The following is a 57,671-nucleotide window of genomic DNA, read 5'->3' as shown; positions in this document are numbered from 1 at the left end:
GAGAACTTCTTCTTCGGATATGGTCAGACCAACGGACCATCCCGTATCCTTGCTGGTAGCGTAGCCGATATAACGACGTTCCCCATTGTCGTTCATTAGCTGTACGCCGTTTTCACCGGCAAGCATTTTCTTGCCGATTTCACCTATGTCCCCCGTACTGTCGAGGATGTTCTCCTTCAGCACCTTCTCTTGATCGGGATGGTATAGAATTTCTCCGCTCTTGGACAGCAGCATCGAATAGCCCGTGCTACCAAGGGAATAGCTCTCCATGATGGCCGGAATATCTTTGAACGCAATATCCGCTGCGGCGAAGCCGATCATGTTGTTGTTGTTGTTGTAGTCGTCTTTAATGGGATAAAAGATACCCATAAGTACATCGCCTGCTGCAATATCAATGTACGGATCGGAGAAATACAGCCCGTCTGCGGCCGAAACCGGCTTGTAGTATGGACGCGACTGGATATCAAAGTCCGGTGCAGACACGACACCATCATTTTGAATCCAAAAGCCTTTTCCATCCAGACCCGCCACCCAGGCATCGGCAAACGAAGGCTCTGCTTTAACGATAGCGGCCAGTGTCGCCTGTGTTTCCGCAGCGTAGGTTGAACTTGCCGCATCCGCAGCAGATGCTGTTGTTTCTATATATTGCTTAAATAACGTGTTGGTGGACATTTGCTTGACCAGCGCACCTTTTTCCTTGAATAGTGCATCAAATTCACTAACAATGGCTTGTGTCTTGGTCTGGAGCATGGATTCCTGCTGTTTCACCAGAATGTTTCGTGTGCTTGCAAACATAAATGTTCCCAGCACAGCAAAGACAACTACGATAATGACCAGCAGCACAATGGACAACGTATTTGCCATACTGGATGTCCGTGCTCCCGCTTTCCCCCACTTGTTCAACATGTTCGACATATTCCATCTCCCCAGATGAGTAATAAAAAGCTCAAAACGCCTAAGTTATATGTCGGCATATTCTATAGTTTTATGTAGATTTCTGTCGAATAATCCTGAAAGCAACAGGAAGGAAAGGGACTAGAAGATGAGGAAAATGAAAGGAAGGGTTGAAAAGAGATTAGGAATGAAAAACGGAGTTCAGTAGTGGTTCATCCAGGTAATGTTGTTTATAATGGAATGAATTGGAACTATAGGGGTGTAAAAAGGGGGATTATCTGTGAGTGAAGTATGGCACGCTTCGATACAAGGGGCTCCATGGAATGCCGAAAAGATGCACGAGGCGGTGCATCTGTTGCGCCGCAGAGCAACGGTTCATTTTCGCGTCGGCGCGGATACATACGAGGACCTTGCCGAGTTAGATGCCAAAGTGTTCTTTGCCCGCCCGGATCTAATTCTACACATATCGCATGTGGACCCTAAAGGGGGATATTCATCAGGATTTTTGGGGCGACTTGCCCAATTGAAGCATGTGTCTGCCTTGCAGCTTGATCTTTCGCAGGTACAGGATTTGACGATTCTGGGTGCGATGGAGCAACTGCGGTTTCTAAGATTGAATTCACCTGCAAAGGCAACCCGGCTTAATTTTATTGAACACTACAGCCAATTAAACTTTCTTGAACTGCGTGGCAAATTCAACGCATTGACTTCCATTGCAGCATGCCTCCAATTGCATACGCTCATTCTGAACTGCACGGTCGAAAGTCTAGATGTGCTGGCAGAACTGCCCATGCTTCAATATCTGTCCCTAGATCAGGGTGAGTTAAAAGGGGAATTGAATGCTTTGACAGAGTCAACCATCTCGATGTTGAAGCTAAGCTCTGTTCGCAAGCTGACAAGTATTCAGGGACTCGAACAGATGCGCGGGTTGGAGTATCTGCATCTGTCCTTGCCCAAGCTGGAGCAGTTATGCGACTTTTCCCAGATGACCTGCCTCAGACAGCTCGAACTGGACTATATGAAATCGTTGCGGGATATCGAACATCTATGGACAGCCAGCGTTTTGGAGTCTATTGAACTAAAAGAGATGAATACGGCGCTCAAGGCGGATTCTTTTGCTGGACTGACCGGGCTGGAGCACTTGCGCCAAATCGATTTTCGTTTTATTGATGTGAACAAAGGACGGATTGCAGCTATGCGTGATCACCTGGCCAAGGCAGGAAAGTCGAATTTGTTATATGAAAATATTCCTGAGCATGAACGCATGAATTCCATAGGTATCGCGCACTTGTCGCATGTATTAATGTAGATGGTCTTCAGTCCAGCGTATGTATACATAGCGACCCGCACTGAAGGAACCGGTTGTGCGGGCAGATGTCATCGCTATCTAAGTGTTCATATCCGTTAATGCGGGTATGTTGATCTCTTTCACACAGGCAGCTTTGGACAAGCTGATAAGACATCGAACGATGGCGACCATGTCCTGTAGGGGAATACGGGTCCCGTCATACTCGGCGAGTGCACGTTCCATTCCGTCTTCATACGGGATTTCTGCCGCCAGTTCTCCCGGGTTGATACATGTCACCGCGATGCGGTCCTCTCTCGTATGCTCTCTTAAAGCTTCTGTAATACCCCGTATGGCAAATTTGGAGGCGACAAATGAAACCTGGCTGCTGCCTGCATTGCTCAAGCCGGCTGTTGAACCGATCAGGATGATCTTGCCTGCTTCAGACTGGCGGAGCTGAGGCAGTAAAGCTTGTATACATACAATCGTTGAAGTCACATTCACATGGATCAGCTGACTGATATCCGCAGGTTCATCCCGATCAAACGTATAGTGCGCTTCAAATCCTTCCTTTTCCCAGATCCCCACGTTATAAATAAGTACATCTAACGTCTCGCCTCGAAGCTGGCTGGCAATATGCTCGGCGGCTTGAAGCTCGGAAAGATCGGCCTGAATCCATATTCGCTGGACGCCATCCTCCGTGGTCAGACTTTCCGGCTTGCTACGGGAGACCACCCAGACTTTATCACCAGACTGTGGTACACCTCGGACGAAGGCATCGCCCAATCCTTTGCTTGCACCGAAAACAATTATATTTTTCAAATAAAACCCTCCTTATCGATTAGAATGTAAATTTACATCAATCTATATCTTACTATAGAGGTGATATATGGAACATGAAGTTTGAATGAGGTATGCTTCATCCTTCTCAAAGAAAAGCCACCCCTGTCCCGCAAGAACGGGAGAGAGATGGTTGGAGGGAGCGTGATCATATTAATGGTAAAGTTTCAACTCGGCAATGGACCACCACCACTCGGGAGTGTCCGCGGTCAAAACCAGTTTAATGTATCGCGCCGTTTGTTTGGAGAACGTATGTGAGATGGCTGGCTCTGTTCCCAGGCCTTCCGTAACCCCATTCCAATGCTCGCCATCATCAGAAATGAAGAGCTGGAAACTGCGGGCATAATCGTTACTGCTGCTGCCCGAGTCCATGGTCAGGCGGCTGAAGCTCTGCTCGCTTCCCAGATCAATCTGGACCCATTGATTGGCAAGTTGACCAGATGAAGAGGTCCAGCGTGAATTCAGATCGTCGTCCAGCATCGCCGCAACATCTTCAGCGGTGGAGGCAGTCGCTGCCCATGATGTCCGATCCAGTTCAGCAGGTAACAGATGATCCTGTTCCCCGGATATCCAAGGTGTCTGATCAGCAGTATAGACCTCTAATTCAGCCACGGACCACCAATGAGAAGCAGTACCCGTCTGTACGACCTTAATATAACGTGCTTCATGTGATGCAAAGGGGATAGAAAGCAGCGGATATGATCCTTCACCCGAAGCCAGGGCTTCCCCCCATTGCTCTCCATCCAGGGAAGTAAATACTTCATAACCGCGAGCAAAGTCTTCCCGGCTGTGCGCGCTGTCCAGCACAATCCGATTTACTGGCTGCGAGGCCCCCAGATCAAGCTGAATCCATTCGCCGCCGGTTTGAGTCTGACCGGAGGTCCAGCGTGTTTGGTCCGATCCGTCGAGTATAGCCGCTGCATCGTCTCCGGAGGAAGCGGTCACGGACCAGCCGTCTGGCAGCAATCGCTTTTGTTTGCCTGTTCCATTATGATGAACAAACAACTCGGAGATTGACCACCATTGATCGGAATCCCCGGTCTGTACCATCTTCACATAACGTGCCTGCTGTTCAGGGAAGGTGATGGACATGCGTCCAGGCGTGCCTTCGCCGCCTGCAATGGACGTGCCCCAGTGTTCGCCGTCATCAGAGACATAAATCCGATACTGTCTCGGATAATCTTCTTTCGCATGGCCCGGGTCCAATTCTATGGCATCGAAAGAACTCTTTTGGCCTAGGTCAATGGTAATCCATTGTCCTTTGATTTGTTTTCTCCCATTGGTCCATAGGGTATCTGAACTTCCGTCCAGCATATTGGCTGTCACATCGGCTCCTTGAGTAGAGGAGGCGGTTACGGTCCATGAAGAGCGATCTGGAAGCGGTACGGGCTGTGGGAGCTCCGGTGTTGCTTCAAGTTTGCCAAATCGGGCCAGTTTGAGTTCAGAGATCGACCACCAGCTGTCTGCAGAGGAAGTCAATACAATCTTGACATAACGGGCGGTTTGCATGCCCAATTCCACGGACAGACTTGGAGATGTTCCGGCCCTCTCTGCGATAGGCTGGCCCCAGTTCTCGTTATCTTTGGATACGTAGATTTCGTACCCGTGAGCATAATCACCGCCGTTGTTGCCGGAGTTCATGAATACCGTATCCATAGACTGTTCGCTTCCCAGATCGATATGCAGCCAATCGCCGGGATTCTGAAGCTGCCCGGATGACCAGCGTGTAGTCAGATCACCGTCGACCATGCGCTCTACCGGCTCCGAACTGGAGGATGCCGTAATGGTCCATTGGCTCCGATCGAGATAGACCACACCCTGAGAGGCATCCGGCTGTTTAACAACGGAATGTTCCAGCGGGTTAACTTTTACTTGCGCTTTGGCATAAACGGTAGCCGAACCCAAAGCGCCATTGGCATTGTAGAAATGCACTGTTTTGACAGTGTTGGACGGATTCCAGATTTGCGCTGTATAGACGCCGTCTTTTTCATACACGGTTGCTGCCGGATCATCTGCCCAAATTGCCATCGTGCGTGTTCCCGTAGAAACCATGCTGTGCATGAACCAGTACGCGTTAAAGACTTCATTTTGCTGCATATCGCTCGTATTCCATTTGGCTAGAGCACCTTGCGGGTCTCCAATGGACTGGAACGGCCAGATAATATGCTGCCATGTGCGTTCCTGCTGACCACCCAGATCCTTGATGAGACCATTGTAGAGAGCCTTAGTATTCTGCGGATCACGTCCATAATAGGTCATCCATTCCGCTGGCGGCAGCCAGTGAATACCGTAAATGTGCTCGGCTTCATTCGAGAAGTACGTTCCATACAGGTAGGCGCTGCCGTACACATGACCTACCGTAGCGTGCTGGTAATCCTCCAGCCAGTTATCCCCGTCATAGTTAAACCAGTATTGCTCGGCAGCCTTCTCTTCGGTCACGAAGCCCCAGATCCCGGTGTCGCGATAGGCTTTGTTGCCTGTCACCTCACCCCACATATATTGGCCGACCCAACTAAAGAGGGCTTCACCTGCGGCCTCCTGGTTATTCCCGCTGCGATTATCGGCGTAACCACCTGCCCAGGAGTGACCTGCGTACGCATCAAAATTGCGAAGCCTTGGAAACTGATCATCTGTCCGTGAAGGGTTGGCGTAGTCCCGAATCAGGAGCTCAACCATGTCGCCGTAATCTTGCAAGAATGTCTGGTCATATGTGGCCAGTACAGCCGATGCAAAAACGTAATAGCCGTAGGTGAAATGATGATCTGTCAAACCGGTATTCACACCAAATCCACTACCATAAGGGAAAATGGTTCCCCATTCATCCGAATAATAAAAATAATACGAGTGCAAAGGTTCATCCGGCGAATAGGTATACCAATCTGTCAAAATGGTTCGAAGCAGGGACAGATAGTGGTCTCGTCGTTCCGTATCTCCGATCTGGTCGCTGATGAGTACACCCAGCGCAAGCGGATGAAGCTTCTTCCCTTGCCAGTAAGGATCCTCGCTCATCAGATTGCCTGCCGTATCCGCGTCAAGCTGATCCAGATAGCTGATTAATTGTGCACGCGAGTAGGTTGGATCATCCGGCTCCACAAATTGCGGGATAATGCCATAGAATCGATCCTGTGTCGTAAACGTATTGCCTTCACTTACTTTCATCATGCCGCGAATGGAAGGGTAAGCAAGCTCCGTTACGGGAGTAGTCGCCAGTTTCCATTGGTGCGGGAACAAGGCCATCAGTGTCTCGGAGGAAAAGCCTGCCCGCTTCGTCCGGGTTACCGAGTTGAAGGTAGTCGTTACCAGTGAAGTGCTCTCGTTATAATCGTAGTCCACCTTTGTATCGGTTACAAAGGCGTAGGCATGCTGGTAATAATAAGACAGTTCTGCCGCGGACGGCAGGGTAGCCAGTGACAGATAGTTTTCACTCTGGCCCAGCTTGATCTTGAGCGTATTGCCAAGTTTCATAAATACGGTTCCTTCAGGTGCAAAGATCCCGTAGTTTCTAGTAAAGGTCTGAGGCGTGGGCGCTCTGTCCTGATTGGTTACTTCAACACCGATATGATCGGTCGTCAGCGATTCTCCATCCTTCAGAACAATTTCACGGTTCTGATCATCGAAGAGACGTGTGATGTTGGGTGAACGAACAATAATGGTATCCGGGTTATCGAAGGTGTTGTACAGGAAAGGGGAACCCTTCACAAACGTGGTGTTCATTTTGGCCGTGTCATCATCACTAATGAGGATCGTTGCGGAATAATCCCCATATCCCGCCACCTTGGTATTGACCTCCGCCGGATTCATATTGCTGGTGGTCATGATCAGATCCGGTTCCCCGTCGGCGTCCATAGAACCGCCATCAGCCGAAACGTAACCGGCTCCGGGATTCAGAAGCTGAAGTCCTTGTTTGGTATATCTGCTTTTGAGCGGGAGTGTGACCAGACTGTTGCCATCCCCCAGATCGGATACAAGAATTGATTGCCACCAGTCATTGGAAGGGAGGGGCGCCGTAATATCAGCCGTACGATTTTTCGGATTTTTCGGCTGCAGCATCGTGATGTCATTTACAGCGTAACTGCCGGAACCCATCTGTACGGATGACGGTTCAGGGATATTCGGAATGGTATGCACAGGTTTGGCATCGCCTTCGATATACTCGTAGACATCAAATGCGTACAGGGAGTATCCGTTGGTTGTTCCCCTGCCAAGTCCGGCCAATTTCACATACCGTGCTTCGGCGTATATCGGAATTTCATCCCGTCCACCGTTGCTGTGCAGTTCCCGGTACAATGTAGTCCATTGCTGTGCATCATTGGATACTTGAATATCGTATGCACGTCCGAAAGCGTTTTCCCATTGTAGGGATACGTGCCCGATTTTCCGACTTAATCCAAGGTCTACAACAATCCATTCCTGATCCTTGTAGATGGAAGACCAGCGTGTATCCGGATTGCCATCCGTCACATTCCGGGCTTCGTAATTCTTTTTTTCCATTTTGGCTTTATCCTCGGCTGAACGGCTGGGCTCATCAATTTCTTCCGAAGACGCTGTAACCGGTTGTCCAAGCGCAAGGTTCTTTGCTACTGGTTTGGGAGGTGGATTTGCTCCGCCCGTTCCGTATACATTGAATTCGTATACAGAGACGCCATAGGCTGACTGTGCTCTTTGATGACTGAACAAGCGCACATATCGTGCCTCCGCTGTGACCTCAATCTCGTTCAGTCCGCCTTGCCCCTTTGTTGTGGAGTAAACAGACTGCCAATGGACCTCGTCGTTGGATACTTCCAGATCAAAGCTGGAAGCATACGCATTTTCCCACTGGATGGAGATGCCCGAGATGGAGGCCACCGCGCCTAAATCAACATAGATCCACTGCGGATCTTGCTGCCATATGCTTTCCCAGCGGGTGTTTTTGTTGCCGTCAACCACATGCTCTGCCGTATTGCCGCCCAGCGATGAGGAACTGTACACAGGCCGGTTCAGGGATAACAGATGATGTTCCTCATCTGCGGCGTGCACTTTTGAGACCGGCCACAGCGGGATGCTGCTGATCAACAACAGAACAGATAACAGCAATTTCATGTAGATGTGGTGTGTTTTTCCTTTTTGACTCGTTCTTACCTTCATATGACTACTCCTTTGTTAGCCCTTGCCATCTCACCAGACAGAGCCTATCTTCTTCTCTTACTCGCTACCGTATGTATCATTCTGTTCTCCCATGTTGCGTTTGTGAGATTTGAATTCAATGCTCAACACGGGATATTCAGGTGCCCCATTTTGTATATCGATCATTTGGTCTGGAATATAAAGGTTTTTTAATCGTTTTCGTGGAAAAAGAGACATATGTCCTACATCATGTATGGGGAATGTGCAACTGTGAAATCAAGATTCGGGATGGTTGTTCTCCAACAATACGATATCTTCGCCCCGTAGTTGCCTGAGAGCAATATTGTCCCTCCCCCAAGCACACATGACATCCACGATGGTGTTGGCTGTAACGCCATATTCTGTAAGCCGGTATTCCACTTTGGGAGGCATCTGCTGGTAGACATGTCTGGTGACAAGGCCGTCTCGCTCCAGCTCGCGCAATTGTTGAATTAACACTTTTTGTGAAATGCCCGGGATGCTGCGCTCTAATTCGCCCGTTCTCTTGACCCCGGACATCAATAAACAGATGATCAAGGCTTTCCACTTGCCACCGATAATTTCGAGTGTCGCTTCAATGCCCAGATTGTATTGTTTCATCCTGATTCACCTCAAGTTAAATTTTACGTGTTATATAGAGTGTAACTATTTATTTTCTCACGGTTCTGACACGGAAGTCCATACACACTTTGAGGTAAGTACCTTACTTCATTGTGTGTATTTTCTTTTGACTGGATGTGACTGATAATGGTCCATATTCAAGTAAAGAAACCAACACCTTTATGGAAAGAAGGAAGTTACGGTGAAAACACTTATTATTCTGACACATCCCGATATAGAAAGTTCAAGAGTCAACCGTCGCTGGAAGGAGGAGTTGTTGCAGCATACAGATGATATTGTTCTTCACGAATTATATACGACCTACCCTGATTGGAAGATTGATGTATCCCGAGAACAAGAGCTGCTGGAGACGCATGATCATATTATGCTGCAGTTCCCGTTATATTGGTACAGTTACCCACCGCTGTTGAAGAAATGGTTTGATGATGTGTTCACCCATGGATGGGCGTACGGATCGAAAGGGAATCGATTGAAGGGAAAGCGAATGGGACTGGCGATGTCCATAGGGGATAAGCAGGAGAACTATGCGAAAGATGGCTCTATCGGTTACAGCGTAGAGGAACTTGTTGCACCTTTCATAGCAAGCATGAATCATGTAGGGGCTCATGCACTGCCGCATTATGCAGTCTATGGTGCCTCGTTCCAAGCTACCGATGAAGAGATTAACCGAAGTGCTGAAGGATACATGCGTTATATCAAACAGTTCCGGGCTTTTGGAAGTTAGAAGGTGAAGCCTCTTCATAAGAAATGTACTGAAAAGGACCTGGCTCCACACAAGGGTGAAGTCCAGGTCCTTATTAATAAGCGAAAAATTAATAACCGAATAAAACCACATTTATTCTACGCGGAAATAATCGAAATCTGCATATCCTCCGGTAGACTTGGTTGCATAATTGAACAGTGCAAACCGGTATCCCATAAAGTGTGGCAGGGTGTAAGACATTTGAAGTGTATTGCCAATGGTTGTCCAGTTGCTGCCATCCAGACTATAAGCAAAGTAGGCTTTGTCAGTCCGGTTCGTAAAATCACAGATAACGCGGAGATAGATTCTGTTCTGGTTTAATGGCACAGTTGTTACTTCGGTCATGGTGCCCGAACTGGCATTAGCCATAACGATGGATTTGGTGCTGCCCGTCATTTTTACGCCAACAAAACCATATCTGGCCTGAAAAGCAGCGAGTCCGGCATAATCACCATCCTTCATGCCTGCTGTATCCAAAGCGGTAATGCCTGTGCTTTTTGGACCAAAGGTTCGTTGTGTCAGTGTGTTGCGGGCTTCTAACAGGTTTTTGCTGATTTTGCCTGCAGTTAACCGCATGAAACCGGGCCGCTGGAGCAGGGACCAGTTGGCAGCATCAGGGTTATGATTCCATTGCCAGTATGGAGCCAGACTGGATGTGCCGGTAGATGAATTGCTTGTCAGGGAGACGTCATCTACATAAAACGCCATCAAATCATTGGTTGGGTCCGGATTCGAGTTATACGGTGTCTCCACAAAAATAAAGCTTTGGGACACGTCCGCATTCGACGGAACGGTATACGTACCTTGAAGGGTGCCCCACTGTCCACGGGTCAGCGTTGCATTGCCCATAATGGTAATTCCGGTATAACTTGCACCGTTCTGGATGCTAAGATTGAACGTTTTGGTTGCAGGACCAGTCGTGTATTTGATCTTTGCCGAAAAAGAGTACGTTTCTCCCGGTACCAGCTTGCCTGTAACCATCTGTTTGGCACCGCCTGCTGTCTGCTGTCTGGCGCTGACAAGCAGGCTTTTGGTACCGCTAAAAGCCTCGGCATTCGTTAAATTGATGGTTGCCGTATTGTTGCTGGACCACGGCTGAATGGTGCTCTCCTCAAAGCCGCCGTTCACTAACAGTTGCGTTACTGAAGGTGTACCTGATGTGGTTGCGTTGAACTCATCTGACCCGTAGATTTTGGCAGCAGGCTGACCTTCAACGGGCATATTCATGTTAAGAGGAACCTTGCCGTTCACCCCAAACACAGGCCAGTTATCCGACCACGTCACCGGAAGGAGATAGGGGATGCGCCCAATGGCCCCGCTATCACGAAACAGCAAGCCGTACCATGCACCGGATGCGGTGTCCACGATGCCTCCTTGTGCAATGCCTGAGTCTCTGAGTACAACTTTACCTGTGTATGGCCCTGTCAATGTGTTTGCACGATAGGCAAGCTGAATGCGGCCATCACCCGAAGGCCAGGCAATCAGGAATACATAGTACATACCATTGATTTTCTGAATGTGTGCTCCTTCTGCCTTCACAATCATGTTAGAGCCGGCTACACTGCTCGCGTTTGGGATCAGGACCTGATTTAGCCCTCCGGACTTGACGGCCTTGGCATCAGGTGTCAACTCAACGATACTGATATTGTCACTGCCATGAACAAGAAAGGTTCGATTCCCGTCAAACAAGAGGGAGGGGTCATGGTAATAACTGTTCAATGTGTAAGGTGTCCATGGCCCTGTTTCAATATTGCTGGTTTGGTAAATATACGTCTTGCCCGTGGAAAGTGAGCCAAAGGCTACATAATATATACCATTGTTGTATCGCAAGCTGCTCGCCCAGGAACCACGTCCATACTCGTTTTGTCCATTGTTCAGATTCTGTATGTCCCCGTTTCCAAGTGTATCGTATACATAGTTTACGATGCTCCAGTTGACCAGATCATAAGACTTCATGACGGGTACTCCCGGATTCATATGCATCGTTGTGCTTGTCATATAAAAGGCATTACCCACCCGAATGACGTCACTGTCAGGAACATCCGCGTAAATCACCGGATTGCTGAACGTTGCTGCGGAAGCAGCTGGACTTGTCAAAGGGAATGATGCCAGAAGCAAAGGAAGAGCGAGCAGAAGAGTACTCATTTTTTTCCACATATTCTATCCTCCCGATCGATCATGTCCTATGAATTAAAGCGAGTACTCCAGATAATCAATGTAGGCATCCCAAGTGCCATTATCCGTTGTGACGACCAGCTTGATTTCCTGATTGCCTGTAGCGTGAGTGATACCGGTGAGGGTTTGAACGGTCGGCTCCGTTCCCGTGAAGTAGAAAGAACCCGCAGTTACACCCCCAATGACCAGATCAACACGGGCTGTATTATTGTTGTTGGAAGCGCCGCGGACAGAGAATTGATGGGTTGGGAATGCAAAATATTGGTTGTATGCTGCATAATCATTATTCGCGTAAAGAGCGACTCCATTAAAAGGGGAACTGATTACACCAGCGTATTGGCCGCCAAGCGTCATATTCTCGGCTTCGTAACGGGTAACGTTTGGATTGGGATTAGGATTTGGGTTAGGGTTGCCGCCCGAACCGGATGTGAACTGCCAGTAGTCCAAATTGAACAGATTTCCGTTACCTGCGCCTGTAAACACGAGATACAAACGATGTACACCCGTTGCGTTGGTTACATTCGTCTCCATCTCGCGCCAAGTCTGCGCACCGCCGGTTGAGCTGACGTTGAGTGTTCCAACCAGAGGTCCTGTCGGACTGTCCAGTCGAATCTCAATGTTGCCATTTCCGGTAGAAGCGACATTAGCCTTGAATTTGGAGGCTCCAGCTGAGCCAAAATCAACATTACCCACCGCGATCCAATCCCCATTATGAATATTAGTGACATTCTGATTGGCTACAGGTCCACCGCTCGCTTGACTCGGCTGAGTGGTAATTCCTGCTTGCCAGCCAATGGTTTCAGCTTCTACCCGGACATACGGGTTGAGGTTAGTGATCTGAGGTACACCAGTCATATTCCCCTGAACTTCCTGGATGGAGCCATCCGCGTTGTGGGTCAGCTTGTTGATGTGGGTGGAACGGTACCCTTTGCCATCACCCAGGAATGCCTTACTCACCGTTTGTGCATGGTACGCCACATACCATTCGTTGTTGAATTGGAACACGGCATGGTGGTTATTGCCGCCTACACCGAAGAACGTGCCGGGATTTTTCAGAAAGTGTCCTTTATACGTGAAAGGCCCCATCGGGCTATCGCTGACCATGTATCCGATCTCACCTTTTGGATAGGCAGTGGGATGTGTTCCCGCGAAGTTGATGCAGTAGGAGTAATAATATTTGCCGTTATACTTGTGGATGCCGGAATCTTCGAACATATAAGGAGAATCAATAGTAACCGCACTGCCCACCACGCTGGTCATGTCGGCACCGAGACGAATGACCCGAGCTGTTTTGGGATTGGCAATGGAAGCAGCATTGGTATCGTTCGGAATACCGCCTCCAGCATACAGGTATGCAGAGCCATCATCATCGACAAGGACAGCCGGATCAAAGAGCCAGGTTACACCGGACATACCCGGTGTTCCGTGTGTCAGGAGGGCACGCCCAATTGGGTCGGACCAAGGACCGATGGGAGAATCCGCTGTTAGTACCCCAATACCTCCGCCCGAGTTGGCAAAATAGAGGAAAAACTTTTCTTTGCCAGCAATAGTTTTCTTCGCCATGGCAGGAGCCCAGGATTGGGTAGCCCATTTGGCAATCCCTTGTCCATTATTGGCATTATTTGCACCTGCTACCGGGATGGAACCATGGTCTGTCCAGTTCACCATGTCAGCTGAAGAGATGACGTTAATTTTCCCGATCGTGCTGTACTGGTTCTCTCGGACAGAGCCGTCACTGTTGTACAGATATGCATCACCTGTCATGTAGACATAGACCCGATTGTTATGGACGAGCACATAAGGGTCGGCTCCAAGTTTGTGATCGATGAGGGGGTTGGAATTTCCAGGAAGTTTGGCTACGGCTGCATTGGCAGCATGGCTTGGTTCAACGGGTAGGGTGACAAAGATTAGCAGACACGCCAACAACAAAACTAGCGGTTTACGGATCATACATTTCGCCTCCATGAGATTGGATTAGTGGGTGAGCTGAAATTCAGAATAGCTGAGATGATGAAATGTCGAAAAACGAAGAGATGTCCCTCATGTCACCCCCCTTCTTGAAATAATGGTTAGGTTGGCTGTTAGGTTAAATCTTCATGGTGTTATATATGGTTTAAGCCAGACGACCTGTGCACCGTGTACGTGGTCACAGCGGCAAGGGGAGTGGCTAGAACCCGGAATAAGCCTGCATCTGAGTGTGCGATTAGAAAAGGTATAATCTGTCAGGTTTCTTTTTGTAATCGCTTTCAATAAAATGAGTTAGCAGACTGAATTTGGCGAAGAAAGAGTTTGATCACATTTAAATGTAATTATTTTTCATATTTTCTTTTAAATGTTTATTAACTTGACGATATCATATCACAATTTTAAGATAATACAATCTTTTTCTATTTTTTAGTAGAGGATGAAGAAGGTCATTAGCGGAAAATCACTTTTATCGAGACCGAATAGAATTATGAACCTGCTGGAACTGGATGAACAGCCAAGATGAGCCATTGTCCTCAGAATAGTGGTATTTCCTGACCATTGATTTTGGAAAGTGAAGTGGTCACAATAGTAATATTGCCATAAATGACGGAATTGTTATTTTTGAAGAAGATCAACTGTCCATGATAGATCGTCGATCTTTCAATGTCCGTTTAATGCTAAGTAACAGGGAGGAGCATCCATGCAGCAGGATGACCGGAGTGTCACAAAGGGGCGTAGTTCTGCAAGGGCATTGGCCACGCAACTTATTGAATGGTCAGGAGGAACGGACAATATTATCGAAAGCACCCATTGCACGACACGACTCCGACTCCGGTTGCAGAACAGTGATCTGGTGGAACTAGAACGTCTTGAGGGGATACAGGAAATTCAAGGGGTATTCGTTCGTGCTGGACAACTGCAGGTTATCCTTGGTCCCGCTCTTGTCTCGAAGGTTAATCGCCAGGTGATTGGCATGCTTCAGTCAGCTGCTTCGTCCATACCCAAAGAAGACGGCCCGAATGAACCTGTAATACCACGGATACACGAAGTAGATCATACTGATTCCTATCCAATGCCTTCCGTGTCTCCGGTTAGCAGATGGGCCGATGATAAGGGCCTTCATTCAAAAGCGCTGTTGCGCAGGTTGATGGACGTATTCCACTTCTTTTCTGATATCGTGGTGCCCATTATTCCGCTCTTCGTCGGGGCAGGGCTGCTATTGGGTCTCTTGGGTCTTGCGGGAGCATTCGGTTGGGATGATCCCGGCCAAATGTGGTTCCGGATTCTATCACTGCTGACGGGTTCAGCGTTCCAGCTGATGGCGGTTCTTTTCGGGTACAACACGGCCAAGCGGTTCGGCGGAACCCCGGCGCTTGGTGCCGCTGTTGGGATTGTCATGACTCATCCGGGGATTATTACGTTTACCGAAATCGGTGGAAATCCAGCCTTTGCTCAAGCTTTGCCCATATCCCCGCAATTCGGGTATCAGGGAGCCATTATCCCAACCGTTCTTGCGGCGTTTGTGCTGACGATTATTGAGAAGAGACTACGCCGATGGATACCATCATCCGGAGCTGTTCTGCTCGTTCCCTTTTTAAGCTTTAGCATCGCGGGCAGCCTTGCGGTACTGGTTATTGAACCCCTTGCTCTTGGTCTGGGTCGTTCGCTGGGAAGTATTCTGGAATACGTCTTCAATTACGGGAGCTTGCTATTTGGCTTTCTGCTTGGAGGGATATACAGCTCCATTGTGCTCACTGGTCTCCATCACGGGATTCAGGCCGTCGAAGTTGGATTGATATCCAATCCGGATATCGGCTTCAATTTTTTGCTTCCGATCTGGTCCATGGCGAATATCGCGCAAGCGGGGGCGGGTCTTGCAGTGTATGCCAGAACCCATGACGGAGCATTAAGGAAAATAGCTTTGCCTGCCTCGATCACGGCGCTGTTCGGTATCACCGAGCCAGTCACCTTCGGTGTTAATCTCAAACTTGGGCGCCCTTTTCTGGGTGCTGTTGCCGGAGGAGCCGCCGGAGGGGCATATATGGCTTTTCATCAGGTTGTGGCCAATTCATTTGGGCTAACCGGAATCCCGATGATCGCTTTTATCGTACAGCCCGGGTTGATGAATCTTGTTCATTATCTGATCGGTTTTGTGCTTGCTCTAGCCACGGCTTTTAGCGTTACCCTGCTACTCGGTGTGGATCGCATTGTTCGACCAGATACTGATAAACTTAACGAACAGGCATAGGAGACTAACATGAAGATCAAAAAAATACTCAACAATAACGCCGCTGTGGTTAACGATCATGGAGAAGAGAAAATTGTCATGGGGGCGGGGATTGTTTTCCGAAAAGGAAAAAATGATATTGTAGACCCAAGCCTTGTTGAAAAAGTGTTTGTGATGACGGATCCAAAACAGTACAACCACCTTCAGGAAATACTAGGAACCCTGCCCGAAGAAGAAATTGCGGTCACCCAGCAGATCATCACTTTCGCCGAGAAATCATTGGGCGTCACGTTCCATGAGCATATTCACATCGCGCTTACAGACCATCTCTCGTTTGCCCTGGAGCGGATTGGCAAGGGGATCGAAATACGAAACACACTTCTTGAGGAGATTCGTATCCTCTATCCAAGAGAGTTCCAACTCGCGCTTCATGCCAAGCATCTGATCCACAAGAAATTACAAGTAGCCATCCCGGAAGATGAGGTTGGTTATATCGCCATGCATATCCATACTGCCTGGAAGAATGCGGGCATGAGCCACAAGGCTCCGGAAAAGACGGCCATGATCAGGGATATCGCAGAAGGTGTGGGACATGTTGCCGGTGTGGTGGATCGGGGGTCTGCGAACTATGAGAGACTTTTGACCCAGATTGAGAATATGCTGCAAACGGATGAATCAGGCAGACTTCGCAATGAACTGAATCCGGAGCTTGTAGCAATTGCAAGGATGAATTTTACTGAAGCATATACACAGGCCCTCGAGATCGGTGAAATGGTTGAAGAGGATTATGGATATACTTTTACCGAAAGCCAACTGGTTGTGATCGCCATGGAGATTAGCCGGATAGATCATCGACTTAATCCATCCTTGGATTGATTCTTTTGCTTGGTATATTGAGTCTCTGGTCCTTGGACTAAATCGGGAGTTTCGATCTATAGCCAAGTTTTGATCAGACCCTATAGAATAGTTATCGACAGTTGAATATGTCGGGATTGTTACTGGTAAGCAGGCAAGACCTAAAAGTCCGTTGGGAGTGGTGTATCCACCATGCCCTAGCGATTTTTAGGTCTTTTTCTGTTTTTCAGAAAAAATGACAAGAGAGAGGGAAAAATCAATGAATATTCAGAAGCTTGTGAGAAGAGTGACCGCAGTAACGTTTGCTACAGCACTATTGGCAGGTGGGGGAGTTTCGGCTTTAGCCAAAGAAAAGAAGTCTGACTACAAAGAGAGTTATGGTATCTCGCATATTACACGTGCAGACGCTTTGAAAATCCCTGAGAAACAAATTAAAGCACAATTCAAGATTCCTCAGTTTGACGCTTCTAATATCCAAAATATCCCTTCCGCAAAAGGATATGATGAAAATGGAAACGTCATCGACATGGATGTGTGGGATACCTGGCCGCTGCAGAATGCGGATGGTACTGTAGCAGACTATCATGGTTATCAAATCGTCTTTGGTTTGGCGGGTGACCCGGATCGGGGATGGGACACATTCATCTATATGTTTTACAAAAAAGCAGGAGACACATCCATTGATGCCTGGAAAAATGCAGGCAGAGTGTTCAAAAACACTGACAAGGACGTCCCGAATGATCCAATTCTGAATCTCCAGGCAGAGGAATGGTCCGGCTCTTCTACACTGACTGCTGATGGTCATATTCGTCTGTTCTACACCAATCGTCATGGCTGGGATCCGGCCAATGGATTTTACGGTAAGCAAACCCTGACGACTGCTCAGATTAATGTCTCCGAACTTCCAGAGGACACGCTCAAGGTCGACAGTGTTGAAGATTTCAAGTCGATCTTTGATGGTGACGGAAAAATGTATCAAACAGTCAATCAGGCTTTCAGCGGGGGGGATTTTTCCGACAATCATACGTTGAGAGATCCTCACTATGTGGAAGATAATGGTCGTAAATACCTTGTTTTCGAAGCCAATACGGGAACAGAAATGGGCTATCAGGGCGAGGATTCATTCAATAACAGAGCCTTCTACGAGGGAAGCAAGAAGTTCTTCCAGGCCGAGAGGGAGAAATTGCTGCAAAGCCCTAATAGGAAGCTGGCCTCCCTGGCCAATGGCGCTCTGGGGATCATTGAATTGAATGACGATTATACCTTAAAACAAGTGATGAAGCCGCTGATTGCATCGAATACAGTAACAGATGAAATTGAACGCGCTAATATTTTTAAGTTGAATGGAAAATGGTATTTGTTCACGGATACAAGAGGAGCCAAAATGTTTGTGGATGGCATTGATGACGAAGATATCTACATGCTGGGCTATGTATCTGATTCTCTGACAGGACCTTACAAGCCGTTGAATGGTACTGGACTTGTATTGCATCAAGATCTGGACCCTAAGGATGTAACCTGGACTTATGCACATTTTGCTATTCCGCAGGTTCAAGGCAATAACGTAGTGATCACCAGTTATATGACCAACCGAGGAATGTTTGAAGATCATCGTTCTACCTTCGCACCAAGTTTCTTGGTGAATATCAAAGGGTCCAAAACATCCGTAGTGAAGAACAGCATTCTGACACAAGGACAATTGACAGTGGAATAATCAAATTCCACAGAAAGTCTGAAGAAAGAAAATGTCGATATCTATTGGCATTTTCTTTTTCATAAACGAGGTATCTGTGATGAATAACAAAACCAGAAAGAAAATGGTCATATGGTTTACTGTCTGTGGTATGATCACGCTCGCTTTCACTATCATTCCGATCCTGAGCCAAAGCGGATGGCCTACCGAGGATACGGGAATAGCCTCTCCTAGGGAGAGTCTAAGAGCTAGCTTTCATTTTACAACGCCAGACAAGTGGAAGAACGATCCCCAAAGGCCGATATATCTGAACGGGAAATACCACTACTATTATCTGTATAACGGTGATTATCCCACAGGCAATGGTACGGAATGGCGGCATGCAACATCGGTCGATCTGGTCCATTGGAAGGATGAAGGCGTGGCAATTCCCAAATACACGAACCGGAACGGTGATCCATGGTCAGGCTCCCTGGTTGTGGATGCGTCAGGTACAGCTGGTTTTGGAAAAGGGGCGCTTGTTGCCATTATGACACAGCCTTCTGCGAGCAGTGGACAGCAGGAACAATTCTTATGGTACAGCACCAATCAAGGGAAAACGTTTAAGCCTTATGGAGATCGACCGGTGTTAAAGAATCCGGGACAAAAGGATTTCAGAGACCCTAAAATCATCTGGGATGACCGATCCCGAAAATGGGTTATGGCTCTGGCTGAAGGAACGAAGATTGGATTCTACGAATCGGCTGATTTGAAAAATTGGCGATATACCGGAGGCTTCTTCACGGAAAACGTGGGTTTGGTGGAATGTCCTGATCTATTTCTGATGCGGGCAGATAACGGAACCTCTAAATGGGTGCTCGGCGTAAGCGCCAATGGCAGGTCCTCAGGACAACCCAACACCTACGCTTACTGGACCGGAAGCTTTAATGGCACAGAATTTGTTCCGGATCTTCATGAACCACAATGGTTGGACTATGGCTTCGACTGGTATGGAGGAGTTACATTTGAAGATGGGGCAAGCAGTGACAAATCCAGTCACCGCTACGCATTCGCCTGGATGAATAACTGGAACTATGCCAACAATACGCCGACACTGCAGGAAGGTTACAACGGCATGGATTCCATTGTTCGTGAAATTAAACTTATTGTATCCAAAACGGGCCAGTATCGACTGATCTCAAGACCGATTGAGTCACTGGAACAAGCGGCAGTCTCGAAGTCTGCCTTCAAACCGATTACAGTGAAGGGATCTCATGCACTTCATGTGAGGGGAGATTCCTATCAGCTTGAGGCTGATATATCGTGGACAAAGGTCAACAATGTTGGATTAAGGCTTCGGGAATCCAACGACCAGAGCCGACATGTGGATACCGGCGTCAATGTAGAAGGCGGCTATGTCTATGTGAACCGTGCATATACCGGGAATCCTGACAGGAGTGGCCAAGACTTGGAGAGTCAAGCGGCATATACTCCCGAGAAGAACAAGGTTCATCTCAAGATTCTGGTAGACAAGACCAGTATCGAGGTCTTTGTTGATGACGGTTCATTGGTGTTATCCAATATCATTTTCCCCCACTCCAACGACCGTGGAATCACGCTATATACTGAAGGGGGGACGGCAGTATTTAGCAACCTTCAGATTAAATATTTTGATTAATTGGCGGCCTCCTGTACTTTACGAATAAACGTTCTACCGGCTTGCCCCAGGAACTTGTCAGCCCGATACACGATGCCAATATCTCGTGTGGGTGTAGGCTCAACCAGATTGATTATATGATAGAATCGGTCATCCCAGGTTTGCAAAAGCGGCTTGGGTAAAACGGTCCCGCCAACATTATTTTTCACTAATCGCATCAATGAAATCATGGCTGACGTTTCGATAATGGGGTTTAAATCAAAGCCTTGGTTCTCGCAATAGGAATCTATCAACTTGCGGCAATGATGATGATCAGGAAACATCACGAGACTCAAATCTTTAAGTTCCTTCAAGTATATTTGCGAGCGTCCCGCCAATTCACTGCTTTTTGATACGGCTACTGAAAATTGTTCTGTATATAAAGGCAAATGGACAAGCCTGTTGTCTTCGATAACAGGAACTGTAGTAATTCCGATATCGATGTTTCCCTCCAGCACCTCCTCGACAATTCGATTGGAATCCTGAATCAGGAGCTGGATATTCGGAAACTCTTGATGGAATTCAATCATGGCTGGTGTCAAAAGTTCATCCACATCACACGGTAGTACTCCCAAGACTAATTTTCCTCGTTGCAGCGTGCGCAAGTCGTTAATCGCATCATAAGCATAGTTCAGGTTTCTGAAAATTTGATTGCACTGTTCATAAAGAATCTGTCCTGCTTCTGTTACTGCAATTCGCTTGCCCATCCGATCAAACAGGGGAGTCCCGATCTCATCCTCTAACGCTTTGATTTGCTGACTTAACGTTGGCTGTGCAATGTTTAACAGTTCAGCTGCTTTCGTGAAATGTAACTGTTCGCAAACAGCTTTAAAAGCCTCCAGGTGCCTCAGTTCCATTTTTGTCTCTCCAATCATTCGAAATCACAATGATTATAATTCGAACTATCTATTTTTACAATGATTTAATGTTTGATATACTTCGAAGCAAGGAACGGCCGTCTCCTGAATATAAGCCCATATCACTTGGAGGTTCAAAATGAAAAACGAGCAAAATAATCCGTTTGCAAGATTGCCTGAAGTAGCCAGCTTTAATATGACAAGTTCGGATATCTCTGAAAATAATGTATTATCCACTCCACAGCTTTCCGGAAAATTTGGGGTAGAAGGCGGACAAGATATTTCACCTGAATTGAGATGGTCCGGCGCACCGGTAGGGACAAAAAGTTACGCAGTTACGGTGTATGACCCCGATGCTCCAACGGGATCAGGATTTTGGCACTGGTCTGTCTATAATATCCCCGCTAACGTGACAGTATTGGCAACTGGAGCAGGAAGTGAGGAGGGCACTGGTTTGCCTAATGGAGCTATTCAATTGAAAAATGACGCCTCGTTTACAGGTTTCATTGGTGCTGCACCGCCCGTTGGAGATGGACCGCATCGTTACTTTTTTATCGTTCATGCTTTGGATGTTGAGGATATAGGTATTACGGCTGATGCAACACCTGCTTTTCTAGGCTTTAACATGCTTACTCATACTTTAGGAAGAGCAGTGATCATGGCAACGTTTGAAAGATGATCATCGTCTTCATAAAATAAATTTAAGAAGTATTACTCCACATCGTTGCATACCAAGTCGCTATTTTAGCGACTTAGTATGCGGCTCTGACTGTAGGGTAACAGGACAAAAAAACAGACTATGATTTATAATCATAGCCTGTCAGCGTTCAGGACATTGGTTACCTAAAGCTTCACCTGGTCCCCGGGTTACAATTGGATCTGATATTCTGGTCTCATTACTTAGTAAAATCAATGACCATGCGTCCCTGGATTTTGCCTTGTTCCATCTCCTTGAAGATGTGGTTAATGTCTTCAAGCGGACGTTTGCTTACGATGGGAACGACTTTGCCTTCTGCGGCAAACTGGAAAGCCTCCTTCAAGTCTTCCCGCGTGCCAACCAAGGAGCCGATGACTTGTATACCGTCGAGAACGAGGCGTGGAATATCAAGATCCATCTTGTCCGTCGGAAGTCCTACCGCGACGACCCGAGCGCCTGCTTTTACAACATCGATGGCTTGATTAAAAGGCGTTTTCGCAACAGCGGTAACTACGGTTGCATCCAGTCCATACCCGTTTGTTAACTCTTTGGCTCTGGAGACCGGATCGTCCTTCAAGCTGTTAACCACATGGTCAGCACCGACCTTCAGCGCCGATTCCAGTTTGTCTTCATTGATGTCAAAGGCTATGACTTTGGCATTGAACACATGTTTTGCATACTGCACAGCCAGGTTACCCAAACCACCGATGCCGAAAATACCGATCCACTGCCCTGGTTGGATATTGCTTACTTTTACCGCTTTATAGGTGGTAACTCCGGCGCAAGTTACGCTGGTTGCAGCAGCAGGATCGAGATTATCCGGTACCTTTACCGCATAGTCGGCCGTAACGATGCATTGTTCCGCCATTGCGCCATCTACCGTGTAACCTGCATTCTTGACCACACGGCACAGCGTTTCCCGCCCGGTCAAGCAATACTCGCAGTGACCGCAGCTTTTGAACAACCAGGCAATGCTGACTCGATCGCCGATACTTAGGTTGGTTACCCCTTCCCCTAATTGAATGACTTTTCCAACGCCTTCATGACCGAGAACCCTGCCCGTAACGTCACCAAAATCGGCATTTTTTACATGTAAGTCCGTGTGGCACACTCCGCAATATTCAGTTTGAACGAGCGCTTCGCCATGTTTGAGGGGGCGAAGTTGTTTTTCCTCTACACTGACCCTCTTGTCCTTTGTCACAACTGCAGCTTTCATCTGGAAATCTCCTTTGATTAACAATTCTGCTGATTTTGTACTTGGGCGAAAGTATTACACTCCCCATATGATTCGAATTTGGTTCTGAAAATATGCAAGAAATTGCCCATAAGCTAGAAGCTGAACGGACGAAGAAATGGTAATGCAGCCTGTCACATTTATATCCATATTCATGTTTATTGTTCTTATCACATAAGCATCTGAACTGCACATCTGGCATGATACTCCGCGAGACCTCTAGCGAATTGCTGATCGGGGAATTGTCTGTGAAGCAGTTTCAATCCACCTGATGTCAAGGATAGATGATGGCAAAATCGATAAAAGTTCATCCGCTCCGGGTCGAGATCGTTATTTACTAAATCGTGATAAAAGTCTCCAAATCGAAACTCCAGAAAGCTATGCTCATATTCGAGATCAAAGAATTCTGCGCCCTCAATATCAATAAGACATGGTTGCATCGCATGATCTATCCATATATGATCCGGACCTAGCTCTCCATGAATGAAACTATAGAGATCTCTGGGTTGAATTGCTGCTTCCAACTCGTAAAGTTTCTCAAGCAGCCTTTCGTTATTTTTCCTGATATCTGTCATGTGTTTGGATGCATAGGATAAAGCTGTTTGGGCATCCAACCGCTGAACTTGGTAGCATGGCCCAGCCTTTTTGCTTTTATCGTTGGCGTTTCCATAAGCGTTCCTTTGGATTCCATGCATATTAGACAACATATCCCTGATCCGTTGAAATAACGCATCCCGATCTTTGTGATTTTTATGCTGGAAATAGGCCTCGGCCTTCTGTCCATCCACATACTCAACAAGAGCAAAATCATAAGCGTGCTGATCTCTATCGCTATTTAGGTCATACAAGGTCGGCGTTCGAATTCCATGTTGAGCGAGAAAGCGAGTATTCAAAGAGAAAAGTTCGCTGCCAAAGGAACTGTGGAAAGTGGGGTCATTCAAGATCTCTTGCTGAAAATAGTTGCTGGAAATATCCCAAACGTACAGCATACAAGTGAAACCATTCGTGCAGTCAATTTTGTAAATGACTTTTTGTGCGCCTCCATGTATTCTTGTACTCTGCGTTATGAGGTAACTGGAATCAAATACATGTTGTACATACTCCTGTAATTCTTTACGAGTAAGATGGTTGTTGGACATCATTGATTTATGCTCCGTTTCAACTGTATTTTGCCGGCCAGCTACCTAAATATATAGAATATTTTTCCAAAAATATAGACTGTTTCTTTTCGATCTGTTAAAGTGTTGATTAAGGTCTGTATATTTCCTATGTATATCAAAGCAAGGGGCAGGGTACTCACGCTAGTGAGTGACCCGGCCCCTATTTTGCATGCAAGTTGACTCTCTATCGACATCAATTAAGACACTCAGACCGTAGCCACCGAATCTCTATACACTAAGTCCACCGTCTACAGGCAATACTACTCCGGTAACAAAAGAGGAATAATCACTAAGCAACCAAGCGGCTGCGTTAGCAATCTCAATAGGTTCGGCCGGACGTCTGAGAGGTGTCTTAGCACTAATTTGTTCAATGATGTCAGGGTTAATAGAAACCCACTGCTGAATCATATCCGTCATTGTGGTTCCCGGAGCAATGGCATTAACCCGGATACCCGCTGGCCCATATTCGACCGCAGCCGTTTGAGTCAGACTGTTTACCGCTCGTTTAGATGCCCCGTACGCTCCCAATCCCGGATTCCCCTTCAGACTACCCACACTGCTGGTGTTCACAATAGAGCCTGACCCCGAAGTCTCCATTATAGCTTTAATCTGGGCTTTCATGCACAGCCAGACGCCTTTATAATTTACGGACTGAATCAGATCGAAGTCTTCTTCTCTTTCATCCACCAGCGATGATACTGTGACCCCGACGCCTGCATTATTAAAAGCAGCATCCAGACGACCATATCGTTCCACTGTAGCTTTAACAGCTTCTTCAACGTTGCTTATATCTGACAGATCGGCTGTAAAATATGCTGCATCTCCGCCCGACGCCACAATTTCATCCCTGATTTTACGCAACTCAGACTCGGTTCTTGCGACGAGCATTACAGAAGCTCCTTGTTGTACAAACAGCCTTGCTGCCTCAGCTCCAATGCCTCGCCCTGCACCTGTAATCATCACTACCTTGCTCGCCAACATTTGTCCTGCAATGGTTGTCATATTCATTCTCCTTGCCTGGAATTGTTGATCTCATCAACTGGCTTAAGTATACTTTGACTATTAAATGGTCACGAGAACCTGCTTCATGGTGGGTTTGCGAGTGATAGGATAAGGGGGAGGTTTTACTTGAACGACAGTGAGCGCCGTTTAGCACTAGGTAATTTCTTAAGAGATTTACGCGCCTCTCTTTCTCCCCTTGATGTCGGCCTTTTGCCTGGCAATCGTCGTCGCACACGAGGCTTGCGGCGAGAAGAAGTCGCTGGGATCGCCAACATAGGACTCTCATGGTATACACGCCTTGAGCAAGGTCGTGATATCCGTCCGTCGGTAGGTGTACTGGAAAGCTTGGCTTCGGCACTCAAGCTGACGCCCAATGAGCGAAGACATCTCTTTCTGCTTGCTGGAGAATCACTGCCTCCTCAATCGACTATTATTGAAGAGAGCATCAGCTCGTCCATTCAGGACATGCTGAATGAATTGAATCCTAATCCGGCCTATGTCATCGGGAAAAAGTGGGATTTTCTCGCTTGGAATAAAGCGGCAGATGCTGTATTTACGATTAATACGGTATCACCTCCGCATGATTATAATCTGATGTGGCGGCAATTTACGGATCCTGTGTGGAAAGAGGGATCGGAGAATTGGGAGAGTGTCTCACAGAGAATGATTGCCGAGTTTAGAACGTCAAGAGCACGCTATCTGAACGATGATTCGTTCGACAAGTTAATCGAAGATCTGAAGAGGACAAGTGCTGATTTTACAAGGATGTGGCAGTATCATGAAGTGCCAAGCTCCCTTGACGGCTACAAGAGGCTTCTTCATCCCACTTTTGGCGTTGTTGAATTTGAGCATATCACCCTTCAATTTCCCAATGAACCAGATCAGCGAATCATGATTTATATGCCTCATCCAGCAACAAAATCCCGTTTACAGCATTACTTTACGAACGAGTAGACAAGCGTAAAAATTTGAAAAGACTTCATTCGGAATGGAGACATCGTTCTTTGAACTATTATTTTCTGGAATCTCAATATCCGGCTGTTGGAGGAAGCCAATACAAACGCACAGTTTATTCCGACAACGGTATGTTACCACGACGGTCGTATGGTGGAAGAAACCTATTGGACTGCACATCAGCTTGATCGTCTGGATGTTTTCGATTATGAACATTCGGAATATGGGCGCAAAGCGGTCATTGCTGCATCTGTACAACAGCCTCCGCGTAAGATCGTCAAAGTTGTATCTCGGATCTGCCTTCATGAAGAGCGAATTGGCGAGCATGAATTTTTCATGCTGGATTATATCCATATCTTCAAACCCATTGTTTCAAAAGATTTTTACGAAGTATGCCGAAAGCATAAGCTGAATCTGAACGTGACAGAAGTTGAACATGTAAGCATCTAAAATGCTACATGAATCTAATGAAAGCACAGAGAAGCCCGCGCAAAACGTGGGCTCTTTAGTCTTTACTTATCCACGATTACGCGTCAGTTCCTTTAACCTATAATCCAATGGATGTAGTCTTGTATCATTTCTTTGCTTCGTGTTCGATTTATTTTATCCGGCTCGAGATACAAATTGAGAGCCATCCCATTCATAAAGGCATACAGTTTTTCCTGTTCCTTCTCTTCATCGGTAGTGCGCAGAAGACCTTCATTTTTCAAGTACGTAATGCAGTTCCTGATTGCGTTTTGCAGGTCCTCATAGTTGGCATCAAACCCTTTTTGCGTTTTTCCATAGCTTACAAATGCAAACCAAACCTCCATTTCCAATAATGTTTGTTCATCCGTAGGCACTAGCTCAAGCAAGTATTCAACAATTCTTTCTTGAGGCGCCAGTTCTTTTGCATTCAGATTCTTTAGCCGAGTAAGTACCTTTTCTTTAACTAACTCCATTGCAAATGCTAGCAGGCTCTCTTGTTTGGAAAAATAATGTCTTAAAGCGCCTTGTGATAATCCGGCTTCCTTTGCAATTGTTCTTGACGTTGCATGATGAATGCCTTTCTCACTAATGATTTTCCAGGTAGCTTCAGCGATAATATTTTTCATCTTCTCATGGTCCACAATTTTTGGCATACACACAGAATATCATATTATTTAACTCAACTGAAATAAATAGACGCTCAAGATGGGATGTGTTAGAGTTTATTTAACTCAACTGAATTAAAAAAGAGACAAAGGCGACATAGCACTCAAAGGAGGGGAATTGGAATGAATCAGCAATCCAAAGTAATGTTTCCAGGAAGGGGAAAGGCAATCGGCCTAGTATGCATGATAATTATATTTGCTGCCGTATTGTGGTTAGTGTGGACCGGAAACTTGAATATAAGGTACACGGCTGATCGTGAGGAAGTAATCCCAATATGGCATAGTATGTTGCCGGCATTTCTTGGCATTTTTCTAATTCGTATGATTCCTTATAAAAGTCAATATCCCTCGTCTTTCCAACAAATGGAGAAACAGCACGTGGTCGTTCAATCGATTGTATTATTGCTGTCAGGCGTTTTATTTACGGTTTCTCTGATAACGATAGACCAGCAAGGATTACATTTTCAGCTATATTATTTGGCATTCAAGTTGACGACACTATTGTTCATTCCGTTGATTTTATTGCTGATTTATCGCGAAATAACTGGCGGGCAACAAGACATGATCTCGAAAAAGCCTCGCTCTCGCGGATACGTCATTGCACCACTAATCGTTATTGTGGTCTGGTGTTATCTAAAGTTCTATTCCCCAATTGCACAACCAGAAGGAGCAATCACCGCAACCGATACGACAGAATTACTTCTCTTGGTGTTGATTGGTTTTATGATCAATAGCGTATTGGAGGAAGTTTTTTATCGGGTATGGTTGCAGACTCGATTGGAGACTTTGCTTGGAAGATGGCCAGCCATACTACTAGTTTCAATACTATGGTCCATCTGGCATGTCGCCATTCAAGGAAACGGTCAGTGGGATATGGATGTGGCAACAGTGATTGCAAATCATGGGGTTACGGGTCTGTTTCTTGGTTATTTATGGGCCCGCTATCGTAAAATATGGGTGATTATCTTGATTCACGGACTCATGAATGCTTCCCCTTATTTTCTGTGGCAGATCTTGTTTCATTGAGCGGGAAAGGATCTGGTTGGATCAGTCTTCACGTGCATCGATGCCTCTATCTCCTCATAACTAATCCAGTCGCTCCAACTTACTTCATTGTGTTTGTTCAGATCTCTGAAGATCATCAAGTTTAGGAAATGTATTTACGTTTTACACACTTTTTATATGTCATGTATGTTAACGCTATTGCAATTTTATTTAAGTGGCTCATACAATAACTGGAGGCATTCAACAATTAATAGTTTACTGGAGGAAATACAATGAAACGTGTATATCTTTTATTCTTATTAGTTATTGTGTTTACTCTTAGTGCATGTCAAGAGACTGAACGTAATAAAAAGATAAATAAAGAATCAACTGCGGTTTCGGTAGGCGACAACCATACCGAAAATGATAAGGTTTCAGATAGCTTATCGAGTGTCAAAAGAATCTAATGATTCATCTAACTTTTTAACTATAGAACAAAATAATCTGTCAACATTGGATTTCGAGAAAGCATATAAATTATGTACAGAGGCTTTATCAGGATATTATAAGTCCATCTGGAACGGAATTCAGATGGATGTTAGCAAATATATCGATAACCAAAATCTTAGACAGTACACAGAAAAAAAGATCACCTCGCAACATAATTTGTTTCTCAAAAATAATCTTACCTCTAATCAAATAAAAGAGATTAAGATAGGTGCTGAAAAAGTAGATTATGTTGAAGGGCAAAACAATTCATTCTATCTAAAATTAAATGCACGCATTACGAAGGAGGTAGGTACCTATGCTGAACCTACTGAATTTTTAGTGCAAAATCTGAATGGGAAGTTAGTGATTGTAGACTGGTATACCTCTGGAAAGGATAGTTACGATTCCACTATTCGAGGGGGAAATCAAAATATAAATAATCCATATATATGGAACGAAAGAGAATGGGTAGATAAAATTAAACAGTGAATAATACTCATCTATTATTATCAAACCTTACTACAGAAGCCCTTGTTAGCGGGCTTTTTTGTTTTTCTAAAAAAACATAAACTTTGTTAACCTTATATAACCTTTTGATGTACTTGTTTATCTAAAAGCTATATAAAGTCTTTAAAAGGAGATGTTCCTGCTCATCCCTTGATTGTGATTTTACAAGCATAGTAAAATGCCGCCTGAAGCTTTTAGACTCCATGCGGCCGTCGCCTAATTTATACGTTCAAGTTTAAGTCGAGCTATCTTCCCCCGTCGCTACCGGATTCTCATCATAACTAATCCAGTCGCTCCAGCTCCCGGAATACAGCTTCACATTCGTATATCCCGCTTCTTCCAGTGCAATCACGTTCGGGCAAGCCGACACGCCTGATCCGCAGTACACGATAATCGCACCATCCTTGTCCAGCTTACTGAAACGCTCTTCTAACACCCCAGTATCTGTCCAACGTCCATCCCAATCCAACACATCTTTCCAAAAATAATTCACCGCACCCGGAATATGTCCGGCCTTGGCATCAATCGGCTCCTCCAGCCCCGCATAACGGCGGGCATCGCGGGAATCGATCAACACAGCGCTGCCAGTAATCGAGGCTTGTTGCACATCTTGCACACTTGCCAGCATCTGCGGCTGTAGGTTCACCTCAAAGGAAGACGGGATCTGAACAGGCACATCCTGAGTCACGGGGAATTTGGCATTTTGCCAAGCGGAAAAGCCTTCGTCCATGATATACACCTGCTCATGACCGATGTAGCGAAGCAACCACCACAATCGTGAGGCATTCATGCCGCCTTGATCGTCATAAGCAACAATACGACTATTGGAGCCGATGCCAGCTTGGGAGAGACGACTTGCGAGCACAGCCGGATCAGGAAGCGGGTGACGTCCGCCGTTCGCAGATACCGGAGAAGACAGGTCTTTTTCCAAATCGAGATAGACAGCGCCTGGAATATGTCCGGCTTCATAGGCTTGTCTTCCAGCCTCCGGCTGACCGAGCAAGAATCGGCAATCGGCAATGACCACATCCGGTTCATACATTCTGGCGAGCAGCCAGCGCATGGATACAATATTTTTCATCAAAATACACCGCCTTATGAGAGTGGTAAAGTCGTTTAAAACTACGCATTACGAAAAAATACGTTATACCGTGGTAGGTTCTACAGGCCCTTTGCCAGCGATCGGAGCATCGGCAGGAATGGGTTGAGCTTTGGTTTTGCCATATCGAATGAAGATCCATACCCCGAATATAATGACAACCCCGGCAGACATCTGTAAAGCACTGAGCGATTCGCCGAGCAGCATCCAGGCCAGTAAAGAGGAGAATACGGGTTCCCCAAGTACGCCCATGGATACCGTTGTGGCATTCATATATTGAAGCAGCCAGTTGAAGAGGTAATGTCCGAAGATCGTTGGCACAATGGCGAGTAGCAGGAAGATCCCCCACTCTGACGCAGCGTAACCCCCGAACGGATGGCCCATAATCAGATTATATACCGCCAGCGTACAAGCAGCGACAAAGAATACCCAGAAGTTATATGAAAATGCACTAAGTCCCGCTCGCAAAAATTGACCCAGCAGCATATGGACAGCGACTGCAATTGTGCCAAGCAAAGACAGGATATCACCTTGCAGGGCAGTACCTGCCAACTGAAAATCTCCTGCGCCAATGACGATTGATCCAAACAGGGCGATGCCCATGCCGATGATCATCATGCGATTAATTTTGGCTTTGAACAGCCATACCGAACCGGCAAGAATCAGTATAGGCTCCAGCGCGAGAATGACTGTGGAGCTGGCAACACTGGTGAGCCGTAGCGAACCCATCCAGAGCAGAAAATGAAGGGCCAGCATCACACCGGATGCAAGCAGCAAGCCCCACTGGCGTAAGCTCAGACGCATCATCTCGTGTCTGTATTTCCAGACAAACGGGAGCATCAGCAGATTGGTCAAAAATAGACGGTACATGGCAATGACCGCAACATCTGCGGTAGACCAACGTACAAAGATCGAAGAAAAAGAAATGGCGATAATGCCGACAAAGAATAACAGATAGATGGATCTGCCGACACGGTTCAAGCTTGTCATGGGTGTAGCTCCTTCTTGAAGTCTGATGGCGTAAATCACTTCATTATACAGGAGAAGGTAACCGCAGGAAAGATAAAGAGAATGAAGAGATAAGCAGATTGTAACCGGGCTTGTAACTATTCTGTCATTCTCCCGAACCATTTTTCTATTAATCTTCTATATAGAGACATGAAACGAGATAATATACCAATAATCGGGAAAAAATGAAAGTAAGGAAGTGGCATGAAAGTGAGAGTCCAACAAGAGAGAGCGGGAGAACGTGGCAGTATTCCGCCCAGCACAAGTCGCACGAAAACACATAAACGAAGAAAAATCCGGTATGGAAGGATTAGCATAGCTCTAATGCTCCTGGTACTGTTCGTTACCGGTATAACATATATATTCCTTGGCATGACGCATTGGATCAAAAGTGTTGTAGCACCGCCTCCAATGACTGTAATCGAACAGCCCGCCAAGCTTGGCATGATACAAGTTACTCCGGATGCGAAGGAGGAGCCGGTACGGTTCCAGGGTCAGGTTCGCAAATTGGCATACATAACGTTTGATGATGGCCCAACGGAGTATACGGAACAACTGCTGGATATATTGAAGCAGCATGAGGCGAAGGCTACCTTTTTTATGATCGGACGTCAGTTGAATCAGCATCCAGAAGCAGTGAAACGGCTGTTGAAGGAGGGGAGTTATCCCGGGCTCCATAGCATGACGCATAACTACAAAAAGCTGTATAAGAGCGGCAGTTCTGCAAACTTTGTGAAAGAGTTCAAGAAAGAGCAGAAGATGGTGCAAGATCTGATTGGTTTTACACCTCATCTGATTCGGGCGCCTTATGGCAGCAGTCCACAGATCGGGGAAAAGTTCAGAGGTGACATAGCGGCGGCCGGGTTCAAAATGTGGGACTGGACGACAGATTCACTGGATTGGAATCTTCCCGGTCAGCCGGATAAGATTGTGGCTCGCGTGAGCAAAAGTGTACATCGGGATAAGGAAGTGATTCTGATGCATGAGCGGGAGCAGACGGTTCAGGCTCTGCCACGTATTCTGAAGCTGCTCGAAGATCGGGGTTACGAGTTCGAAGTATACGATCCGAATGCACACTGGGTAGCCAATTTTAGCGGAGATAGCCGCTTGTAATAGATCAACAAGATGATGCAAGAGAGGAAGGGCTTGGGTGCTAACGAGTAAAAAAGTAGCGCTCGCAGCAGTAAGTGTATTGCTAATTCTGCTGGCGAGTGGTTGTGGAGATCCGCAGGAGCCTGCGGCAAATCAGGTGAACCAATTGGTGCTCAGCGGTCAGGAGATCGATCAGAGTTTGAAGACGCTGGCCAGTCATGAGCAGGAAGATATGAAGTTGTACAAGTCTATTTTAGACAAAGGCAAGAACAAAAACAGTGATCTTGAAGCACTGCTGGATCAGGCAACAGGTCATATTCATGAACGAAGAATGTTGTTGAAACAGGCGGAAGAGGCTATGAAACAGACCCACGAGCAGACGGTGGCTCTGCGCAGCTCCCTTAAGGAACTATCATTTGAGAACGAAGAAACGTTGGCACAGGCTGAAAAGGTGCTGGATCACTATGAGGCAAGAGCACGTGCATTGGAAAATTTGGTTTCCTCGTATCAGTTGAGTCTGAGTGCAGATGAACAGTTGTATGATCTGATGAGAGAAAGTGCAAAACCTAATCTGGTTAAGATTAAACGAGCCATTCGGGTACGGAATAGCGAATATGCGAAGCTTGCTGAATTCCGAAAGCAATTTAACCTCCAGACCAAAGCATTTAACGGAGCCAATGCCAAACTGGTACAGATGGATCAGGCTAGCTAGGTAGAGGACTACAATAATCGTTCGGACATTTTGCATGATTGAGCTGCCTGTCTCCCGTGTAAGTACTAGTATACAGCCAAGCCAATGGATGAGAAGCAACATGGACAAGCATCATTGCGTATAAGCTAACGGAGGTGTTCATATGCGAAAAGGAAATACAATGAAAGTCAGTGCATCACTCCTGGTTTTACTTATGGGATTCTCGCTTGTGGCCTGTGGGAACAGTAATCCTGCTGCACAGCCACCAGTGAATAACACGGAAGAACAGTCACCAGCACCGGAGCAACAACCGAATGAAAGTGCTGCAATAGAAGCAGAAGGTATTCTGACTGGATGGGCTGATCCGCATACCGTTGAGATTCGAGTGAATGAGAAGCCGATGTCATTCCAGGTGAGCGAAGATCTGCAGAAGTCTCTGGATGATATCGATGACGAAGATTCCGTTCGTTTCAAATATGTAGAGAAAACGATTGATGCAACAACGAAACAGTTGGTACTTACAGAGATCGCAAAGATGGAATCGAGTGATGACAATAACGGTTCCAATGCAGGCGGTACTGTGACGTCCGATCGTCCGAAGACATCAGAGCTGGAAGTGACGGTTGAAGGTATGACCGAGAAGCGCCCTGTAACACTGGCACAAGCGAAAGGTTATTCACTTTATGTGTTCGAACCGATGGCTTTTGACCCGGAAGATCATGAATTAACAATGAAGATTGATCCGGATTATGAGGTAGAGATTGAGAAGCTGCCGGCGAATTACAATCTGGATGCGCTGAAGATGGATGCCAAGGAAGAGTTGTCCGAGACCGGAGAAGTGAAACAATTAACGGCTGAACAACTCAGTAATGGGCCAATGAAGGATGCAAAATTGTACATGATGTCCCAGAATGATAAGAAAACAGAGTATTTTATTGTGAAAGAGCTGGACGGCAATGGTTTTGTTTTCCACATCCATGCACCGATTGGTGAACCTTCGGAAGGTTTCCTGCCCATGGCATACGCATCCCTCAATTCCATTATGAATGAGTAGAAAAAAGATTCCCTAAACAGTGTGTTTCCTTGAAAGAGGAGATGCGCTGTTTTATTAACGTTACTACAATATAGATAGAATGTACCGTGCCCCGTGTATAGACAAAGAGCCGGAAGGAATCATGCTGCTGCATAGGTTCCTCCCGGCTTCTGGGCCTTGCTTCTATTCAGTTTGCAGGATCGAACCAATGCCTTGATCAGTGTTACTTAGGTTAGTATAGTCGATTCTTTTCGCCCTCTGAGTTCCTGATAGCGGGCGATTACATTCTGGTGAACGGGATGTTCATCGGGAATTCCCATGCGTTCACGGATGAAGGCGGAGACGCCATCTTCGCGAATCATGTGTTGTAGCTTCATGGCTTCCTCGTCGCGTTTGTCATTGAACAGCATTGCGGCCGCCATAGCAGAAGTTAAATGGGGAATTTCAATTCCGAATTCAATGGCCTGCAGCGCTGGGCGAACAAGCCGATCATGAGGCGAAAGCTTGCGAAGGGGGGAACGTCCAACCCGGGTGACCTGATCCGTCAGGTTGGGATTGGCGAAGCGTTCCAATATGGTGTCGATATATTTGTTATGTTTTTGAGCGTTGAATCCATGCTTCTGGATGAGCATCTGACCCGTCTCTTCCATAACATGGCGTACCTTGGTCCGAAGGGTAGAATTACTCATAACCTGGCGGATCGTCTTGAATCCTTCGAGATAGCCGAAGTATGCGGCGACACAGTGGCCTGTATTTACCGTAAACATTTTACGTTCGATATAAGGTTCAAGGGAATCCACATAATGGACGCCATCAATTTTCTTAAATCCATCCAGAAGTGCTGGACGGTGAACAACCCATTCGTAAAAAGGTTCAACCGTGACCTGCAGCGGGTCCTTGTGGTTTTGAGCCGGAACAATCCGGTCCACAGCTGCATTGGGGAAAGAAACATAACGTTCGGCTTTTTTGCGAGTTTGTTCATCCAGAAATGGATAGATGCGTTTCTTCAGCCTGGTGCTACCACCGATGGCATTCTCGCAAGCGATGATATGCAGTGGCGCCTGATTATTGTTTTTCATGCGAAGTTGAATGCCTTTGGCGATCGGCTCGGCGATATCTGCGAGTGCAGATACACCCACCGCAGTTGTGATCAGATCGGCTGAAGCGATCTCTTCCGCAACGAGATTCTGCTCACTCACATTGATAGCCGTCACGTTGTTGACAATTGTAGTGTCCTGATCGCTATTGGCAAGTGTAATCGGATATTCCTGTCTCTCTTGAAGCATGGAGATTTTTTTCGGGTTACGTGCGACAAAGCAGACTTCATAGTCGGAAGCGGACAACATATGACCTATAAAACCGCGGCCTATATTGCCCGCACCAAAATGTACAGCTTTCATGTGTGAACTCCCCCTTTAAGGATTAAATCGCGAAATTCGTGCAGACCTTAGACGGTAGTGACGAGTGGCTTCGAAATCAAATCGTTAAAAGTAAGGTCGGTCAAGCAAGACAGCCGTTGGTGAGGCATATCGAATTCCAGTGTTCCTGTGATGGTATTCGAGATGACTACGCAGTGCATACCAGCCGCAGCAGCTGCACGCGCGCCGTTAGGTGAATCCTCAATCGCTACGGCTTCGTCTGCAGTTACTCCAAGGGCTTCAAGCGCTTGATTGTAGAGTTCCGGGTCAGGCTTCACATTGGCAACATCATCTGCCGTACGAATGACTTCAAAATAATCTTTCAGTTTCAATTGTTCCAGATGCTGTTCAACCCACTCCCGTTTGGAGCTGGATGCTACAGCCAGTTTTAGTCCGGCTTTGCGTGCTTCATCAAGGTAATTCTGAATACCCGGACGAACCACCTCTTTGTTCATCAATGCAGCGTGCTGCAACTGAACAGACTCCCTGAACGCTTCCCGATCGATCGGAAGATTCAAATCTGTGATGAGGTACTCATACGGATTAAATGTTTTCAGACTGGTACCGATGCATTGTGAATACATCTCCAGGGTTAGATCCACGCCGTGTTCCTTGTAAGCATCACGAAAAGCAATATACCATGCTGTCTCTGTATCAATAATCGTTCCGTCGAAATCAAACACCAGTGCCTTAATCATAAATTTGTTCCTCCTGTTTCAGAATTAGTTTAGGGATAAAAACAAAATGAAAATTTTCTGCAAATTCATTCCCTGTATTCATTAACCTGCGGGATATTAGTTGACGCAATAATCCGAAAATGAATATTAATTTGGGAAAAAATATGCGTTTGAAGCTAATAAAACCGTAACATAGGACAAACCTAGGGGTCAAGCGCGTTATGATTGTTTACATTGAAAATTTTCACATGTGTGATTTGTTTTCAGAAAATGGTGGACGTTGCAAAACGTTAACCCTTTTGCATGTAAGCGGTATACTGAATAAACAGTTTTTACGGCTCATAAAAATAAAACTTTTTTTATGAAAATTGGATAATCTGGCCGTTCAACAGCTTTCGACACATTTATAATAGAAGAAATGAAGCTTCATTGATTGGATTTTATTAGCTTTACGCCAGATCAGGCCCTGTGGGAGAATGGAAGAAAGATTCTGAAAGTATATGGAGTAAGGGAGGAAGACAAGTATGCTGCAAAAGGACCGCTTTAATGGCTGCTTTATCGGGCTTGCAGCGGGTGATGCGCTCGGAACAACCGTGGAATTCAGTAGCCCGGGCACGTTTGAACCCGTAACGGATATCGTGGGTGGCGGCGTATTCGGGCTGGAGGCTGGGCAGTGGACAGATGATACATCCATGGCTCTATGTCTGGCAGAAAGTTTGGTACGCAAGGCAGGCTTTGATCCTGCGGATCAGATGCGCAGATACACCAATTGGTACAAGGTCGGGTATATGAGCAGTACAGGCGATTGCTTTGATATCGGCGGGGCCACACGAAGTGCCTTGGAGAGGTTTGAGATCACTGGAGAAGACTACAGCGGATCAACTGACCCGATGACGGCGGGCAATGGCTCTATTATGAGGCTTGCACCTGTCGCGATGGCTTACGCTAATCAACCAAACGAGGCGGTCCACTATGCCGGGCTGAGCTCCCGGACAACACATGCTGCAACGGAAAGCGTGGAAGCATGTGAAGTGCTGGCCGCCATACTTGTTGCCGGTCTGCGGGGAGCGGACAAGAGCGTCATGCTGATGCCGGAGACATGCAGACAGTGGAGGAAAGAGGCTTCTTTTTCACCCGCCATTGAAGAGGTTGTTAGGGGGTCATATCAGAGCAAAGAACCACCCGAAATCAAGGGCAGTGGATATGTGGTTCGTTCACTCGAAGCAGCATTATGGGCATTCCATAAGTCGTCGAGCTTTGAAGAAGGTGCGTTGTTAGCTGTTAATCTGGGTGATGATGCGGATACTACGGGTGCGGTGTATGGGCAGATTGCAGGCGCTTATTATGGTCTGAGTGGTATTCCGGCACACTGGCGGGACAAGCTGGCTATGCGTGAAACGTTCGAACAACTAACAGAAGCCTTGTGGTTGAAGGCGACAGAAAATCGTTGATGAAGAGACAGGAGAAGAGAACATCTATGAGCACGACTGGACACAATACAGAATTCAAAACAGAACTAGAGGCTTCGCAGTCCGGTAAACGAGGGGCGTTTCCATTGTCCCTGTTATGCCTGACGATTGGAGCTTTTGCGATTGGTATGACTGAATTTATCATTATGGGCCTGCTGCCCAATGTGGCAACAGACTTGAATGTAAGCATTCCACAGGCAGGACAACTCATCACGGGATATGCTCTTGGTGTAGCGGTAGGTGCGCCGATCTTAACCGTGTTTACACACAAGATTCCGCAGAAAAAACTGCTGGTACTGCTGATGTGCATTTTCATTATCGGGAACGCATTGTCTGTCATTGCTCCGACATATGGTCTGTTAATCTCTGCACGGATATTAACGGCATTTGCCCATGGTACGTTCCTCGGTGTAGGTTCAATCATGGCAACGCGGCTCGTTGCACCCGAGAGAAGGGCAGGAGCGGTATCGGTTGTTCTCGCGGGGCTAACAATTGCCAACATCATTGGCGTTCCGTTTGGTACATTTATCGGGCAACAGCTTGGATGGCGGTCATCTTTCGGGGCAATTACGATCTTGGGCATCATTTCGTTGATTGGCATCATTCGTTTCATTCCCGTCCTCCCGCAAGGTGCACCGGCAAACCTCGGACAGCAATTTCGGAATTTGGTTCGTCCCCAAGTATTGTTGGTTCTGCTTGTTGGCGCGATGGGCTGTGGAAGTCTGTTTGCCGTATTCACGTATATCACGCCGATGCTTGTGGACATTAGTGGTTTTGCCGAACAGAGTGTGACCTGGATTCTGGTGCTGTTCGGGTTTGGTGTTACGTTGGGCAACATGGTGGGCGGTCGCCTGGCGGACTGGAAGCTGATGCCTTCCCTGATCGTCAACTTTGGAATCCTGGCTGTTCTTCTGGCTGCACTAACGCTTACCTTGGAGAATCCATATCTCGCGGTGATCACGATATTCTTCTGGGGTGTTGCGGCCTTTGGGATCATGCCAGGATTGCAGATTCGCATCATGAATATGACCCGTGAAGCGCCGCTGCTGGCGACAACATCAAGTCACTCCGCATTTAATCTGGGGAATGCAGGTGGTGCCTATCTGGGTGGATATGCAATTACCCACACGGGACTTATATCCGTACCTTTATATGCCGCAGTTATTGCCGGATTGGGTTTGCTAGGACTGCTGTTCAGTCTGTTCGTGGAGCGTAAACATCATGGGCCAGAGGTAGTCGAGGTTGCAGAGGCCGTGTCAGCAAGTTGAAAATGAAATCCGTTCACCTCAATTCTTCCGTTGAACATGGAGAGTTGAGGTGTTTTTTTATGTCATGATGAGATCCGGAGTTGGAAGCGAATAGACGGTCTGGTGGTGTGCAGAAGTATACTTTTTTAACTAAAAGGTATAGTTATTTAAGTCTTTTGATGATGTACAAGTCTTGGGAGGTGATATAATAAAGTTGTAATTGGAATTCATTGTAAATTATGGATCGTGGATCTTTACTTCCATATTGGGAAAGGCAAAGCATGGCGGTCCGTATTCATGCGTGGAAAGGAGGAACTTTACTTTAAAATGTAAGGGCTTTCAACTAAGGTTTTGTGTGTATCTGAAAGACCTGTTATGAGGTTTGTACACGGTTTAAAATCATATTCCAAAGGAGATTGATATTGATGAAAAAACGTCTGTCCAAGATTCTGAGTCTCTCCATCACAGCAGCACTCCTTGTACCCACGATGGCGTCTGCAGCCGATATGCAGGAAACGGTAGCTCCGACTCCCATTCAGGCGGTGATTGATCAGGGAGCGACCGGGACCATGGATAACTCGGGGCAAAATGCGCTGGCTAACACGCCGGTTGTGCCTGCACCGCCGGGGTATGATGCGTATCGTAACAATATTCCGCACGGCAATACCAATCTGATCTCCTATTATTCCACTACGGTAGGCAATACACGGAAAGCGACGGTGTATACACCGCCAGGGTATTCTCAGAATAAAAAGTATAACGTCCTGTATCTCTTGCACGGTATCGGCGGGGATGAGCATGAGTGGGTAAACGCCATGAAACCGAAGAACATTCTGGACAACCTGTATTCTGAAGGCAAGCTGTCAGATATGATCGTTGTCATGCCAAATGGCCGCGCCATGAAGGACGACCGTCCAGTTGGTGACATTTTTGCCCCGGACAAAGTGGCTGCATTTGAACGATTCGAGCAAGACCTGCTCAAGGATCTGATTCCTCATATCGAGGCCAATTATCCGGTATACAAAGACAAGAATAGTCGTGCGTTGGCCGGTCTGTCCATGGGTGGTGGGCAGTCGCTTAACTTCGGATTGAAAAATCTGAATACCTTCGCCTGGGTAGGGGCCTTCTCGGCTGCACCGAATACACAATCTGTATCACAGCTGGTGTCCAACCCGGGGCAAGTGGCTAGCCAACTCAAATTGTTGTGGATCTCCTGTGGATCAAGTGATGGCCTGTTATGGGTCAGCCAGAATTTCAAAAACGGTTTGAGCAGCATGAACATTCCGCATACCTGGTATCTGGATGTAGGTGGACACGAACCATCTGTCTGGAACAGCGGCTTGTATCAATTCTCTCAACGAATCTTCAAGTAATAAACCGACATTCCTAGGGATTCTCAGATATCTGGGATTCATATTGGATGCGCTGCAACCTCAGTTCTGTTTCGTACAGAGCTGGGGTTTTTGTTATGTTTTTATAATGAATCAAGTTATCTGAATGGAGCATATAGGGTATTATTAATTTTGGAGATGGGGTTAATGAGAGCGTACGTATTGGTTTAATTTATTATTACATAGGTATAGGTACTGTGATGAAGGAGAGGGATATGATGTTTTATTACAAAGGTGCGTTCCGTGAAACGGACAATGTGATCTATTTTAAAAGTGATGTTTCATTAGCCCAGAATGATGTTGTCCTATTTGGTGAAAAGAAGTATTTTATCGAAAGTGTGGAAAAAGAATTTCTTCTGCTTCAGCGGGTGGGCTCCATCGTTTCTGTGAGTCTGTGAAATCTTCGCAAGATCCTCCCCTTTTTCGAGTGTACGTGCACTTCTGGGCCTCTGCCTACATACAATAGATCGACCCTGTTCCCACACGTGCTCAGGCCAGAACGTTGTAAAACTGCAGGAGGTGTCATCTGTGCCCGGATTGTTTACCGCAATTGCTCTATTCATTAAAGAGTTAACGTTACTCGTCTCGTATGTCAAAAATAATGCGTTCCCCCAGCCACTGGCTGAGGATGATGAAGCCAAACATTTGCGCCTTATGGCTGAAGGCAATGCTCACTCCCGCAATCTGCTCATTGAACACAATCTGCGCCTCGTCGCGCATATCGTCAAGAAGTTCGACAATACGGGTGAAGATCAGGAAGACCTGATTTCCATCGGAACCATTGGTTTGATCAAAGCGATCGAAAGTTTTCAACAAGGCAAAGGCACAAAGCTTGCCACATTTGCCGCGAGATGTATTGAAAACGAGATACTTATGCATCTGCGTTCCCTGAAGAAAACACGCAAAGATGTATCCCTGCATGACCCCATCGGTACGGACAAAGAAGGCAATGAAATCACATTGATCGATATCCTTGGCACAGAAGCTGATGATGTCGTGGATCGGGTACAGCTCAAGATTGAAAAAAGCAAAATTTATCGCAATCTCGACATCCTGGATGATCGGGAGAAGGAAGTTGTGATCGGTCGATTTGGCCTGGAAGCAGGCGGGGAAGAACGAACTCAACGCGAAATTGCGAAGGAACTGGGCATCTCACGTTCTTATGTATCCCGGATTGAGAAGCGGGCGTTAATGAAGCTGTATCATGAGTTTTATAAGCAAAAGTAGTTGTTGAACAGACCAGAGGGCGCCTTTAGCGGGAGCCCTTTTTACTGTGGGAATCCTTAAAATTGAGTCTAAATCGTATCTATTATTTGGGGTTATAACCTGAATAAAAGGATTTTCATTCCTGTTAGAGAATATGTTGTAAATTGACCATTCTAATATATAAGGAGTACATCATAATGAAGCAGCTTTTTCAGAAGATTCCACTTTGGTTTTGGTTCATCTGGATTGTAGGGATGATTATGATCGTGTTCAACTCATTTCATTCGTATTCGAGTGTTATTAACTTGCTTGCGTTATGGATGATTAGTGTTGCTAATGCGATTCGAATTTGGAAAAACGAACGACCATTGGCGATGGCCTTTTTATTCGTTTCCGTACTATGTTTGGTTTATATTTTAATATATTTCATCAGGTATGTATGGTGAACGTGTACATAATCAGAGGTCACCTTTTACAAAGGTGGCCTCTTTGCTGTGCAAAAAAATATATAAAAAAGGGATATGTATTCTGGGCAGATTATTATATGATGAGTAATAATATTTTGCATCGTAGAGAGCAGTGGCAGAAAGAGAGTGGTGGTTGATCATGCAGCAAGAAACGTTAACAAGGGGATTAAAGAACAGGCACGTACAGTTGATGGCGATTGGTGGTGCGATCGGTACAGGTCTGTTTCTCGGAGCAGGCAAAACGATCCAGCTGACAGGGCCATCCATCTTGCTGGCCTACCTCATTACGGGTGTTGTGTTGTTCCTGATCATGCGTGCATTGGGGGAGCTGCTGTTAAGCAACTTGCAGTATCATTCCTTTGTCGATTTTGTGCGTGATTACCTGGGAAATATGGCGGCATTTATTACAGGCTGGACCTACTGGTTCTGCTGGATCTCCATTGCCATGGCTGATATTACGGCCGTTGGATTGTATACGCAGTTTTGGTTTCCCAATGTACCTCAGTGGATGCCAGGGTTAATTGCGCTGGTCATTTTACTAATCATGAACTTGGCAACGGTCAAGTTGTTTGGTGAGATGGAATTCTGGTTTGCCCTGATTAAAGTCGTGGCCATCTTGGCACTTATTGTTGTTGGTTTATATATGATATTCAAAGGTTTTACAACGGATCAGGGTCCAGCGAGTTTCACCAATCTGTGGAGTCATGGGGGATGGTTTCCGAATGGACTGCATGGGTTCATCATATCGTTCCAGATGGTGGTATTTGCCTTTGTAGGCATGGAACTGGTGGGGCTCACAGCGGGGGAAACGGAGAACCCGGAGAAGGTGATTCCGAAAGCAATTAACCAGATTCCGATTCGGGTATTGCTTTTTTATGTTGGCGCATTGCTGATTATTATGAGTATCTACCCGTGGAACGCCATTGTGCCTACGGAAAGTCCGTTTGTACAGGTATTTGCAGCGGTAGGTATTGCGGCAGCGGCTGGTATTGTGAATTTCGTGGTGTTAACATCCGCAGCTTCGGCGTGTAACAGTGCCATTTTCAGTACAAGCCGTATGGTGTTCTCCATGGCAAAGGATCACAACGCACCCGAGTCGTTTGCAAGACTGAATAACAGGAAGGTTCCTGCCAACGCGCTGTTTTTCTCCACGATTGTTATTTTGATCGCGATTGTTCTGAATTATATCATGCCGGAGGGCGTATTTACGCTAATCACAAGTGTGTCGACCGTGTGCTTTATCTTTGTCTGGGGCATTATGGTGATCTGTCATCTCAGATATCGTCGTACTCAGCCGGAACTGGCGAGTCGCAGCCGCTTCAAACTGCCGCTTTATCCGTTCTCTAACGTTTTGATTTTGGCTTTTCTCGCGTTTGTGCTGGTGGTATTGGCATTGGCTGAAGACACGCGGGTGGCGTTATTTGTCACTCCGGTGTGGTTTATCCTGGTTGCAGGGATTTACCTCTTCAAAAAGAGAAACTTGAGCAGTAGCAGACCGTAGAACCTGGTTTTGTTAACAAGTAGACCCGCCCAATCAGATTGGGCGGGTATTTATATTTTTTATATTCTTGCAGCTTCTTTGCTTCTACGAAGGCCTGCGTAGATGGCATCACAGATATCGGTAGTGTATTGGCCCGACATCCCTTCAAGTGCTGTATTGGTGAATGCTGCAACACTAAGTTTTTCTTTGGGATCAACAAACCAGGAATGACCGTAGGTTCCACCCATTCGCCAAGTACCCGGGGATTCCGGTGTACCAGCTGCAACAGGATCTTTAAGTACTGTAAAACCAAGCCCAAACCCTCTGCCTGGCCAGTATGGCATCACGAGATCACCGATTTGATTCGTAGACATCTCAGCCGCAACGGCTTCTGTAAGGAGAGGCTGTCCTCCTTGTCGCAATGCTTCAAGTAAAGTAAGAAAATCTCCGGTACTTCCAACCATGCCTGCTCCGCCCGATAAGTAAACAGAAGTATGATTCGCACGATTGGGGGCAAGCCGGAAACCGGCCGTACCTTCAATAAAAGGAATCAGCTCTAACTCATTATGGAGAAGACGCGGTTCTTCAGAACCATCAGCGTATGCAGCGGTCAACCGATCCGAATCCACCGCAACAAAATCAGTGTCCGTCATGTGGAGTGGATGAGTAACGAGAGATTGAACAGCTTCACGTAGTGACATCCCAGTTACCTTTTCGATAACGGCACCAAGTACATCTGTCGCAATGGAATATCTCCACATGTTGCCTGGCTCATACAGAAGAGGAACAGAAGCAAGCCTTTGCAAATTCTCTTCCAGACTAATTTCAGACCAATCCATTCCGTCCGATACTCCTGCGAGCTCATAGGTTCCCTGATCTTCTTGGAAGAAACGGTATGTCAAGCCTGCGGTGTGCGTCATCAACTGATGTACTGATATTAAAGCATCCTGACCATTGGCAAGCTTGGGCCGGAATGCAGGTAGCCAGCGAGTCACCGGATCATGCAGACTCAGCTTTCCTTGTGAGACCAATGCCAGAGCTGCTGTGGACACAATGGGTTTAGTTACGGAAGCCAGTCGGAACAGAGCGTTTTCTGCCATGGTACGCTTTTGCTCCCTATCTGCGAAACCAGCAGCCCGGCTGTATATCAGTTCTCCTCCTAATGCGACCTGTACAACCGTTCCTACGATTCTTTTTTCGCTTATAGCGAGGTCAATTGCCTGATCCACATAAGTATGCAATGTGGTGATGTGTTCTTTTTCCATTTTTATCTTCCTCTCCTCTACGGATGTGATTGATTCATTATTGTGACACTGTGTTTATTATATAAATGATTAAAGTTGTGTTACATGGATTACTAAAGGTATTATAGTGAATTATCGGATATACTTAAGGTTATTCTTGAATATATCTTAGGTATTCAAAGGGGTGTATTACATGGACGAAATAGATCAGCATATTCTGTTTCACTTGGAGAATCAGGCGAGATTATCCATGACCGAACTAGGTAAACTGGTGGGATTATCTCAGCCCGCCGTTACTGAACGAGTCAAACGAATGGAAGAAAAGGGAATAATCGAGGAATATCGTACGGTGATCTCCCCATCCAAATTGGGCAAGCAGAGCACAGCATATGTTCTCTTTCGTACACGGGATTGTTATCCCTTCCTGGATTTCTGCCGTGCGTCACCTGAAGTCGTGGAATGTTACCGGATAAGCGGGGAGTATAATTACTTGCTGAAAATCCTTACAGACACGATCCAGGGACTCGAAGAGTTCGAGAACAAGTGTGATCCGTACGGTACGTACATGACCTTGATCACCATGTCTTCTCCTATTGCACATAAGAATCTCGTGGGAGGACCGAATTTACTGGCACAGGCAGAATAAGACTGCAGTCTATAAAACTTTGAAATGTAATGCAGAAGAGGAGTCCACATCAAGTGAACTCCTCTTTTGTCCTACGTTTAACTCATGCAAAATGCCTTCCTGTTAATTTGCTCTGGTAAATCCATATTTATAAGCACGCATAGCTACAAGCAACGCAGGAATGAGCAAGATAAACAGTGACCCGGCAAGGTATCCTGCTCCAAATATTTCAAGAAGGATGCCCCCGATGATGCCTCCTCCGCCAATCGCCAGATTCCAAGATGTAACCAACATCGATTGGGCGACATCTGCACTCTTACCCCCAGCTTGAGCAATGGCAGTTTGTAACAGTGTCGCGGCCCCGCCAAACGTAAGTCCCCAAATCATGATGCCAAGGATAATCATCACAGGTTGATGAGTACCGATTCCCATCACGACAGACGCCAGAGCGAATGCTGCCAGACTGATGATTACTAATCTCCTCAAAAATCGGTCAATGAGCATTCCGGTTAACCAAATTCCCACAATGGAAGTGATACCGAAAATGAGCAAAATCAAGTCTACTCTGTTAGCAAATACGGTCTGGGCTAGGTAGGGAGAAATATAGGTGTAAAGGATATTATGGGCAAGCATCCAGGCCAGAACAACAAACAGAATGGGCCTGACTCCCGGAATTAAATACACCTTATACAGCGGAAGACGTTCCTTAGCTGGTTCTCCAGCAAAATCCGGCATTTTCCAGAGAACCCATATGATTAAAGCTGCGGTTAGAAGAGATACAATCCCGAAGATGAGGCGCCAGCCGATATAAGAACTGAGAAAACTGCCGATGGGGACTCCCAGGGCTAACGCCACCGGTGTGCCAACCATAGCCACGGCCATGGCTTTACCTTTTAACGAATCCGGGACCATTCGACGAGCATAACCCGCTGTCATTCCCCATAATACACCTGCAGACATCCCAGCCAGGAAACGGGCAGCAAGGGTTAGGATATACTCCGAGGATAGGGCGGTAACCGTATTAAAAACAAGAAAACCACCAATGCATGCCAGCAGTAGAGGTCTGCGTCTCCATCCGCGTGTTGCAGCAGTCAAGGGAATGGCAGCAATAAGTGATCCAATGGCATAAAGAGTCACCAACTGTCCGGTAAGGGATTCGGTGACCCCTAAGTCTTTAGCGATTTGCGGCAGCAGTCCCGCAGGCAGGCTTTCAGTGAGGATGCAAATGAAGCCAGCCATGGCTAAAGCAAGTAGTCCCGCCCATGGAAGGCGTTCTGAAGATATGGAAGGCAGCTCCCTTTGCTTGGGGAGGGATGTGTTAACGGCCATGAATAAAAACCTCTTTTCTTATTGTTTAATCCTATCCAGAACTATGCTTATAAGCTTATCTAAAAAAATCAAACTTTTGCATACAGGATTAAAGGTAAGAAGGAGGTCTTAACATGGTATTTATTTTATTTTGTGAGTTTTTCCGTTAATTCAAAGGGGTACTGTCTGTTCAACCATTCAAGGATGAGTTCGACAGGTTCCATGTACCGTTGGCCCACTAGTAAGCCCGTATGGGTTGTATCCCAGAGTCCGGCATATGAAGCACCCAGCTGCTTGGCAGTTAATTGGCCTCTCTGATCTTCGTCTTCACAGGAAACAGCCTTGATCACCAAGCTGGGGCAATGGATCAGGTCGCCATTAATGGATACGCCATCGGCTCCTCGCAGGACTGAAAAGGTAGCAAATGCCTTCGCAGACTCCGTTTGCAGATATTTACGCTGAAAAGCAATGTCTTCTGCCGTCTCATCGATACTTGCAAGTTCCTGCCGAACAGGTGCAGGCATGATGATGTCCGATACGTTTTCACGATCTTTTTCAGGATAAGGCACGGCGTCATGGACCTCCTTGCTTATACTGGCATCAATTATAGCCAGCCCTGCCAGATTAGCGGTTTCTGCAATCTTTTGACTGAGAATCCCACCCATGCTGAAGCCAATAAGAACAGGAGGTTCGTTGAACTCGGCTAACACTTCATGAATATCCTCCAAATAATCGTCAAACGTAATCTTTGTCATGTCCATGACCCGACTCTTGTAATGGCTTCTCAGGTTCATGACATAACAGGTCCAACCGTGCTGGACAAAATGGGGGATATATTTGCTCCACATCCAGCTGCCTGTGTAGGCACCGTGAAGGAACAGCAGTGGGGGCTTCTTGATCGCTGTTACTGCATCGTGAGGCAGAGTTCCTTCGAAAATCTCCAAGTGCAAATCATGTTCTCCGATCTTCTTGACCTCATGTTCGGGTAATAATCGTGTGTAATCTGTCATACCTAAAACCTCCGTTACTTATTTTTGTTTGATATCAAACTATTTCTCTAAAAAAATTAGAAGTTGCCATGAATTTTCATTAAAATTCGAAGCAGCTCTTTTTTCTCCGCTTCCGTAACGTCCGCATAGAACGCGTCCAGCATGCGCTGGGATATCTCTTCAAAGACCGGCTTTAATTCTTCGCCTTTTGCAGTCAAAGCGACATGAACAACGCGTGAATCTGTTGCATCACGCTCCTTGACGACGTATCCTGTGCGCACCAATTTGTCCACAAGTGCAGTCACCGTGGATTTATCCTTGCCAATTTTTTTGGAAATTTCAGCCATGGTCATCCTGTGATTGTTGTACAGGGCATAGATAATATCGCCATGGGACGTGGCGAGATCCTGAATTCCCTGCTCAGCCATCTCGGCCAGGATGAAGCGGTTGACCTTCTCTTTAATTTTGGATATGAGTGAAATAGCGTCTCTTGTTTTCATATGTGTAATATAGTTTGTTATCAAACTAATGTCAAGCTTTGATTCATGTTGTATTACATGCGGAGTATAGCAGAAGAGCAGTGAGAATTTCTTCTCCTGCTCCTTTGCTCCAGTTGTTATTTGATTGGATTAGCTTTCATTTCCTGTCCCATTTTTTCAATGCCGTCCAGAATTTGATATCCATAACCCCAGAACTGGCTGAAATCTGTGACATAGATCTGTTTGTTCTTGATTGCGTTCATACTTTGCAGGGCAGGGTTGGCATACAGATTTTGAATCAGCTTGTCGATATCCGGTGAACCGGCATACGCAGACAAGAGCAGGTAGTCGGGATTCGCTGTGATCAGTTGCTCAACACTGACCTCACCTTGTACACCATCAAACGTATTTTTCAGCTTCAACAGGCCCAGTGCATCAAGCTGATACGTATCGTTCTGCATGCTGCTTACCGTAATGGTGTCTTCCGTAGCAGGTACGATGTAGGCAAAAGTATGCTCAGGCTGATCGGCTACACTTGCCTTAATGGCTTCAGCACGTGCTTTTAGACTTTCCGTGAATGTTGCGGCATTTTCTTGAACATCGAAGATCTGCCCAAGTTGTGCAATATCGCTATACAGACTATCGAGTGATCCTTTGTGATTCGTCGTTTGCAGGAACGTGCGAATATTCATGTCATTCAAACCATCGACCGTACCCACGCCCCAGTCTGCATCAGCGAACAGGTCGCCCCGTCCAAGCACCAGATCCGGGCTTGCACCTACAACCAGCTCTTTACCTACATAATCTTTGGACAATACCGGAATTTTGGCGAAATCATCAGCCACATCCGGTGTAACGGAACCGTATAGAGCAGCAACACCGACCATTTTATCAGTCAGACCCAATTTGATGAGCATCTCAGCCACAGATTGGGTATTTGCAACAACACGTTCAGGTGCTTTATCGAATACTTGTACCTTCGGTTTCCATTCGCCGCCTTCACCCGAGATTGAGAAATTCTCAATGGTGAGCGGGTACGTCGTTTTATTTGTATTTTCAGCAGGAGCTGAAGTTTCTGTCGTGTTCGTTGTTGAAATTGTTTCTTCAGCAGGGGAAGAAGTGGAAGCATTCGAACAAGCTACAAGCAGTAGTAACAGAAGACTTAGAGCGGCGAAGCCAATGGATCTGGATGTGAATTTCATTAAAGGATGAACCCCTTTTCTATGTGTTTTAAATTGACAAAGATAATCATTCTCAATTATAATCCGAGAAAATGCTTTGTAAATAGCTAAATTTAATGGGTTCTACATTTTACACGAATTGATGGGGGAAGAGATGGCACAGACGGTTCAGGTTAAGACACAGCGTATGGGAATAAGAGAGTCTCTGATTCATAGTAAATCCGGGTTTGTTTTACTGATTGCAGCTTTAATCATGATTACGATGATTTCTGTAGGAATCGCAGTTTCCATTGGACAGGTTCGCATTCCGCTGGCGGAGTCATATCGTATTCTTTTAACCAAATTAACGGGTTTTCAGTGGGGGGCAACACCCATTGAGTCAGGTCCCTTTACCGATATTATCTGGCAGATTCGTTTCCCGCGTGTGCTGATGGCGATGTTTATCGGTGCAGGCTTGGCCTTGTGCGGTGCTGTTATGCAGGCTGCTGTGCAGAATCCACTGGCTGATCCCTACATACTGGGTATATCCTCAGGCGCTTCACTTGGGGCAACCTTTGCGATTCTCATTGGATTCGGTGCGATTGGATGGCTTGGTCAGACGGGGGTGGCTTTCTGGGCATTCGCCGGAGCGATGGGTGCGTCCTTACTGGTCCTGACTTTGGCAGGGATTCGGGGGAAAATGACGTCGGTCAAGCTGGTGCTTGCCGGAATGGTGATTAACGCGTTATGCAGCGCTTTTTCGAACTTTATTATTTATTTTGCGAACAATGCGGAAGGCATCAAAACGGTGACATTCTGGACCATGGGCAGCCTGGCGGCTTCCGGCTGGAACAAGCTTCCACTCGTGGGTATCGTCGTGCTGGTTGCGATTCTATTCTTCCTTTTACAGTCCAGAGTTCTTAATACGATGTTATTGGGGGATGAAGCAGCCGTTACGCTGGGCATTAATCTGAGTGTGTACCGCAGGGTGTACATGCTTTTAACCGCTTTGGTGACAGGCGTTATGGTGGCGAGCTGTGGCATGATAGGTTTTGTCGGACTCATTATTCCGCATATTGTAAGAGGTCTCGTGGGTTCCGACCATCGTAAAGTGATGCCTGTATCCGTGCTGTTTGGAGCCATTTTCCTCATCTGGACGGATGTTATTGCACGATCCCTTATATCCAGCGTTGAATTGCCGATCGGGATCATTACGGCCATGATTGGTGCGCCGATGTTTATGTATATGCTGGTCAAAAAAGGCTACGGTTTTGGAGGAAATTAACATGAAGCTGAACGTAGAAAATGTATCCATCTCTGTGCTGAACACGGACATCATCAAGGATATCTCATTACAGGTGAACGGCAAACAGTTTGTCGGACTGATCGGACCGAATGGTTGTGGCAAGTCAACGCTGCTCAAGAGCATCTATAAAGTGATCAAACCGCAGCAAGGCAAGGTTTTTCTGGACAATACCGATATTCTCAAATCCAGTCCAAAGCTTGTTTCCAGACACATGGGCGTGGTCGGCCAGTTTAATGAATTGAGCTTTGATTTTACAGTGCGCGAGATGGTCATGATGGGGCGCACTCCACACAAAAAAATGCTGGAGACGGATAATGAAAGGGACCACGAAATCGTGGAACAGGCTTTGGAAAAAGTACATTTGACTGGACATGCAGACCGAAATTACGTGTCTCTGTCTGGTGGAGAGAAACAGCGTGTGATACTGGCGCGTGTCTTGGCACAGCAACCTGAATTTCTCATCCTGGACGAGCCGACGAACCATCTGGACATCAAATACCAGCTTCAGATTCTAAATATTGTGCGTGGACTCGGGATTGGCATATTAGCAGCGCTACATGATCTCGAACTTGCCGCAGAATATTGTGATTATCTCTATGTGGTGAAAAAGGGCCAGATTGTGGTTCATGGCAAACCGGCTGATATTCTGACTCGAGAAATGATTGGTGAGGTATTCGATGTAGACTGTGAAATCTATACAAATCCGGTCACGGGCGGCCTGGGCATCGCTTATCTGAGTACACGGTGATTCGGACGGAAAAATAGGCACCGAATCATGGGTTTTATGTGAGCCTTGGAAATATCAATTTAAAGTGAAAATAGACCGTACCTGTTGGAGCGATGTTGTTGAGTGCTCACGGGGCCGGTCTTTTATTTTTGATCGGTCTAGGCGCATCTATTGAAGTTTGGGATCAACGGGCTTAGCATGAGCACCCTTGCTGACTTCTTCGAAAATGTCTGAGGAGTTCTCGCTATGCGTTGAAGATGTACTGCTGTTGTCTTGTTGGGGATGCTCTCCCGTTGCCGGGCTACTACCTGTAATCGCATAACTTTGAAGTATCTCTTCCAAATCTCCAATCGTCACGGGACGAGCATGTCGTTTCAGGACATAACCGAGTTGACCATTGGGTTCCACCGTTGCCGTCTCCAGATCATCTACACTTGTAATTCCGTTCTGCCGCATATGCATCTCTAGCTGATCCATCGTATAACGCATACGTTTCAGATTCGGAATAATGACTTTCCCGTCCTCTATCACGATTTTGGAACTGCCACTCATTAACCGTTCAAAAATATTAAATTTCAATTGCAGTTGTTCCACCACAAGTAATGTCACAATGAAGACCGATGCTGATCCAATCGCTTTGCCAAGCTCATGATTCGCGATGGGCTGTACAATCGTTGTTCCGATGGAGATCATGATGACCGTTGTGGCGACACTCATCTGTGAGATCGACTTGCGTCCTGCAATGCGCAGCAGAAGCATGCCTATAAGTACAAGTAAAACAGATTTCCATATCCAGTCCATAAGTTTTATTCCTTTCCTAGTCAGTAAACTCTTTGCTTCTTAGGCTGTTCTGGAGTTGGAGTAATTATACAGTTGGCTAAATCCATAGCTTTCATTCCTCCCACCAGATCGTTTACAATAGGGTATTGATGAAGTGAACAAAGGAGCGGGTCACAATGGCGAAACAGAAATACTATGTAGTCTGGGAAGGCAAGAAGCCTGGCGTGTATAACACATGGGCGGATTGCAAAGCACAAACGGATCATTATACCGGAGCAAAATATAAATCGTATGAGTCCAAAACAGCCGCAGAAGAGGCATATCGTGCTGGGTGGAAAGGAAACTGGGGTTCCAGTGCAGGCGGAGCGTCGAAGACAAAGTCGGCTGGTAGCGGAAGAAGCGCAGGTATGGAAACGTCGGAGGAAGTGGATTACGACAGCATCTCTGTTGATGTGGGCACACGTGGTAACCCCGGACCTGTAGAATATAAAGGGGTAGACACCCGCACCGGTGAGATTATTTTTTCCGTCGGACCGATCTCCAAAGGCACGAATAATCTAGGGGAATTTTTGGCTATTGTACATGCCCTAGCATATCTGAAGAAAGAAGGCAGTACCAAAACGGTGTATACTGACTCGGTCAATGCCATGAAATGGCTAAAGCAGAAAAAAGTAGCCACGACGTTACCAAGAGACAACTCCACGGAAGAAATCTGGCTGATGATTGATCGTGCGGAGCAGTGGCTCCAGACAAATACGTATAGCAATAAAGTGCTAAAATGGCAGACCAAACAGTGGGGCGAAATCAAGGCGGATTACGGCCGGAAGTAAGTATTTATCCAAAGGATGACTCCTTTATTTCTTGTCTATTAGAATCGATATTTACAATTTCCAGTTTCCGCTCTATAATCATCTGAATATGATTAGTTAAACATATGGAGGAGCCTGTCATCTGCAGGCCCTCTTTATCTTTTTGTTTGGTCTATTGATTAGCAAGTCCATTCACTAGAATGGGTTATTTGAGTATATATTGCAGGAGGCAGACATGAGTTCCATTTATAGAAGTGAAGAAGGCAAGAGCAGCATACTTGAAGAGTATGAGATTTATTTGAACGAGTTGGGTGAGGAATTTACTCGGGAGTATGTAGAGACGCGTTTTGGCAAGACGCATGTTCTATTGACAGGTCCTCAAGATGGCAAACCGTTATTTATTCTTCAGGGCGGTAATTGTGTGAATCCGATGACGTTGTCATGGTTCTCTTCCTTATTTAAGGAATACCGGATTATTGCTCCTGATACGATTGGTCATCCCGGCTATAGTGAGGAAGTCCGCATCTCGGCACGATTTGATAGTTTCGCATTATGGGTTTCTGATTTACTTGACCATTACAAGCTTGAAAAAAGTGCGTTTATCGGTCCCTCGTTCGGAGGAGGAATTATCCTTAGGCTGGCTACCTATATTCCGGAACGGATTGCGTGCTCCATATTGGTTGCCCCCGCAGGTCTGGCCGTCGGTTCCAAAATGAAAGCCGCTCAGGATATCGTTCTTCCACTTGTGAAGTACCGCATGACTTCTTCACCAACTTCTTTGCAAAAAATTACGGACACCATGTCTTGCAACTGCATGAAAGAAATGGATAAAATTATTATTGGTAAAATATTCAAGCATGTCAGTTTGGAGGTGGATATGCCTAAGCTCACTGATCGTGAAGAGCTGGTGAACTATACGTCTCCAACCTTGTTATTGGTGGGGGAGAAGGATGTCTTTTTCCCTGCGGATAAGTGTATTGAACGGGCTCACAAGATTATTCGGAATGTGCAAGCTATCAAATATGATACAGGACATTTTCCTTCACAGGACGTATTGGTGCAGATGAACGAGGAAATCGGGCGTTTTTTACAGAATAATTATTAAATCAAGTTGCAATTGAAGGATGAGAAATGTTTTTCTCCAATTTAATTAAGTAATTACATGCATCTGTCGATACTCTATATAAGAGAATCCTTTTTCTTCTATAGAATAGTGTGGATAGGGATTAACAGTAGATCGTAGAAGGCTTGAACTCATTAATATTTAAATATTTCGCGTTAAGGTGTTTCAAATTGCATCATTTGGTTTATATGTATAGTTGGCGATGAATTGCTGACTGGTTGAACCAAATGATGCATTTACGCGAAAAGTCTTCCGATCGACAAGGTTGAAAAGAGGTCTGTTATGAGAAAAGACAATTGCAAAATGGCATTGCAGCGCAATGTGATTATAAATGATACATATCAGGTAAGACAGGTATTAGCCAGCAGTGAGTTGGCTATTGTATATGCAGGGCGAGATCGTAACACGGGCGCCAAGGTAGCCATTAAGGAATTTTTCCCACAGAGACTGGCTGAACGGCAGGCAGACAAGCGGAGAGTGTTCTGTTCTTCACGAGGATATGGTGGGCAATATCAGGAATTACTGGCTGCATTTCTGCTCGAAGGTGAACTGTTATCGAAACTGGATCATCCTCATATTGTTTCGTATTTGGATCATTTTGAAGCGAATGATACGGGTTATCTGGTGATGGAATACTGCACGGGAATCACATTGACCGAGTATTTGAATGAACACAACCATGCGCTTGATGCTGCCTTCATAACGGAGACGCTGCTTCCACTGGTGGATACATTGGATTACATACATAAGCAAGGCATTCTTCACCGGGATGTAAAACCTTCCAACATTATGGTTATGGAGGATGGTACACCCAAGCTTCTGGACTTCGGCTCAGCTACCCGTTGGCCTATGCAATCCGGAGAGAAACAGGTGATATTTACATCGGCTGGTTATTCTCCGCTGGAGTTCTATTCGGAGAGATCCAGTCAGGGACCGATGTCGGACATCTATAGCCTTGCGGCTCTGCTCCATTATTGGACATGCGGGCAACCCCCTATGGATGTGAAGCAGCGTTTGTTCCAGGATGAATTGCCATCTGTTCGCTCACATAATGAGTATGTGAACCCTTGGCTCGCTCGTGTTATTCATTGGGGGTTGACGGTTCGTTCGGAGAAACGCTGTGCTTCCTTAGCTTGGGTCAGAAGCTCGCTGCGAGTTCAAGCCTGGGTATGGAAAGTGCGCAAGCCAGGTACAGTGGAATGGTCTTTAGCCGAGAATGAACATACGCAGGTCTATGAAGTGGAGTCGAAAAAGCAACATGAGACGGCTTGAGTTACAACACCTTTTTTATAAATTGGTATGCTAGATGAGCATATTCGTACAAAAAATTAAACCAAGTCGACTTGTAAATGAGGAGATTTGGTTTTTTATTATTTTTTAGTGTATTTTATGGAGTTCGTCTCGAAGTTAGCCAGACGATGAATCATGCCGGGATTAACAGCTCCACCTATAGATGAATTTGAAACGAACACCCCAACTCCGATACAATGATCTCATAGAGTCTGAGAGAATGGATCAAATACGGTGTAGAAATGGAGAAAGCCAATATGACTGAATTTATCAACGCTGACGATATTAATGACGTAATTCTGGCTGCGGCGGCAAACGAGCTGGAGCAGATGGTGGGCAAAATGTGTGAGCTGATTGGCACGCCTTTGGAACAGACGACAGAACTGGAGCGTCAGGTGATGGCTGCGTTTGGTTTTGGCGCGGTGTATGGCATCACCCATCGGGATCAGCTGGCGGAGCCGCAGGCCCATGCCTTGAGCATTCGGATGCTGATCAAACCGTTTAATTACAGTGAGCAGCAGGCGGTTGATTTTGCGGATGATCTGATCCGGGTGGCTTCCGATCGTGAGGTTCATCCGGTGATGAATACCATTATCCAACGTGGGATTGATGGACACCGCCAGTTTAATCAGGAAGACGATGAAGGATTGGAACGTAACATTCAGGAGATTTTAACAGCGGTTCAATCGCAAAATTAGACGGTTTTATTAGATGTGGGAGATGATTGCATTGGATCTGATGAAATTAAGCAAGGAGCTCTCATACGCTCTGCGACATGCACCGTGGGAGTATGAGCTGGAGCTGGACGAAGAGGGTTGGGTGGAAATCACGCAATTGCTGGTGGCATTACATGAAAGTCCGCAGTGGAAGGAAGTCACGCAAGCCGATCTGGAGCAGATGATTCAAGTAGCGGAGAAAAAGAGACATAAAATCCGTTCAGGCCGCATCCGGGCATTGTATGGACATTCGACACCCCATAAGATATCGAAGATATCTGCTGAGCCACCGGAAACCCTGTACCATGGGACCCCGGCACGCGCAGTGAATTCTATTATGGAACATGGCTTACAGCCGCGGCAAAGGCAATATGTACATCTGTCCCCAGATATCGATACGGCCAATCAGGTGGGACGAAGACGGGATGATCAGCCTGTTATTTTGAAAATCAATGCTGCTCAAGCGGCCACAGATGGAATCCTCTTTTATCATGGAAACGAAAATATCTGGCTGGCCGATCATATTCCCGCACGTTATATTCTTGAACCATGACCCCTGAGCAATGAGCGATGAACCGCAAAAAAGGGACGCATCCAACATTCGTTGGTGTGTCCCTTTCTTATATCCTAAACTTACTGGCCTACAATCGCTTTAATACCTTCGTTAAGCGGTTGAGCTGGACGGCCAAGCAGTTTCTCTAATGTATCACTTTCTACTGCCAATGCGCCTTCACGGATGGCACTTTGCATATCAACAAGCATCGATACGACAAAGTCCGGTAGACCTGCACCTTTCATGATGTCAGCGTAAGCGGCATCGTCCACGTTTTGCACGTTGATTTCTTGTCCAAGCACTTCCCCAACAATGGCAGCCAGCTCAGCTTGCGTACGCAGTTTGCCAGACAATTCATACACGGTATTCTCATGTCCTTCACTTGCAAGTACAACTGCTGCAGCATGGGCATAGTCACTGCGGGTAGCCCAGCCTACTTGGCTGTTGTTGGTGGCATGAACCCAAGGTGCGCCTTGCGCAGCTGCTTGCACACTGCCTGCTTCATTTTCCAGATACCAGTTGTTGCGCAGGAAGGAATACGGAATGCCGGATTCACGAATAGCTTTTTCTGTAGCGCGGTGAACTTCCGCCAGGGAAAGGGTGTTTTTCTCTGCATTCACAACGCTTGTATAAGCGATGAAGTCCACGCCTGCTTTTTTGGCAGCGTCCACGGCAGCCTGATGTTGGCGAATTCGCGTTTCATTGTCACCATCTGTGGAAATGAGCAACAGGCGGTCTACACCGGCAAAAGCTTTCTCCAACGTCTCCGGTTGATCGAAATCACCGTGACGCACGTCAATGCCTTGAGCGCGGAGTGCTTCCGCTTTCTCCGGATTACGTACACTTACTGCCAAATCCTTGGCAGAATCCGTTTTTAACAATGCCTCTACGACCAGTGAACCTAATTGACCTGTTGCGCCAGTAACCAAAATTTTCATCTTCTTTTCCTCCTATGATATGTGTTGTTGGTTGCATATGGATGTAATCAAAAATGTTATAACAGGTGTGATTACAACGAAAGGTTTAAAAAAAGCTCGTATTGAGCTTTTTTATTCAGAGACATGAATCTGATCCATCATCTGCTGTATGGTCACACGATTCAAGCGCTGTTCCATGGCTGTCTGAGCCTCAATGAGTTCGGCACGCAAGG

The 57,671-nt window shown here is 46.3% G+C and carries 52 protein-coding genes (2 of these 52 running past the window's edge); 29 read left to right on the top strand and 23 right to left on the bottom strand.

Annotated features, from left to right (window positions below; genetic code table 11):
* On the bottom strand, positions 1-915 hold the 5' end (the start) of the coding sequence (locus ABTV53_RS20475; RefSeq protein WP_433745828.1) for a methyl-accepting chemotaxis protein. 1,170 nt of this gene lie to the left of the window's left edge; 915 of the gene's 2,085 nt are visible here — the first part of the coding sequence; the start codon lies at positions 913-915; the stop codon falls past the left edge of the window.
* 259 nt (positions 916-1,174) lie between these two features.
* Here ABTV53_RS20475 and ABTV53_RS20470 point away from each other — a divergent pair, with 259 nt between their 5' ends.
* Complete coding sequence (locus ABTV53_RS20470; protein ID WP_433745826.1) at positions 1,175-2,203, top strand: hypothetical protein; 1,029 nt, start codon at positions 1,175-1,177, stop codon at positions 2,201-2,203.
* 78 nt (positions 2,204-2,281) lie between these two features.
* Here the strand turns inward: ABTV53_RS20470 and ABTV53_RS20465 are convergent, their stop codons facing one another.
* The 3 genes from ABTV53_RS20465 to ABTV53_RS20455 form a co-directional block, all read right to left on the bottom strand.
* On the bottom strand, positions 2,282-3,001 hold the full coding sequence (locus tag ABTV53_RS20465) for an SDR family oxidoreductase (RefSeq protein WP_433745824.1): 720 nt from the start codon (positions 2,999-3,001) through the stop codon (positions 2,282-2,284).
* 171 nt (positions 3,002-3,172) lie between these two features.
* Entirely contained in the window at positions 3,173-8,143 is a 4,971-nt protein-coding gene (locus ABTV53_RS20460; protein WP_433745822.1) for a discoidin domain-containing protein, read from the bottom strand.
* Between the two features lie 255 nt (positions 8,144-8,398).
* Positions 8,399-8,761, bottom strand: a complete 363-nt coding sequence (locus ABTV53_RS20455) for a winged helix-turn-helix transcriptional regulator (RefSeq protein ID WP_433745819.1) — start codon at positions 8,759-8,761, stop codon at positions 8,399-8,401.
* 202 nt (positions 8,762-8,963) lie between these two features.
* Between ABTV53_RS20455 and ABTV53_RS20450 the strand changes: the two genes are divergently transcribed.
* Positions 8,964-9,506 carry an NAD(P)H-dependent oxidoreductase gene (locus ABTV53_RS20450; protein WP_433745816.1) on the top strand — a complete coding sequence of 181 codons (543 nt, stop codon included), beginning with the start codon at positions 8,964-8,966 and terminating at the stop codon, positions 9,504-9,506.
* Positions 9,507-9,617: 111 nt separating this feature from the next.
* Here ABTV53_RS20450 and ABTV53_RS20445 read toward each other — a convergent pair whose 3' ends face one another.
* Entirely contained in the window at positions 9,618-11,681 is a 2,064-nt protein-coding gene (locus ABTV53_RS20445) for a family 43 glycosylhydrolase (RefSeq protein WP_433745814.1), read from the bottom strand.
* 33 nt (positions 11,682-11,714) lie between these two features.
* On the bottom strand, positions 11,715-13,649 hold the full coding sequence (locus ABTV53_RS20440; protein WP_433745811.1) for a carbohydrate-binding protein: 1,935 nt from the start codon (positions 13,647-13,649) through the stop codon (positions 11,715-11,717).
* 718 nt (positions 13,650-14,367) lie between these two features.
* Here ABTV53_RS20440 and ABTV53_RS20435 point away from each other — a divergent pair.
* The 4 genes from ABTV53_RS20435 to ABTV53_RS20420 all read left to right on the top strand — a co-directional run bounded on the left by ABTV53_RS20435 (position 14,368) and on the right by ABTV53_RS20420 (position 20,099).
* Positions 14,368-15,915 carry a PTS transporter subunit EIIC gene (locus ABTV53_RS20435; RefSeq protein ID WP_433745809.1) on the top strand — a complete coding sequence of 516 codons (1,548 nt, stop codon included), beginning with the start codon at positions 14,368-14,370 and terminating at the stop codon, positions 15,913-15,915.
* Between the two features lie 9 nt (positions 15,916-15,924).
* Positions 15,925-16,770: a PRD domain-containing protein gene (locus ABTV53_RS20430; RefSeq protein WP_433745806.1), complete on the top strand. Its 846-nt coding sequence runs from the start codon at positions 15,925-15,927 to the stop codon at positions 16,768-16,770.
* A 238-nt stretch (positions 16,771-17,008) separates the two neighbouring features.
* A complete protein-coding gene (locus ABTV53_RS20425) occupies positions 17,009-18,463 on the top strand; it encodes a glycoside hydrolase family 68 protein (RefSeq protein WP_433745803.1) in 1,455 nt (484 codons plus the stop codon).
* A 79-nt stretch (positions 18,464-18,542) separates the two neighbouring features.
* Positions 18,543-20,099 (top strand): glycoside hydrolase family 32 protein, encoded by a 1,557-nt coding sequence (locus ABTV53_RS20420; protein ID WP_433745800.1) that lies wholly within the window; start codon positions 18,543-18,545, stop codon positions 20,097-20,099.
* Here the strand turns inward: ABTV53_RS20420 and ABTV53_RS20415 are convergent.
* Positions 20,096-20,974, bottom strand: a complete 879-nt coding sequence (locus ABTV53_RS20415) for a LysR family transcriptional regulator (protein WP_433745798.1) — start codon at positions 20,972-20,974, stop codon at positions 20,096-20,098. The genes ABTV53_RS20420 and ABTV53_RS20415 overlap by 4 nt on opposite strands.
* A 139-nt stretch (positions 20,975-21,113) precedes the next feature.
* Between ABTV53_RS20415 and ABTV53_RS20410 the strand changes: the two genes are divergently transcribed.
* Entirely contained in the window at positions 21,114-21,653 is a 540-nt protein-coding gene (locus ABTV53_RS20410; protein ID WP_433745795.1) for a YbhB/YbcL family Raf kinase inhibitor-like protein, read from the top strand.
* Between the two features lie 217 nt (positions 21,654-21,870).
* On the opposite strand, the gene adhP is transcribed toward ABTV53_RS20410, so the two are convergent.
* From adhP to ABTV53_RS20395, 3 genes are all read right to left on the bottom strand, one after another.
* On the bottom strand, positions 21,871-22,887 hold the full coding sequence (adhP, locus tag ABTV53_RS20405) for an alcohol dehydrogenase AdhP (protein WP_433745792.1): 1,017 nt from the start codon (positions 22,885-22,887) through the stop codon (positions 21,871-21,873).
* 188 nt (positions 22,888-23,075) lie between these two features.
* On the bottom strand, positions 23,076-24,047 hold the full coding sequence (locus ABTV53_RS20400) for a phosphotransferase family protein (protein WP_433745789.1): 972 nt from the start codon (positions 24,045-24,047) through the stop codon (positions 23,076-23,078).
* A 246-nt stretch (positions 24,048-24,293) separates the two neighbouring features.
* Positions 24,294-25,067, bottom strand: a complete 774-nt coding sequence (locus ABTV53_RS20395; protein ID WP_433745787.1) for an SDR family NAD(P)-dependent oxidoreductase — start codon at positions 25,065-25,067, stop codon at positions 24,294-24,296.
* Positions 25,068-25,193: 126 nt separating this feature from the next.
* On the opposite strand from ABTV53_RS20395, the gene ABTV53_RS20390 reads away from it, so the two are divergent.
* Both ABTV53_RS20390 and ABTV53_RS20385 read left to right on the top strand, forming a co-directional pair.
* Entirely contained in the window at positions 25,194-26,021 is an 828-nt protein-coding gene (locus ABTV53_RS20390; protein ID WP_433745784.1) for a helix-turn-helix transcriptional regulator, read from the top strand.
* A gap of 87 nt (positions 26,022-26,108) precedes the next feature.
* The gene (locus ABTV53_RS20385; RefSeq protein ID WP_433745781.1) at positions 26,109-26,471 is read left to right on the top strand and encodes an imm11 family protein; all 363 of its coding nucleotides are present in this window, start codon (positions 26,109-26,111) and stop codon (positions 26,469-26,471) included.
* 92 nt (positions 26,472-26,563) lie between these two features.
* Here ABTV53_RS20385 and ABTV53_RS20380 read toward each other — a convergent pair whose 3' ends face one another.
* On the bottom strand, positions 26,564-27,142 hold the full coding sequence (locus ABTV53_RS20380; protein ID WP_433745778.1) for a TetR/AcrR family transcriptional regulator: 579 nt from the start codon (positions 27,140-27,142) through the stop codon (positions 26,564-26,566).
* 390 nt (positions 27,143-27,532) lie between these two features.
* Between ABTV53_RS20380 and ABTV53_RS20375 the strand changes: the two genes are divergently transcribed.
* From ABTV53_RS20375 to ABTV53_RS20365, 3 genes are all read left to right on the top strand, one after another.
* Positions 27,533-28,180, top strand: coding sequence for a lysostaphin resistance A-like protein (locus ABTV53_RS20375; protein WP_433745776.1), 648 nt, complete (start codon positions 27,533-27,535; stop codon positions 28,178-28,180).
* A 251-nt stretch (positions 28,181-28,431) separates the two neighbouring features.
* Positions 28,432-28,605 carry a hypothetical protein gene (locus ABTV53_RS20370; protein ID WP_433745773.1) on the top strand — a complete coding sequence of 58 codons (174 nt, stop codon included), beginning with the start codon at positions 28,432-28,434 and terminating at the stop codon, positions 28,603-28,605.
* Positions 28,589-29,116, top strand: a complete 528-nt coding sequence (locus ABTV53_RS20365) for a hypothetical protein (RefSeq protein ID WP_433745770.1) — start codon at positions 28,589-28,591, stop codon at positions 29,114-29,116. The genes ABTV53_RS20370 and ABTV53_RS20365 overlap by 17 nt, the downstream gene beginning before the upstream one ends.
* 253 nt (positions 29,117-29,369) lie before the next feature.
* Here the strand turns inward: ABTV53_RS20365 and ABTV53_RS20360 are convergent, their stop codons facing one another.
* Both ABTV53_RS20360 and ABTV53_RS20355 read right to left on the bottom strand, forming a co-directional pair.
* Positions 29,370-30,215, bottom strand: coding sequence for a sulfurtransferase (locus ABTV53_RS20360; protein WP_433745767.1), 846 nt, complete (start codon positions 30,213-30,215; stop codon positions 29,370-29,372).
* Positions 30,216-30,278: 63 nt separating this feature from the next.
* Positions 30,279-31,223 (bottom strand): DMT family transporter, encoded by a 945-nt coding sequence (locus tag ABTV53_RS20355; protein WP_433745765.1) that lies wholly within the window; start codon positions 31,221-31,223, stop codon positions 30,279-30,281.
* A 228-nt stretch (positions 31,224-31,451) separates the two neighbouring features.
* On the opposite strand from ABTV53_RS20355, the gene ABTV53_RS20350 reads away from it, so the two are divergent.
* The 3 genes from ABTV53_RS20350 (at position 31,452) to ABTV53_RS20340 (ending at position 34,078) form a co-directional block, all read left to right on the top strand.
* The gene (locus tag ABTV53_RS20350; RefSeq protein ID WP_433745763.1) at positions 31,452-32,354 is read left to right on the top strand and encodes a polysaccharide deacetylase family protein; all 903 of its coding nucleotides are present in this window, start codon (positions 31,452-31,454) and stop codon (positions 32,352-32,354) included.
* A gap of 37 nt (positions 32,355-32,391) precedes the next feature.
* Positions 32,392-33,045, top strand: a complete 654-nt coding sequence (locus tag ABTV53_RS20345) for a YkyA family protein (protein ID WP_433745760.1) — start codon at positions 32,392-32,394, stop codon at positions 33,043-33,045.
* A 142-nt stretch (positions 33,046-33,187) separates the two neighbouring features.
* Entirely contained in the window at positions 33,188-34,078 is an 891-nt protein-coding gene (locus ABTV53_RS20340) for a hypothetical protein (protein WP_433745757.1), read from the top strand.
* A 206-nt stretch (positions 34,079-34,284) separates the two neighbouring features.
* On the opposite strand, the gene ABTV53_RS20335 is transcribed toward ABTV53_RS20340, so the two are convergent.
* Together ABTV53_RS20335 and ABTV53_RS20330 are read right to left on the bottom strand one after the other, a co-directional pair.
* Positions 34,285-35,457, bottom strand: a complete 1,173-nt coding sequence (locus tag ABTV53_RS20335; protein ID WP_433745754.1) for a mannitol-1-phosphate 5-dehydrogenase — start codon at positions 35,455-35,457, stop codon at positions 34,285-34,287.
* 47 nt (positions 35,458-35,504) lie between these two features.
* Positions 35,505-36,173 (bottom strand): HAD family hydrolase, encoded by a 669-nt coding sequence (locus ABTV53_RS20330; RefSeq protein WP_017687123.1) that lies wholly within the window; start codon positions 36,171-36,173, stop codon positions 35,505-35,507.
* A 503-nt stretch (positions 36,174-36,676) separates the two neighbouring features.
* Between ABTV53_RS20330 and ABTV53_RS20325 the strand changes: the two genes are divergently transcribed.
* The 6 genes from ABTV53_RS20325 to ABTV53_RS20300 all read left to right on the top strand — a co-directional run bounded on the left by ABTV53_RS20325 (position 36,677) and on the right by ABTV53_RS20300 (position 43,433).
* Complete coding sequence (locus ABTV53_RS20325) at positions 36,677-37,603, top strand: ADP-ribosylglycohydrolase family protein (RefSeq protein ID WP_433745751.1); 927 nt, start codon at positions 36,677-36,679, stop codon at positions 37,601-37,603.
* Between the two features lie 26 nt (positions 37,604-37,629).
* Positions 37,630-38,889, top strand: a complete 1,260-nt coding sequence (locus ABTV53_RS20320) for an MFS transporter (protein ID WP_433745748.1) — start codon at positions 37,630-37,632, stop codon at positions 38,887-38,889.
* 404 nt (positions 38,890-39,293) lie between these two features.
* Positions 39,294-40,241, top strand: coding sequence for an alpha/beta hydrolase (locus ABTV53_RS20315; RefSeq protein WP_421892734.1), 948 nt, complete (start codon positions 39,294-39,296; stop codon positions 40,239-40,241).
* 233 nt (positions 40,242-40,474) lie between these two features.
* Positions 40,475-40,657, top strand: a complete 183-nt coding sequence (locus ABTV53_RS20310) for a hypothetical protein (protein WP_249912092.1) — start codon at positions 40,475-40,477, stop codon at positions 40,655-40,657.
* A gap of 130 nt (positions 40,658-40,787) precedes the next feature.
* Positions 40,788-41,486, top strand: a complete 699-nt coding sequence (sigK, locus tag ABTV53_RS20305; protein WP_090915017.1) for an RNA polymerase sporulation sigma factor SigK — start codon at positions 40,788-40,790, stop codon at positions 41,484-41,486.
* A 585-nt stretch (positions 41,487-42,071) separates the two neighbouring features.
* On the top strand, positions 42,072-43,433 hold the full coding sequence (locus ABTV53_RS20300; RefSeq protein ID WP_433745745.1) for an amino acid permease: 1,362 nt from the start codon (positions 42,072-42,074) through the stop codon (positions 43,431-43,433).
* Positions 43,434-43,492: 59 nt separating this feature from the next.
* On the opposite strand, the gene ABTV53_RS20295 is transcribed toward ABTV53_RS20300, so the two are convergent.
* Complete coding sequence (locus ABTV53_RS20295; protein ID WP_433745742.1) at positions 43,493-44,677, bottom strand: serine hydrolase domain-containing protein; 1,185 nt, start codon at positions 44,675-44,677, stop codon at positions 43,493-43,495.
* A gap of 172 nt (positions 44,678-44,849) precedes the next feature.
* On the opposite strand from ABTV53_RS20295, the gene ABTV53_RS20290 reads away from it, so the two are divergent.
* On the top strand, positions 44,850-45,302 hold the full coding sequence (locus tag ABTV53_RS20290; protein WP_215076428.1) for an Lrp/AsnC family transcriptional regulator: 453 nt from the start codon (positions 44,850-44,852) through the stop codon (positions 45,300-45,302).
* Between the two features lie 102 nt (positions 45,303-45,404).
* Here ABTV53_RS20290 and ABTV53_RS20285 read toward each other — a convergent pair whose 3' ends face one another.
* From ABTV53_RS20285 to ABTV53_RS20270, 4 genes are all read right to left on the bottom strand, one after another.
* Positions 45,405-46,610: an MFS transporter gene (locus ABTV53_RS20285; protein ID WP_433745738.1), complete on the bottom strand. Its 1,206-nt coding sequence runs from the start codon at positions 46,608-46,610 to the stop codon at positions 45,405-45,407.
* 125 nt (positions 46,611-46,735) lie between these two features.
* A complete protein-coding gene (locus ABTV53_RS20280; RefSeq protein ID WP_433745735.1) occupies positions 46,736-47,599 on the bottom strand; it encodes an alpha/beta fold hydrolase in 864 nt (287 codons plus the stop codon).
* Positions 47,600-47,655: 56 nt separating this feature from the next.
* Positions 47,656-48,102 carry a MarR family winged helix-turn-helix transcriptional regulator gene (locus tag ABTV53_RS20275; RefSeq protein WP_433745732.1) on the bottom strand — a complete coding sequence of 149 codons (447 nt, stop codon included), beginning with the start codon at positions 48,100-48,102 and terminating at the stop codon, positions 47,656-47,658.
* A 92-nt stretch (positions 48,103-48,194) separates the two neighbouring features.
* Positions 48,195-49,259, bottom strand: a complete 1,065-nt coding sequence (locus tag ABTV53_RS20270) for an ABC transporter substrate-binding protein (RefSeq protein WP_433745729.1) — start codon at positions 49,257-49,259, stop codon at positions 48,195-48,197.
* A 166-nt stretch (positions 49,260-49,425) separates the two neighbouring features.
* On the opposite strand from ABTV53_RS20270, the gene ABTV53_RS20265 reads away from it, so the two are divergent.
* Positions 49,426-50,502, top strand: a complete 1,077-nt coding sequence (locus ABTV53_RS20265; RefSeq protein WP_433754296.1) for a FecCD family ABC transporter permease — start codon at positions 49,426-49,428, stop codon at positions 50,500-50,502.
* 1 nt (position 50,503) lies between these two features.
* Entirely contained in the window at positions 50,504-51,271 is a 768-nt protein-coding gene (locus ABTV53_RS20260) for an ABC transporter ATP-binding protein (protein ID WP_433745726.1), read from the top strand.
* Between the two features lie 147 nt (positions 51,272-51,418).
* Here the strand turns inward: ABTV53_RS20260 and ABTV53_RS20255 are convergent, their stop codons facing one another.
* The gene (locus tag ABTV53_RS20255; RefSeq protein WP_433745724.1) at positions 51,419-52,051 is read right to left on the bottom strand and encodes a DUF421 domain-containing protein; all 633 of its coding nucleotides are present in this window, start codon (positions 52,049-52,051) and stop codon (positions 51,419-51,421) included.
* 155 nt (positions 52,052-52,206) lie between these two features.
* On the opposite strand from ABTV53_RS20255, the gene rnhA reads away from it, so the two are divergent.
* The 5 genes from rnhA to ABTV53_RS20230 all read left to right on the top strand — a co-directional run bounded on the left by rnhA (position 52,207) and on the right by ABTV53_RS20230 (position 56,521).
* A complete protein-coding gene (gene rnhA / locus ABTV53_RS20250; protein ID WP_433745722.1) occupies positions 52,207-52,860 on the top strand; it encodes a ribonuclease H in 654 nt (217 codons plus the stop codon).
* 214 nt (positions 52,861-53,074) lie between these two features.
* Positions 53,075-53,944 carry an alpha/beta fold hydrolase gene (locus ABTV53_RS20245; protein ID WP_433745719.1) on the top strand — a complete coding sequence of 290 codons (870 nt, stop codon included), beginning with the start codon at positions 53,075-53,077 and terminating at the stop codon, positions 53,942-53,944.
* Positions 53,945-54,244: 300 nt separating this feature from the next.
* On the top strand, positions 54,245-55,234 hold the full coding sequence (locus ABTV53_RS20240; RefSeq protein WP_433745717.1) for a serine/threonine protein kinase: 990 nt from the start codon (positions 54,245-54,247) through the stop codon (positions 55,232-55,234).
* Positions 55,235-55,509: 275 nt separating this feature from the next.
* On the top strand, positions 55,510-55,950 hold the full coding sequence (gene imm48, locus ABTV53_RS20235; RefSeq protein ID WP_433745715.1) for an Imm48 family immunity protein: 441 nt from the start codon (positions 55,510-55,512) through the stop codon (positions 55,948-55,950).
* Between the two features lie 31 nt (positions 55,951-55,981).
* Entirely contained in the window at positions 55,982-56,521 is a 540-nt protein-coding gene (locus ABTV53_RS20230) for an RNA 2'-phosphotransferase (RefSeq protein WP_433745712.1), read from the top strand.
* An 80-nt stretch (positions 56,522-56,601) separates the two neighbouring features.
* On the opposite strand, the gene ABTV53_RS20225 is transcribed toward ABTV53_RS20230, so the two are convergent.
* Together ABTV53_RS20225 and ABTV53_RS20220 are read right to left on the bottom strand one after the other, a co-directional pair.
* Positions 56,602-57,459, bottom strand: a complete 858-nt coding sequence (locus tag ABTV53_RS20225; protein ID WP_433745709.1) for an SDR family oxidoreductase — start codon at positions 57,457-57,459, stop codon at positions 56,602-56,604.
* Between the two features lie 111 nt (positions 57,460-57,570).
* A protein-coding gene (locus tag ABTV53_RS20220) for an Rrf2 family transcriptional regulator (RefSeq protein ID WP_221821910.1) crosses the window boundary here: on the bottom strand, positions 57,571-57,671 show its final stretch. 325 nt of this gene lie beyond the right edge of the window; 101 of the gene's 426 nt are visible here — the last part of the coding sequence; its start codon lies beyond the right edge, outside the window; the stop codon is at positions 57,571-57,573.

Origin of the sequence: Paenibacillus amylolyticus (genome assembly GCF_050990605.1) — a bacterium.
Lineage (GTDB): Bacteria > Bacillota > Bacilli > Paenibacillales > Paenibacillaceae > Paenibacillus > Paenibacillus amylolyticus_H.
This window is presented reverse-complemented; position numbering and strand designations above follow the sequence as displayed.

What these genes read in the sequence shown, in the direction of transcription:
- ABTV53_RS20460 (WP_433745822.1), bottom strand. Translation starts at nt 8,143, where the DNA reads ATGAAGGTAAGAACGAGTCAAAAAGGAAAAACACACCACATCTACATG.
- ABTV53_RS20455 (WP_433745819.1), bottom strand. Translation starts at nt 8,761, where the DNA reads ATGAAACAATACAATCTGGGCATTGAAGCGACACTCGAAATTATCGGT.
- ABTV53_RS20445 (WP_433745814.1), bottom strand. Translation starts at nt 11,681, where the DNA reads ATGTGGAAAAAAATGAGTACTCTTCTGCTCGCTCTTCCTTTGCTTCTG.
- ABTV53_RS20440 (WP_433745811.1), bottom strand. Translation starts at nt 13,649, where the DNA reads ATGATCCGTAAACCGCTAGTTTTGTTGTTGGCGTGTCTGCTAATCTTT.
- ABTV53_RS20435 (WP_433745809.1), top strand. Translation starts at nt 14,368, where the DNA reads ATGCAGCAGGATGACCGGAGTGTCACAAAGGGGCGTAGTTCTGCAAGG.
- ABTV53_RS20430 (WP_433745806.1), top strand. Translation starts at nt 15,925, where the DNA reads ATGAAGATCAAAAAAATACTCAACAATAACGCCGCTGTGGTTAACGAT.
- ABTV53_RS20425 (WP_433745803.1), top strand. Translation starts at nt 17,009, where the DNA reads ATGAATATTCAGAAGCTTGTGAGAAGAGTGACCGCAGTAACGTTTGCT.
- ABTV53_RS20420 (WP_433745800.1), top strand. Translation starts at nt 18,543, where the DNA reads ATGAATAACAAAACCAGAAAGAAAATGGTCATATGGTTTACTGTCTGT.
- ABTV53_RS20415 (WP_433745798.1), bottom strand. Translation starts at nt 20,974, where the DNA reads ATGGAACTGAGGCACCTGGAGGCTTTTAAAGCTGTTTGCGAACAGTTA.
- ABTV53_RS20410 (WP_433745795.1), top strand. Translation starts at nt 21,114, where the DNA reads ATGAAAAACGAGCAAAATAATCCGTTTGCAAGATTGCCTGAAGTAGCC.
- adhP (WP_433745792.1), bottom strand. Translation starts at nt 22,887, where the DNA reads ATGAAAGCTGCAGTTGTGACAAAGGACAAGAGGGTCAGTGTAGAGGAA.
- ABTV53_RS20400 (WP_433745789.1), bottom strand. Translation starts at nt 24,047, where the DNA reads ATGATGTCCAACAACCATCTTACTCGTAAAGAATTACAGGAGTATGTA.
- ABTV53_RS20395 (WP_433745787.1), bottom strand. Translation starts at nt 25,067, where the DNA reads ATGACAACCATTGCAGGACAAATGTTGGCGAGCAAGGTAGTGATGATT.
- ABTV53_RS20380 (WP_433745778.1), bottom strand. Translation starts at nt 27,142, where the DNA reads ATGCCAAAAATTGTGGACCATGAGAAGATGAAAAATATTATCGCTGAA.
- ABTV53_RS20370 (WP_433745773.1), top strand. Translation starts at nt 28,432, where the DNA reads ATGAAACGTGTATATCTTTTATTCTTATTAGTTATTGTGTTTACTCTT.
- ABTV53_RS20360 (WP_433745767.1), bottom strand. Translation starts at nt 30,215, where the DNA reads ATGAAAAATATTGTATCCATGCGCTGGCTGCTCGCCAGAATGTATGAA.
- ABTV53_RS20355 (WP_433745765.1), bottom strand. Translation starts at nt 31,223, where the DNA reads ATGACAAGCTTGAACCGTGTCGGCAGATCCATCTATCTGTTATTCTTT.
- ABTV53_RS20340 (WP_433745757.1), top strand. Translation starts at nt 33,188, where the DNA reads ATGCGAAAAGGAAATACAATGAAAGTCAGTGCATCACTCCTGGTTTTA.
- ABTV53_RS20335 (WP_433745754.1), bottom strand. Translation starts at nt 35,457, where the DNA reads ATGAAAGCTGTACATTTTGGTGCGGGCAATATAGGCCGCGGTTTTATA.
- ABTV53_RS20330 (WP_017687123.1), bottom strand. Translation starts at nt 36,173, where the DNA reads ATGATTAAGGCACTGGTGTTTGATTTCGACGGAACGATTATTGATACA.
- ABTV53_RS20325 (WP_433745751.1), top strand. Translation starts at nt 36,677, where the DNA reads ATGCTGCAAAAGGACCGCTTTAATGGCTGCTTTATCGGGCTTGCAGCG.
- ABTV53_RS20320 (WP_433745748.1), top strand. Translation starts at nt 37,630, where the DNA reads ATGAGCACGACTGGACACAATACAGAATTCAAAACAGAACTAGAGGCT.
- ABTV53_RS20315 (WP_421892734.1), top strand. Translation starts at nt 39,294, where the DNA reads ATGAAAAAACGTCTGTCCAAGATTCTGAGTCTCTCCATCACAGCAGCA.
- ABTV53_RS20310 (WP_249912092.1), top strand. Translation starts at nt 40,475, where the DNA reads ATGATGTTTTATTACAAAGGTGCGTTCCGTGAAACGGACAATGTGATC.
- ABTV53_RS20300 (WP_433745745.1), top strand. Translation starts at nt 42,072, where the DNA reads ATGCAGCAAGAAACGTTAACAAGGGGATTAAAGAACAGGCACGTACAG.
- ABTV53_RS20295 (WP_433745742.1), bottom strand. Translation starts at nt 44,677, where the DNA reads ATGGAAAAAGAACACATCACCACATTGCATACTTATGTGGATCAGGCA.
- ABTV53_RS20290 (WP_215076428.1), top strand. Translation starts at nt 44,850, where the DNA reads ATGGACGAAATAGATCAGCATATTCTGTTTCACTTGGAGAATCAGGCG.
- ABTV53_RS20285 (WP_433745738.1), bottom strand. Translation starts at nt 46,610, where the DNA reads ATGGCCGTTAACACATCCCTCCCCAAGCAAAGGGAGCTGCCTTCCATA.
- ABTV53_RS20280 (WP_433745735.1), bottom strand. Translation starts at nt 47,599, where the DNA reads ATGACAGATTACACACGATTATTACCCGAACATGAGGTCAAGAAGATC.
- ABTV53_RS20270 (WP_433745729.1), bottom strand. Translation starts at nt 49,259, where the DNA reads ATGAAATTCACATCCAGATCCATTGGCTTCGCCGCTCTAAGTCTTCTG.
- ABTV53_RS20265 (WP_433754296.1), top strand. Translation starts at nt 49,426, where the DNA reads ATGGGAATAAGAGAGTCTCTGATTCATAGTAAATCCGGGTTTGTTTTA.
- ABTV53_RS20260 (WP_433745726.1), top strand. Translation starts at nt 50,504, where the DNA reads ATGAAGCTGAACGTAGAAAATGTATCCATCTCTGTGCTGAACACGGAC.
- ABTV53_RS20255 (WP_433745724.1), bottom strand. Translation starts at nt 52,051, where the DNA reads ATGGACTGGATATGGAAATCTGTTTTACTTGTACTTATAGGCATGCTT.
- rnhA (WP_433745722.1), top strand. Translation starts at nt 52,207, where the DNA reads ATGGCGAAACAGAAATACTATGTAGTCTGGGAAGGCAAGAAGCCTGGC.
- ABTV53_RS20245 (WP_433745719.1), top strand. Translation starts at nt 53,075, where the DNA reads ATGAGTTCCATTTATAGAAGTGAAGAAGGCAAGAGCAGCATACTTGAA.
- ABTV53_RS20240 (WP_433745717.1), top strand. Translation starts at nt 54,245, where the DNA reads ATGAGAAAAGACAATTGCAAAATGGCATTGCAGCGCAATGTGATTATA.
- imm48 (WP_433745715.1), top strand. Translation starts at nt 55,510, where the DNA reads ATGACTGAATTTATCAACGCTGACGATATTAATGACGTAATTCTGGCT.
- ABTV53_RS20225 (WP_433745709.1), bottom strand. Translation starts at nt 57,459, where the DNA reads ATGAAAATTTTGGTTACTGGCGCAACAGGTCAATTAGGTTCACTGGTC.